The sequence below is a fragment of the Microbacterium ginsengisoli genome, from assembly GCF_000956535.1.
Classification (GTDB): domain Bacteria; phylum Actinomycetota; class Actinomycetes; order Actinomycetales; family Microbacteriaceae; genus Microbacterium; species Microbacterium ginsengisoli.
In genome coordinates, this window is sequence record NZ_JYIY01000077.1 from 56,719 (window position 1) to 114,389 (window position 57,671).

Consider the following 57,671-nt stretch of genomic DNA (forward strand, 5'->3'; position numbering starts at 1 on the left):
AGCACCACGTCAACATCCTGTCGGCGACGGTGTCAACCACCGACGACCGCCTCGCGCTCAGCCGGTTCGTGTTCGAGATGGGCGACACCGTGCACCTCGACCGCGTGCTCAACGCCGTGCGTCGCATCGACGCGGTCTACGACGTCTACCGCGTCACGTCGTCCTGAGCTCGTCGATCAGAGCCTCCAGCATCGCGAGGCCACGGCGCTTGTGGTGCAGCGGGCCCGCCGCCTGCAGAAGAGCGTAGGCATCACGCACCCGCACAGCCGGCGCGGGATGAGCGTCGCACAGCGCGCGCACCGCGACCTCGTCGCCCGCACGGGCGAGGTCGGTCGTGGTGTACACGGCGGATGTCACAGCCACGCCGCCGCAGAGCTCGACGGCGTCGGCGGGAAGACCCTGATCGCTGTACACGAGGCGCCGGTCGACGGGCTGGCCGATGCGGTGCGCGACCGCGCGCTGCACGCTCTGACGCTCGGGCAGCGGGAGCAACGCTCCGTGGACCCAGGCGGCGCTGCGACCGACGAGCGCGGTGTTGGCCGGCACGAGCTGGGCGAGGGAGGCCGCCCGGATCGCGGGGGTCTCGATGGCGTCGGCGGGCATGAACGCATCGCCGACCTCGACGAGGTCGCCGTCGATGCGCGCCGCACTCAACTCCGCGACCGACAAGCGGTCACCTGCGACGTACACGAACGGCGATCCCATGCGAGCCATGGTGCCGCACGCGGCATCCGCTCGCCGGACCGGAGGGTCGAAGCTGTGGAGAAGGCGTCAGCCGCCGATGGCGCGCAGCCAGCCGCGACGCGCCTCGAGCGCCTCGGTCGCCGCCTTGACCTTGCGGCTGTCGCCGGTCGCCTTCGCCGCGGCGAGGTCGTCCTCGAGCTTCGCGATGGCATCCTCGAGCTGACGCGTCATGTCGTTCGCACGCGCCTTCGTCTCGGGGTTGTTCTCACGCCAGTACGTCTGCTCGCGGTCGCGCACGCCCTGCTCGATGCGACGAAGTTCGTCGTCGAGCTGGCGCTCCTTGTCACGGGGGAAGATGCGGCCGATCTCGTCCCAGCGACGCTGGAGACCGGTGAGCAACTGCCGCGCGGCGGCAAGGTCCTTCTCGCCCGGAACCGCGGCGGCCTCGGTGAGCAGCGCCCGCTTGAGCTCGATGCGCTCCTTCGACTCCTCGGCCTCGACGCTCTCGCGGTCGGAACGGGCGCCGTAGAGCACGTCACCGGCGGCCTTGAACCGGGCCCACAGGGCGTCGTCGATCTTCTTGCCCGCGCGGCCCGCGCTCTTCCACTCGTCGAGGAGGGTGCGGTAGGCGGCGATGCCGTCCTCGCCGCGCGGGGCGAGGGCCTCGGCCCGCTCGACCAGACGCGACTTGCTGTCGCGCGCCGACTTGTGGGTCTCGTCGAGGTCGGCGAAGTAGGCGCGACGGTGACGGTCGATCGTCGCGCGCGCGTCACGGAAGCGGCCCCAGAGCTTCTGAGAGATGGCGCGGGGGAGACGAGGACCGTTCTGCTGGTGGTTCTGCCACTGGTCGAAGAGCGTGGCGATGTCGGCCGTGGTCTGCTTCCACTGCACGCTCTGCGGGTCGCGGGCGGCGAGAGCCTCCGCCTTCTCCACGATCGCGGTGCGCTCGGCGATCGCCTCGTCGACGGCTTCCTTGGCCTGCTGCGCCTCGACCTCGGTGGCGGCGCTCAGCGCGGCCACGAGAGCGTCGAGTCGCGCGGCGAGTCCTTCGAGGTCGCCGACCGCGGCCGCGCCCACGACGCGCTCACGCACGGCGGCGGCGGTGGAGCTCAGGTCGGCGGCGCCCGCGCCTCCGCGGCGGTGACGCGCCTCGAGGAGCACCACCTCGCCCGCGAGATCGGCGTACTTGCGCTCGAAGTAGGCGAGAGCCTCGTCACTGGACCCGTCGGGGTACTGGCCGACGACGCGCCAGCCGGCGGACTCGCGCACCGACACGGTGCCGTCCTCTTCCACACGCCCCCAGGGCTCCGTGGTCGCGGCGGGCGCAGCGACCGGTGCGGCGGAGCGCGGGCGGGTGGGCACGGGGATCGCGCGCGACGGTGACGGGACGGGCGCCGGTGCGGGGGCGGCATCCGTCACCGTGTCGTCCTCGACCGGAGCGTCGGGCGCCGGGCTCTCGACCGCGGGCGCCTCGTCCCCGGATGCCTCGACCGCGGCGATCGCGGCCGGGGCAGACGCCTCGTCGGCGACGTCGGGGGTGGCCTCGACGTCTGCAGTGACGTCGGTGGCAGGGGTCTCTTCGGCCGGGGTCTCGGGCGTCGGGTCCGCCTCGGCGGCGGGGACGTCAGGAGTCTGGTCGTTCGTGGCAGTCACGGGTGCACCTCAAGCGGTTCGCCGGGCGGTCGGATGGACGTGCTCAGCCTAGTACGCGCCCTCCGACGGCCCGGTCGGGGCGTCGTCACGCGTCACGGGGTCGGACTGGGCGAATCCGTCGCGCGGGGGGTCGGGAAGAACAGCGGCTGATCGCTCGGGTTCACCGTCGGGGTGGGGCTGGGCGACGGCGCGGGCGCGCCGGGTCCGACGGAGTAGTAGGCGAACTGACCCGCCGCGAGAAGGAGGATTAGGATGCCGCCGGCGACGGCGGCGATCGTGTTGTCGCGGACGCGACGGCGCCGGCTCGCCTCGTGCAGCGCACGGCGGGCCTCGTACGCCCTGGCGCGCTCGCGCGCCACCCTCTCGTCGCGCGACTTTCCGCCTGCGGCCACGGGTCCTCCTGCACTGGTCGTTGAGCGCACCGATCCTACGCAGTGATCCGGTGGGCGGCCAAAGCGTCGGTGTCTCATGGCGCCGCTAGCCTGGCGTGGTGAGTTCCGCGCCCCTGCTGTCGTCCCCGACGCCGCTGGCGGTGCGCATGCGCCCGACGTCGCTCGACGAGGTAGCGGGTCAAGGGCATCTGCTGCGTCCGGGGTCGCCGCTCGTGGCGCTCGCCTCGCCCGACTCCCGCAGCGCCGCCGCGGTGTCGGTCATCCTGTGGGGGCCGCCCGGCACCGGCAAGACCACGCTCGCGCAGGCGATCGCCCGCTCGTCGGGGCGCCGGTTCGTCGAGCTGTCGGCCATCACCGCGGGGGTGAAGGACGTGCGCGAGGTCATGCAGGACGCACTGAACCAGCGCGACCTGTACGGGCAGTCCACGATCCTGTTCCTCGACGAGATCCATCGCTTCACGAAGGCGCAGCAGGACGCCCTGCTGCCGGGCGTCGAGAACGGCTGGGTCGTGCTGATCGCCGCGACGACCGAGAACCCGTCCTTCTCGGTCATCGCGCCTCTCCTGTCGCGCTCGCTGCTGTTGACGCTGCGCGCGCTCACCGACGACGACCTCGGGTCGCTCGTCGACCGCGCGGTCGCCGATCCGCGCGGGCTCTCCGGCGCGGTGGCGCTCGACGACGACGCGCGCGGCGCGCTGGTGCGGCTCGCCTCCGGTGACGCGCGTCGGGCGCTGACCGCGCTGGAGGCGGCGGCGACGCTCGCGGCGGGGGACGCGGCATCCGATGACGACGAGGCGACACCCCAGGTCACGGCCGAGCACGTCGCGGCGGCGGTCGACCGCGCGCTCCTGCGCTATGACCGGCAGGGCGACGAGCACTACGACGTGATCAGCGCCTTCATCAAGTCGATCCGCGGTTCCGATGTGGATGCCGCGATCCACTACCTCGCGCGCATGATCGAGGCGGGGGAGGACCCGCGGTTCATCGCCCGACGCCTCGTCATCTCCGCCGCCGAGGACATCGGCCTCGCCGATCCGCACGCGCTGCAGATCGCCGTCGCCGCCGCCGACGCGGTCGCGTTCATCGGCATGCCCGAGGGGCGCATCCCGCTCGCCGAGGCGACCGCGTACCTCGCGACGACCGCGAAGTCGAACGCGGCGTACCTGGCGATCGACGCGGCCATCGCCGACGTGCGGGCGGGGTCGTTCGGCGCCGTTCCGCCGCATCTGCGCGACGCGCATTACGCGGGCGCGAAGCGGCTCGGACACGGCAAGGGCTACGTCTATCCGCACGACACCGACCTCGGCGTCGCCGCACAGCAGTACCTTCCCGACCCGCTGGTCGGGCGCCGCTATTACACGCCGACGGCGCACGGCCAGGAGCGAGACGTGCAGGCTCGGCTCGAGCGCATCCGGCGCATTCTGGGCGACGGATGACGCGGCCCGGCCGGCGCGGGCCGGTCTGGTAGCATGGACCGGCTCGAAACCGGTTTTCGGGCATCCCCTCCTTCCTGGAACACCTCACGGTGCGCCCCGGCGTGCACACCGAGAGGGCGGGAGAGGGAGATACGTCCGCGGGCCGTGAGAGACACGGCCGCGTCATCGGAAGGAACACTTCGTGGTCACGAAGTCCCAGGACCGCCGCAAGGTCCGCCTGTCCCGCGCCCTCGGCGTGGCACTCACCCCTAAGGCCGCCCGCTACCTCGAGAAGCGTCCCTACGCTCCGGGCGAGCACGGCCGCACCAAGCGCAAGGCCGACAGCGACTACGCCGTCCGTCTGCGTGAGAAGCAGCGTCTGCGCGAGCAGTACGGCATCCGCGAGAAGCAGCTGCGCATCGCGTTCAATGAGGCCCGCCGCACCGACGGCCTGACCGGTGAGAACCTGGTCGAGCTGCTCGAGATGCGTCTCGACGCGCTCGTGCTGCGCGCCGGCTTCGCCCGCACCACCGCCCAGGCCCGCCAGTTCGTGACCCACCGTCACATCCTGGTCGACGGCCAGATCGTGGACCGCCCGTCGTTCCGCGTGAAGCCCGGCCAGCTCGTCCACGTCAAGGCCCGCAGCGAGGGCACCGAGCCCTTCCAGGTCGCGGCCGCCGGCGGTCACGCCGACGTGCTACCGGCCGTTCCGGGTTACCTCGAGGTCGAGCTCGACAAGCTCCAGGCGCGCCTCGTGCGTCGCCCGAAGCGCGTCGAGGTGCCCGTCACCTGTGACGTGCAGCTCGTCGTCGAGTACTACGCCGCACGCTGAGTCGCACCGAGAAGGGCGTCGGGGAAACCCGGCGCCCTTCTCGTATCTGCGCCGCCGGCGCCCGCCGACGGACACCACCCGTCGCCTACGATGGACCACGGACGTGAGAGTCGCGCCCGACGAGGAAGTGATCTGACTGTGAAGAACGTGCTCTGGTTCGTGCTCGGCGCCGCTGCCGGCTTCGTGGTCGCGCACGTCGTGAACAAGGATCCTCGCGGTCACGAGGTGCTCGCCGACATCGACGCGCGCATCACCGAGTTCACCGAACGCGTCACCGACGCGTACCGCGAGCAGCAGGCGCGCTTCGGCGAGACCGTCGGCGACGCCGTCCACGAGGCCGCCGAGGCCGTCGCGGATGCCGCCTCCCGGCCGGCGAACGACTGATCACCCCGAGACATCCGCGGGCCGGGCTCCGGCACCGCCCGTTCACCATGAGGACTCCCGCATGAAGACCGCCGAGATCGCGCAGCGCTACCTGGACTACTTCGAGCGCAACGGCCACACCATCGTGCCGTCGGCGTCCCTCGTCAGCGACGACCCGTCGATCCTGTTCACGATCGCGGGCATGGTGCCCTTCATCCCCTACCTCAACGGCACCGTTCCGCCGCCGTACCCGCGCGCCGCCGACGTGCAGAAGTGCATCCGCACGAACGACATCGAAGAGGTCGGCAAGACCGCCCGTCACGGCACGTTCTTCCAGATGCTCGGCAACTGGTCGTTCGGCGACTACTTCAAGGAAGGCGCGATCGGCTACGCGTGGGAGCTGCTCACCTCGAGTGAGGCCGACGGCGGCCTCGGGTTCGATGAGCGCGACCTGTGGGTCACCGTCTACGAGGACGACGACGAAGCCGCCTCGCTGTGGAAGAAGATCGCCGGACTCCCGGAGGCGCGCATCCAGCGCTTCGGCGCCGAGGACAACTATTGGTCCACCGGCCAGCCGGGCCCCGCCGGCCCCTGCTCGGAGATCTACTTCGACCGCGGCCCCAAGTACGGCCGCGACGGCGGGCCTGCGGTCGACGACAGCCGCTTCACCGAGATCTGGAATCTCGTGTTCATGCAGTACGCCATCACGAACGTGCGCTCGAAGACCGAGTTCGACGTCGTGGGGGAGCTCCCCAAGAAGAACATCGACACCGGCATGGGCCTCGAGCGTGTCGCGTTCATCAAGCAGGGTGTCGACAACATGTACGAGACCGACCAGGTGCGTCCCGTGCTCGACCGTGCCGTCGCGCTCTCGGGACGGCCGTACGGCGCCGTGCACGAGGACGACGTGCGCTACCGCGTCATCGCCGACCACATCCGCTCGTCGCTCATGCTGCTCTCCGACGGCGTCACGCCCTCGAACGAGGGACGCGGCTACATCCTGCGCCGCCTCATGCGCCGCTCGATCCGTGCGATGCGCCTGCTCGGCGTCGACGCCCCGACCTTCCCCGAGCTGTTCTCCGCGTCGCGCGATGCGATGAAGAGCGCCTATCCGGTCGTCGACGAGGACTGGGCGCGCATCTCGCAGTACGCGTTCGCCGAGGAGGAGACGTTCCTGCGCACGCTCGCGTCGGGGTCGACGATCCTCGATCTCGCGGTGACGCAGACGAAGGATGCCGGTGGCACCGAGCTCGCCGGCAGTGAGGCCTTCCTGCTGCACGACACCTACGGCTTCCCGATCGACCTGACGCTCGAGATCGCCGAGGAGGCGGGCATCACCGTCGATCGCGACGGCTTCGACACCCTGATGCGGGAGCAGAAGGCGCGCGCGAAGGCCGACGCGAAGTCCCGCAAGCGCGCCCTCGCCGACGTGAGCGTCTACGGCGACTTCCGCGCGAAGGGCGAAACCGTCTTCACCGGCTACACCGACCTCGAGACCGAGTCGTCGGTGCTCGGCATCCTCGTCGACGGCGTGCCGACCGACCGCGCCACCGAGGGCCAGATCGCCGAGGTGATCCTGCGGGAGACCGCGCTGTACGCCGAGTCGGGCGGCCAGGTCGCCGACAAGGGCGTGATCGTCGGCCCCGGGTACGAGCTCGAGGTGCTCGACGTGCAGAAGCCCGTGCCCGGCCTTGTGAGCCACACGGTCGAGGTGACCCGCGGCGACGTCGGTCTCGGCGCCCCCGCGACATCCGTCGTCGACCGCGCGAACCGTCGCGCAGCACGTCAGGCCCACTCCGCGACGCACCTCGTGCACGCGGCCCTGCGCGACACGCTGGGGAAGACCGCGACGCAGGCGGGTTCGCTGAACCGCGCCGGCTACATGCGCTTCGACTTCTCGTGGAGCCAGGCGCTGTCGGCCGAGACGCGCACGGAGATCGAGGAGATCGCCAACAACGCGATCTACGACAACCTCGAGGTCACGACCCGCGTGCTGCCGCTCGCGGACGCCAAGGAACTCGGCGCGATGGCGCTGTTCGGCGAGAAGTACGGCGAGACCGTGCGGATGGTCGACATCGGCGGCCCGTGGTCGCGCGAGCTCTGTGCGGGAACCCACGTGGCCACGAGCGCTGAGATCGGGCTGATCTCGCTCGTCAGCGAGTCCTCGGTGGGCGCGTCCAACCGCCGCGTGGAGGCCCTCGTCGGGCACGACGCGTTCCGCGAGCTCGCGGCCGAACGGGCGCTGGTCGCCGAGCTGTCTGCAAACCTCAAGGCTCCGCGCGACCAGCTCGTCGCGCGCATCGCCGAGCTCGGCGCCAACCTGAAGGCCGCCGAGAAGAAGATCGCGGCGTTCGAGGCCGGCAAGCTCGCCGAGCGCGCCCCCGAGCTCGCCGCGTCGGCGACGACCACCGGACCGTTCCGCGTCGTGAGCGCCGCGATCGGCGCCGTCGGCTCGGCCGACGACCTGCGCACGGTGGCGCTCGCCGTTCGCGATCGACTCGGCGACGAGCCCGCCGTGATCGTGCTCGGCGCCGTGGCCGGCGACCGACCCGTCGTGATCGCCGCGACCACCGCCCGCGCACGCGAGGCCGGAGCCAAGGCGGGTGTGCTCGCGAAGACCGCGGCCGGCGTGCTCGGCGGCGGCGGCGGCGGGCGCGACGATGTCGCCCAGGGCGGCGGTACGGATGCCGCGCTCCTGCCCGATGCGCTCTCGGCGGCGGTTCGGGCTCTCGAGGTCGCGTGACGTGACGGGGTTCCGACGCGGCATCCGGATCGGCGTCGACGTCGGCACCGCCCGGGTCGGCGTCGCCCGCTGCGACCCGGACGGCTTGCTCGCGACCCCCGTGGAGACCGTGCCGCGCACAGACGCGGCCGTCGCCCGCGTGCGGGAGATCGGCGCCGAGTGGGACGCAATCGAGTTCGTCGTCGGGTTGCCCGTCGCGCTGTCGGGTCGGGAGACCGCGTCGACGGCGGATGCGCGCGAGTTCGCGGCGCAACTGGCCGCCTCCGGTGTGCCCGTGCGCCTCGTCGACGAGCGCCTGAGCACGGTCTCCGCGCACGCGGCCCTGCGTGGCTCCGGGCGTTCGCAGCGACAGTCTCGTAACATCGTCGATCAGGTCGCCGCAGTGATTCTCCTGCAGAACGCGATCGACACCGAGAAGCAGACCGGGCGCACCCCCGGGGCCGTCGTGCCCGCGCCCGAGGAGGCCACGCCGAATGACTGACGAGAAGAGCGCGGACGATCCGTTCTCGACCCTGTACTCGCAGCTGCCCGCCAACCGGCCGCGGACGAGTGCGGCCGACGAGACGCCCGCATCCGCCGAGCCGGGCACCGAGACGGCGCCGCTCACCCGCCGCGAGCTTCGCGAGCGACTGACCCGCGAAACCACCGGGCAGCAGCAGCCGGCGCCCGACGCCGCCCCCGTCAGCCCGACACCGGCCTCGTGGCCCCCGCGCGTGCCGAGTCAACCCGACGCGCTCCACCCCGCGAGCCTCACCGGCCTGACCCCGGCGCCCACCGCCGCCATGCCTCCGTCGGGAAGCACCCCACCGCCGGTCACTCGGCAGCCGGAGCGCACAGCTCCCGTCGGCGCCGCAAGAGCGTCCGCCCCCGGAGACCTCGCGGACCTCTTCACCGGGCGGGCATCGTCCGATACGGTCGGAGCCGTGCCGAAGAAGCCCTCGAAGCGACGTCGGCGCGCACGGGGGTGGATCGCCCTCGCCATCGTCGTGGTATTGCTGGGGGGTATCGGCGCCGGTGGCGTGTGGGTGTGGAACACGTACGGCGACAAGGTGCGCTCGTTCATGGGATGGGAGGAGCCCGCGGACTATGCCACCGGACTCGCCAACGGCGAAGCACTCCTCACGATCGCCTCGGGCGACACCGGCATGACGATCTCGACGAAGCTCTACCAGGCCGGCGTGACGAAGACGTCCTCGGTCTTCTACAACATGCTCGTGAAGTCGCAGCAGAACCCGAACTTCCAGCCCGGCGTCTACAAGCTGCAGAAGCAGATGACCGCCGCCGCGGCGCTCGCCGCGATCCAGGACCCCGCGAATCGCCAGCAGAACACGGCGCTCATCCGGGAGGGTCTCACGGTCAGCCAGATCGCCCAGGCGCTCTCCGACGATCTGACCATCCCCCTGGCCGATGTGCAGGCAGCGGTGAAGACCCCGTCCGACTACGGCGTCAGTGCGGACTCCCTCGAGGGCTGGCTCTTTCCCGCCACGTACACCTTCGATCCCGGCACCACCGCGACGCAGGCCGTGAAGGCGATGGTCGACCGCACGAAGCAGTCGCTCCAGCAGGCGGGGGTTGCGGCATCCGATCAGCAGCGGATCCTCACGATCGCCTCGATCATCCAGCGCGAAGCCCGCCAGTCCGCCGACTTCTACAAGGTGTCCCGCGTCATCCAGAACCGCCTCGCCGATGGCATGAAGCTCCAGATGGACTCCACCGCCCAGTACGGCTACGGCGAGATGCACGACGGCAGTGTGAGCTCGTCGGCCGCGGCGTTGGCGGACAACAACCCCTGGAACACGTACGTGATCACGGGGCTGCCGAAGGGACCCATCTCCAACCCCGGGGACACGGCGATCGATGCGGCCGTGCACCCGGCAGACGGACCGTGGCTGTACTTCGTGACCGTCAACCTCGACACCGGTGAGACCGTGTTCTCCACCACCGATGCGGAACATGAGGCCGCGGTGGCACAGTGGCGGTCCTGGTGCGCGCAGAACCCGAACTCGGGATGCTGACGCCGCCCCGCTGCGAGGTGTGGGGCGACCCGATCGCGCACAGCAAGTCGCCCGCGCTGCACCGCGCGGCCTACGCCGCCCTCGGCCTGGAGTGGAGCTACGACCGGCTCCGCGTCGATGAGTCGGCCTTTCCCGGCGCCCTCGGCGAGGCCGCGACGCGCGTGCGCGGACTCTCGCTCACCATGCCGCTCAAGGGCGTCGCCTTCGCCGCGGCCGGGCGACGCGACGACGACGCGACCACCACCGGGGCAGTGAACACCCTCGTGCGCACAGAATCAGGCTGGGACGGCTTCAACACCGACGTCGCCGGGCTCATCGCGGTGCTGCGAGAGCTGGGCGTGTCCGAGCTGACGCACGCGCGCATCCTCGGCGGGGGAGCGACCGCGACCTCCGCCCTCGTTGCGCTGCACCGTCTCGGCGCCGACCGGGTGAGCGTCGTGACCCGCCGCCCCGGGGCTGCGGCGGCGCTCATCGACCTCGCCGCCACCCTCGGCGTCGAGGTGACCCCGGCGACGTTCGACGACGCCGACGCGACCCCCGTTCCCGTGACCGTCGCGACGATCCCCACCGACGCCGAGCTCCCCCCCGGGGTGGCCGCGCACCTCGCGGGGGCCGGCGGCATCCTCTACGACGTCGCCTACGGCACCTGGCCCACCCCGCTCTCCCGCGCGTGGGAGGCGGAGGGCCTGATCTCCGCCAACGGCCTCGGGATGCTGCTGCACCAGGCGGTGCGGCAGGTGAGCGCGTTCCTGCACGGCGATCCGGCGGTGCCGCTGCCCGATGAGGCCGGCGTCGTCGCTGCGATGCGCGCCGCCGTCACAGAGGCGGATGCGGTCGTCCCCGGCGTGGGAGACTAAGGGAATGCTCCGCGTGCTGACGGCCGGCGAATCGCACGGCCCCGAACTCGTCGCGCTCGTCGAGGGACTCCCGGCCGGTGTCCCCGTCTCGCGCGCCGCCATCCAGGCCGACCTCGCCCGACGCAAGCTCGGCTACGGTCGCGGATCGCGCATGAAGTTCGAAGAGGACGAGCTCACGATCTCCTCGGGCGTGCGTCACGGCTACACCCTCGGCAGCCCCATCGCCGTGCGCATCGGCAACACCGAGTGGCCCAAGTGGGTCGAGGTGATGAGCGCCGAGCCGGTCGAGCTCACCGAGCGCTCCCGCGGCCGCGGCGCCGCCCTCACCCGCCCTCGTCCGGGACACGCAGACCTCGTCGGCATGCAGAAGTACTCGTTCGACGAGGCGCGCCCCATCCTCGAGCGCGCGAGCGCCCGTGAGACGGCCGCCCGCGTGGCTCTCGGAGCCCTCTCGCGCGCCTTCCTCGCCGAGCTCGGCATCCGGCTCGTCAGCCACACCCTGTCGATCGGACCCGTGCAGGTGCCCTCGGATGCCCCGTGGCCGACGCCCGACGACGTCGACAGCCTCGACGCCGACCCGCTGCGCTGCTTCGACCCGGAGACATCCGCACGCATGGTCGAGGAGGTCGACGACGCGAAGAAGGCGGGCGACACGCTGGGCGGCATCGTCGAGGTGCTCGCCTACGGACTGCCGCCGGGGCTCGGCTCCCATGTGCAGTGGGATCGGCGCCTGGACGCGAAGCTCGCGCAGGCGCTCATGAGCATCCAGGCCATCAAGGGCGTCGAGGTCGGCGACGGCTTCGAGACCACCCGACGCCGCGGGTCGGCCGCCCACGACGAGCTCTTCGTCGCCGAGGACGGCATCACCCGGTCGAGCGACCGCGCCGGCGGCACGGAGGGCGGGATGTCCACGGGCACGCTCCTGCGCGTGCGGGCCGGTATGAAGCCGATCGCGACGGTGCCGCACGCCCTGCGCACGATCGACGTCGCGACCGGCGACGCGGCCGCCGCACACCACCAGCGCTCCGACGTCTGCGCCGTGCCGGCGGCGGGCGTCGTCGCCGAGGCGATGGTGGCCATCGTGCTCGCCGACGTCGTGCTCGAGAAGTTCGGCGGCGACCACGTCGACGAGACCCGCCGCAACCTCGAGGCCTACCTCGCGCACATCCCCGACGCGCTCGCGACGGCGGGGGAGAGCGATGCCGCCCTCGCGGCGGTCGACGCGGTCGTCGACATCCCCCTCGGATGAGCGGGGTCGCTCCCTCGATCGTGCTGGTCGGCCCGATGGGCGCCGGGAAGACGAGCGTCGGCAGACGCGTCGCCCGCGCGCTAGAACGGCCGTTCCTCGACACGGACAAGATCATCACGCGCGACCACGGGCCGATCCCGGCGTACTTCGAGGCGCACGGGGAGACGGCGTTCCGAGCGATCGAGCGCACCGCGGTGGCCGAGGCCCTGACGACCGGCGGCGTCATCGCGCTCGGAGGCGGGGCGGTGCTGCACGAGGAGACCCGTGCCGACCTCGCCGCGCATCACGTCGTGCTGCTGACGGTAGCCCCGCACATCGTCGCGTCCCGCATCGTCGGCGACGATCGCCCCCTGCTCGCCGGCGACGACCCGATCGCCCGCTGGAACCGCATCTACGACGAGCGACGAGCCCTCTACGAACGGGTCGCCGACCTCACCCTCGACACCTCACACGGCCCCCTGTCGGACGTGGTCGAGCGCATCGTCGCCTGGGACCGCGCCCGCCGGACGGAAGGATCCCCTTCATGAGCACCACCACGATCACCGTCGGCGGAGACACCCCCTACGACGTGACGGTGGGCCGCGGCATCCTGCCCCTCGTCGCCGAGGCCCTGCCCGCCACCGCCCGCAAGGTGCTCATCGTGCACCCGCCGACCCTCGCCGATCAGGCGGCCGCGCTGCGCGAGGTGCTGCGCGGCGACGGTGCGCGCGAGGTGCTGCTGGCCGAGGTGCCGGACGCTGAGCAGGGCAAGCGCGTCGAGGTCGCGGCGTTCTGCTGGCAGATCCTCGGGCAGGCCGATTTCACCCGCACCGACGCGGTCGTCGGCTTTGGCGGAGGAGCGGTCACGGACCTCGCGGGCTTCGTCGCTGCCACCTGGCTGCGCGGCGTCGCGATCGTGCAGGTGCCGACGACGGTGCTGGCGATGGTGGATGCCGCGGTGGGCGGGAAGACCGGCATCAACACCGCGGAGGGCAAGAACCTGGTGGGCGCCTTCTGGCCGCCGCGTGCGGTGATCTGCGACCTCGACCTCCTCGACGGTCTCAGCGCGCACGAGCGCACCGCCGGGTTCGCGGAGGTCGTGAAGGCCGGGTTCATCTGGTACCCGGAGATCCTCGATCTCATCGAGAAGGATCCCGCGGCCGTCGTCGATCCGGGCTCGGAGGCGTTCCGTCGATCGATCGAGCTCGCCATCGAGATGAAGGCACGCGTCGTCGGCGAGGACCTGCGCGAGGCGGGGCTGCGCGAGGTGCTCAACTACGGACACACTCTCGGTCACGCCATCGAGCACGCCGAGCGCTACCGCTGGCGCCACGGCGCGGCGATCTCGGTCGGCATGGTCTTCGCCGCCGAGCTGTCGCGTCTGGCCGGACGCCTCAGCGACGACGTGGCGAACCGGCACCGCTCGGTTCTGGAGTTGCTGGGTCTTCCCACCTCGTATCGCGCGGGCGCCTGGCCGCAGCTGCTGGCGACCATGCAGCGCGACAAGAAGACGCGCGGCGCCATGCTGCGCTTCATCGTGCTCGACGACCTCGCCCGTCCCACCGTGCTGCAGGCACCCGACGAATCACTGCTGTTCGCGGCCTATCAGGAGATCGGCTCCTGAAATGCGCAGAGCCCCGGCCGTCCGAAGGCGGTCGGGGCTCTGCGACAGCGGAGGTCAGGCCGCGATGTGCTCCCTCACGGTCACCGGGGCCGGACGGGCCTCCCCGAGGTCGGCGGTCGCGACATCCTTGGTCTCCCGTGCAGTGAACGCGGCGCCCGCCGCGATGAGGGCGACCACGGCGGTGAACACGCTCGTCACGACCCAGCCACCCACCTGCACGCCACCGAGGGCGGTCACGATGGTCGGTGCGAAGCCGGCGGCCAGGAACCCGAGCTGGGTGCCGATCGCCATGCCGGAGAAGCGCACGCGGGTCGAGAACATCTCGCCGTAGAACGCAGGCCAGACCGCGTTCGCGGCCGCGTAGCCGAACGAGAACGTGAGCACGGCGAGCACGAACGTCAGCAGCGCGTTGCCGCTCGACATCGACAGCATGTAGAAGGGCATCAGCACCGCCGAGGCCAGCGCCCCGTAGATGAAGACGGGCTTGCGGCCGATGCGGTCGGCGAGGCGGCCGAACAGCGGCTGCGTGCCGAGGGCGAACAGGTTGGCGACGACGACCAGCCAGAGTGTGAGCGACGCGGCGAGGCCGACCTTCACGCCGTAGGCGATGGCGAGGTTGCCGAAGACGGTCGAGACCGCCGAGATGGTCGCGCACAGCACGACGCGGATCACGTCGCGCCAGTGGTGGCGCAGCAGCGGGATGAGCGGGAGCCGAGCGATCTCGCCGCGGGCCTTCGCCTGCTCGAACTCGGGGGTCTCGTGCAGCCGGCGACGGATCACCCACGCGACGAGCACGACCACCGCGCTGAGCCAGAACGGGATGCGCCAGCCCCACGAGAACTTGATGTCGACGGGAAGGGCCACGACGGGAACGAAGATGAGGGCAGCGAGGATCTGTCCGCCCTGGGTGCCGGTGAGGGTCCAGGAGGTGAAGAACGCGCGACGGTCATCGGGGGCGTGCTCCAGCGTGAGCGACGAGGCGCCGGCCTGCTCGCCGGCGGCCGAGAGTCCCTGCAGCAGTCGGGCGAGCACCAGCAGGATGGGCGCCGCCCAGCCGATCTGCGCATAGCCGGGGAGGCATCCGATCGCGAAGGTCGACAGACCCATGAGCAGCAGCGTGAACATGAGCACGCGCTGACGTCCGACGCGGTCGCCGAAGTGCCCGAGGATGACGGCGCCGACGGGACGCGCGATGTAGGCGAACCCGAAGGTCGCGAACGACATGACGAGAGCCGCCTGGTCGTTGGAGGGGAAGAACACGCTCGGGAAGATGAGCGCGGCCGCGGAGCCGAACAGGAAGAAGTCGTAGTACTCGACGGCGCTCCCCATGAAGCTCGCGATGGCCGCGCGCACTGGGGTCTTCCGCGTCGTTGCGGGAGTGGACATGAGTCTCCTCTATCAGATGGGTGTTGTCGGGGGTAGGGGTGGGATGGAAGGAACGGATGCCGCGTCTGCCGGTCGGCTCAGCGGGCGAGGATCTCCTCGGAGGTGACGAGGTCGCGGAAGTGCCGGGTCATGCGTCGGGGGTCGGGACGCACGCCCGTGATCAGCTCGAAGGCGTCGACCGCCTGGTGCACCGCCATCTGGCCGCCGTCGAGCGTGCGGCAGCCGCGCTCGCGAGCGGCGTCCAGCAGGGCGGTGCGCAGCGGGCGGTAGACGATGTCGGCGAGCCAGGTCTGCGGGCGCAGCAGCGCGGGGTCGAACGCGGTGCCGGGGTGGGCGGCCATGCCGAGCGGGGTGCAGTTGACCACTCCATCGGCGCGGGCGAGCAGGTCGGCCGCCTCGGCGGGCGTCCCGGGGCGCACCTCGGCGTGGGGGTGCCGTTCACCGGCGCGCACCGCCAGGGCGGCCACCCGCTCGATGTCGAGGTCGACGATGGTCAGCTCGCGCACGCCGTCGCGCAGCAGTGCGTCGGCGACGGCGGAGCCTGCACCGCCGGCACCGAACTGCACGACCCGCTCCCGGGGGACGCCCGGCAGCCCTTCACGCAGGGCCGCGGCGAAGCCGGTGGTGTCGGTGTTGTAGCCGAGCCGGCCCTCGGCGGTCAGCAGGACGGTGTTCACGGCGCCGAGCGAGGCGGCGACCGGGTCGACGTGGTCGAGGTGGGGGAGGACCGCCTGCTTGAAGGGGTGGGTGATGTTGAGCGCGTCGAAGCCGAGGCGCTCGGCCCAGGCGAGGATCTCGCCGAGCTCGGTCACGCCGAGGCCGAGGAGCGCCGTGTCGATCGGGCGGTAGACGTAGGGAATCCCGAGGGCGGTGGCCTCCGCCATGTGCATGGGCGGGGTCAGCGAGGGGGTGACACCGTCGCCGACGAGGCCGACCAGGAAGCGTCGATCGCTGTGCACGGTACTCCTTCGTCCGAAGCGTTTGTACTAACTAGTACGTTCGCAGTGAACACGACAACATCCGACGTGTCAAGCACCGGTGTCAGGGAGTCGTGCGCAGCCAGCCGACGACTACGTCGCCGATCGTGCTGCGCAGGTGCGCACGGGTCGCGGCATCCGTGAAGTCGATGTCGAAGAGCTGCCCGAACGTGTGGCGGTTCGCGACCTGGAAGACGCAGTAGGCGCTGATGACGAGGTGCACGTCAAGCGCGTCGACGTCGCTGCGGAACAGCCCGGCATCGCGGCCGCGCGCGAGGATTCCGTCGAGCAGCGACTTGGCAGGCTGCGACAGCGTGCGCAGCGACGGGATCCGGGAGATGGATGTCCCGCGGTGGATGTTCTCGATCGCCACCAGCCGGATGAACGCCTCGTGCGAGACGTGATGGTCGAAGGTCAGCTCCGCGAGCTGGCGCACCGCGGCCAGCGGATCCGTGTGATCGACGTCGATCCCGCGCTCCGCCTCGCGAATGCCGCGATAGGCATCTTCGAGCACGGCGAGGTAGAGGCCTTCCTTGCTGTCGAAGTAGTAGTAGATCATCCGCTTGGTCGTGCGGGTGCGGCGGGCGATCTCGTCCACGCGGGCGCCGGAGAAGCCCTCTTCGGCGAAGACCTCGGTCGCGACCGCGAGCAGTTCGGCCTTGGTGCGTTCGGGGTCGCGGCGCACGTCACTCACGCCGTCAGAGTATCCGAGCGGGATCGGGGGAGTCGGGAACGGCATACCGCCGGGAATGTACCGAGTGGTACATTCCCTGACCATGGAGACCTCGATCGCAACGGTGTGCATCAGCGGGCCCCTCTCCGCCAAGCTCCACGCCATCGCCGCCGCCGGTTTCGACGGCATCGAACTGTTCGAACCCGACCTCATCGCCGCGCCCGAGAGCCCAGAGGAGATCCGGGCGCTGGCCGCACGACTCGGCCTGCGCATCGACCTCTACCAGCCGCTGCGCGACGTCGAAGGGGTCTCCGAGGAGGAGTTCGCCCGGGTCCTCCACCGCGCCGACGCGAAGTTCGCGCTCATGCAGCGGCTCGGCGTCGGCACGGTGCTCGCTTGCAGCAACGTCGCGACCGCCGTCACCGACGACCTGGACGTCAGCGCCGCGCAGCTGCGGCGCCTCGGCGAGCTCGCCGCGGGCCGCGGCATCCGGATCGCCTTCGAGGCCCTCGCCTGGGGACGCCACATCGACGACTACCGCACCGCCTGGGAGGTCGTCCGGCGCGCCGATCATCCCGCCGTCGGCGTGTGCCTCGACTCGTTCCACATCCTGTCCCGCCGCACCCCGCTGGAGGGCATCACGGAGATCCCGGGCGACCGCATCTTCTTCGTACAGCTCGCCGACGCACCCGCCCTGTCGCTCGACGTGCTCTCGTGGAGCCGGCACCACCGCCTGTTCCCGGGCGAGGGGGCGTTCGAGCTGGCGGACCTGACGCGCCGCGTCCTCGACGCCGGATACCGCGGTCCGCTGTCGCTCGAGGTGTTCAACGACACCTTCCGGCAGACCGACCCCGTGCGCACCGCCGCGCAGGCCCGCCGCTCGCTGCGCTGGCTCGAAGACGCCGTCGCGCGCATCGACCCGGACGTTCCCGACCTGCAGCTCCTGCCGGACTCCGCGGCGCCCGCCGGGGTCGCGTTCGTCGAGATCAAGGGCGAGGACACGAGCGGCTTCGACCGTGTGCTCGCCGCGGCGGGCTTCACCGCCCACGGCCGCCACCGCTCCAAGGCGGTCACTCTGTGGACCAGCGGGCGCGCCCGCATCGTGCTCAACGAGGAGCGCGCCGCGGGTCTCGCGCCCCGCATCGCCGCCGTCGGCTTCGACGTCGACGATGCCGACGCCGTCACCCGCCGGCTCACCGCCCTGGGGGTGCCGCGCGTCGACCGGCGCCGGCTCGCCGATGAGGCCGACCTGCCCGGCACCATCGCACCCGACGGCACCGAGGTGTACTGGAGCCAGGCGGCCGACGCCGGCGACCCGGAGTGGGCCGCCGAGTTCGGCCCGGTGCAGCGCTCCGCTGCACACGGCGTCACCCGCGTCGACCACGTGAGCCTCACCCAGCCCTGGCAGGTCATCGACGAGACCCGGCTGTTCCTGTCCGCCGCCTTCGCACTGGAGCCGCAGGGTTCCACGGATGTCCCGGGTCCTGCCGGACTCGTGCAGAGCCACGTCTTCGGCTCGCCCGACGGCGCCGTGCGTCTCCCCCTGAACGTCGCGCCGCCGTTGTCGGCCGAGGCGGGCCGCGACGGCGGGCCCGTGCAGCACATCGCCTTCGCCTGCGACGACGTCATCGCACTCGCGCGCGCCCTCGCGGACGCCGGCGTCGCGCCGCTTCCCGTCCCCGCGAACTACTACGACGACCTCGCCGCCCGGTTCGCACTTCCGGAATCGACGCTCGACGGGCTGCGCGCGGCATCCGTGCTCTACGACGCCGACGCCGACGGTTCCTACCTGCACGTCTACACACGCACGATCGGCGGCGTGTTCTTCGAGTTCGTCGAGCGCCGCGGCCACTACGACGGATACGGCCCCCAGAACGCCGCCGTCCGCCTCACGGCGCAGCAGCGCGCCGCTGATAGGTTCGGCGCATGACCGCCCCGCGCCGCATCCTGCTCGTCAACGGCCCGAACCTGAACCTGCTGGGCGTGCGGGAACCGGCGATCTACGGCCACGAGACCCTCGCCGACGTCGAGCGTCTCGTGACGGATGCCGCGGCCTCCCGCGGCTTCGAGGTCACCGCCGTGCAGTCCAACCACGAGGGCGTGCTGATCGACGCGATCCACGAGGCGCGCCTCACGGCGGCGGCGATCGTCATCAACCCCGGCGGTCTCACCCATACCTCGGTGGTGCTGCGCGACGCGCTCAGCGGGGTCGCCCTGCCGGTCGCCGAGGTGCACGTCTCCGACGTCTACGCCCGCGAGGCGTTCCGGCACCACTCGTACGTGCACGACGTCGCCGTCGTGCACGTGATCGGAGAGGGCGTCGCCGGCTACGTGCGCGCGACGAACCTGCTGCTCGACGTCGTGACCGGTCGCGCCGAGGGCTGATCCTCGGAATCGCCGGGTCACGGGGCATCCGTTAGACTCTCGTGTCGGCCGTCTCGGCCTCGCACCCACACGAAACGGAAAAGCGCACCCTCATGGCATCCACCGCAGACATCAAGAACGGCGTCGTCCTGAACATCGACGGTCAGCTCTGGAGCGTCGTGGAGTTCCAGCACGTCAAGCCCGGCAAGGGCGGCGCGTTCGTGCGCACCAAGCTGAAGAACGTGCTCACCGGCAAGGTCGTCGACCGCACGTTCAACGCGGGCGCCAAGGTCGAGATCGAGAACGTCGACCGCCGCGACTTCCAGTACCTCTACAACGACGGCGACAGCTTCGTGTTCATGGACGTCGCCGACTACGACCAGATCAACGTGGCCGCCGCGACGGTCGGCGACGCGGCGAACTTCCTGCTCGAGAACCAGCAGGTGCAGATCGCGCTCAACAACGGCAACCCGCTCTACATCGAGCTGCCCGCGTCCGTCGTGCTCGAGATCACCTACACCGAGCCGGGCCTGCAGGGCGACCGCTCGTCGGCCGGCACCAAGCCCGCCACCGTCGAGACCGGCTACGAGATCCAGGTGCCGCTGTTCCTCGAGACCGGCACGAAGGTCAAGGTCGACACCCGCACGGGTGACTACCTCGGCCGCGTCAGCTGACGCGTGAGCGCCCGTTCGAAGGCGCGCAAGCGCGCGCTCGACATCCTGTTCCAGGCGGATGTGCGCGGTGAGGACCTTCCCGCCGTGCTCGCCGCGGAGGCCAAGCGCGCGGCGAGCGAGCCCGCCCGCGTGGGTTCCTGGCTGTACGCCCGCGACATCGTCGACGGGGTGATCGACAACGCCGACCAGATCGACGAGCTCATCATCACCCACGCCCGCGATTGGAAGCTCGACCGCATGCCCGCCGTCGACCGCGCGCTGCTGCGCATCGCCACGTGGGAGATCGTGTTCAACAGCGAGGTGCCCAGCGCCGTCGCGATCGACGAGGCGGTCGAGCTCGCGAAGGAGTACTCGACCGACGGCTCGGGCTCGTTCGTGCACGGCGTGCTCGCCCGCATCTCGCGCGCCGTCTGAGCGCCCACGCCGCGCGTTTTCCCGGCCGCGGCACCCCGGCGCGCCGCACCCGCGTGCCTAGACTCGACTGCGGAAGGGAGAGCGCATGCGCATCACGGGCCTCGGCCACGCCGGCATGTTCATCGAGACCACGGGCGGCAGCATCCTCTGCGACCCGGTCATCGGCCCCTCGTTCTTCGGATCGTGGTTCCCGTTCCCCGACAACCGCGGGCTCGACTGGGAGCGGTTCGGCAACGCCGACTTCCTCTACGTCTCGCACCGGCACCGTGACCACTTCGACCCACAGCTGCTGCAGCGCTACGTGCCCCGAGACATCCGGGTGCTCCTGCCCGAGTACCCGACCGACGACCTCGAGGTCGACCTTCGCGCCCTCGGATACGAGAACATCGTCTACACGCAGGCGGGCGTTCCCCTCGTGTACGACAACGGCCTGACCATCATGGTGACCCCGCTGCGCGCCCCGAGCGACGGCCCGATCGGCGATTCGTCACTGAGCGTCGACGACGGCACCGCGAGCATGCTCAACCAGAACGACGCCCACCCGCTCGATCTCGAGAAGCTGCTCGCGTTCTCCCGCCCCGACGCCTACTTCACCCAGGTGAGCGGCGCGATCTGGTGGCCGATGGTCTACGACCTGCCCCAGGACGCCAAGCAGAACTTCGCGAGGCTCAAGCGCGACGCCCAGAACAAGCGGGCGATGTACTACATCGACAAGGTCGCCGCCGAGCACGTCTTCCCGATGGCCGGCCCGCCGATGTTCCTGCGCGAGGAGCTGTTCCGCTACAACGGCTACGGCCTCGAGGACGACTCGATCTTCACCGATCAGCAGCAGTTCCTCGACCACATGGCCGAGGTCTCTCCCGCCCAGAAGGGCTACCGGTTCGTGCCCGGCACCCAGGTCGACCTCGCGGGCAGCGAGATCCAGGTGACGCAGACCCTGTACACCGAGGCGGAGATCGAGCGCATCTTCTCCGACAAGTGGACCTATCTCGCCGAGCAGCTCGACGCCCGTCAGGACGAGGTGCGCGCCGAGGAGGCGCAGCGCGCCGCCGTGCTGCCGCCCGCGGAGATGCTCGCTGCGCTCCAGGAGTGGTGGGAGCCGCTGCTGCGCCGCGCACGCACCATCCGCAACGGCGTCGGCGGCAACGTGCGGTTCCGCATCGGCGACCTCGACATGGTCGTCGACTTCCCCAAGGCGAAGGTGCGCGAGTACGCGGGGGAGGAGTGCGTGTACTGGTACACGATCCCCGCCGACCTCGTCTCGACGAACATCGCCGACCACGAGATCGACTGGTCGAACTCGATCTTCCTGTCGATGCAGTTCGAAGTCGGACGCGCCGGCAAGTTCAACGAGTTCCTCACCACCTTCCTCAAGTGCCTCTCGCGCGACCGCATCGAGTACGTCGAGAACTGGTACGCCGAGCAGTCCGACCAGACCGAGGACACCGAGCTCGACGACTGGGTCGTGCAGCGCCGCTGCCCGCACCTGCGCGCAGACCTCACCAAGACCGGCAAGATCGAGGACGGCGTGCTGACCTGCTCCCTGCACGATTGGAAGTGGGATCTCGCCTCCGGCCGCTGCCTCACCTCGCAGGGCCACCCGATCCGCGCCCGCCGCGCCGACGAGACGGCGAGCCCCGAAGCCGCCGCAGCGTCGGTCTGAGCGTCCGAGTGAGCACGGCCCGCGGCATCCGTCGCCTCGACCCCCTGCACGTCGTCGACGTCTTCGTCTACGTCACCGTGCTGAACCTCACGGCCCAGTGGGTGCCGCAGGTGATCACCGAGTCGTTCACGACGTCGCTGTTCACCGCCATCGTGCTCAAGCTCGTGCTCGAGGCCGTGCTGTGGCTGAAGAAGGCCGTGCTCACGCGACTGAAGTCGGCCTCGACCTGGCCTCGCCGCGTCGTCAGCATCGTCGTGCTGGTGCTGCTGCTGCCCGGCAGCAAGCTTGTCGTCCTCGAGCTCATCCACCTGATCTTCGGCGATGCCGTGGCCCTCGGGGGGTTCTTCCTCGTGACCGCGCTCATCATCGTGCTTATGCTCGCGCGCCGCGGCGTGCGGTGGCTGCTCGCGCCGCGGGGCGCGTCGGCGCCGATCACCGACTGAGCGCCGATCACCGGCTAGGCTGGACACACCGAAGCAACCTTTAACACCGTCCCGTGAGGCGGAGAAGGGAGCGGCTGATGAGCGAGCGCACCGTTCTGCAGGGCGCGGACATCACCAGGGCTCTGACGCGCATCTCCCACGAGATCCTCGAGACCCAGCGCGGTGCCGACGACCTGGTCGTCCTCGGCATCCCGACGCGCGGCGTCGCCCTCGCCCAGCGCATCGCGACGAACCTGGCGGCCATCTCGGGCACCCCGGTCCCGGTGGGCGCCCTCGACGTCACGATGTACCGCGACGACCTCGCGCAGCATCCCACCCGCGCGCCGCAGCGCACCGACATCCCCGCCACCGGCATCGACGGCAAGACGGTCGTGCTGGTGGACGACGTGCTGTTCTCGGGCCGCAGCATCCGCGCCGCCCTCGACGCCCTGCAGGACATCGGCCGCCCCGCCGCCGTGCGCCTCGCGATCCTCGTCGACCGCGGCCACCGCGAGCTGCCGATCCGACCCGACTTCGTCGGCAAGAACCTGCCGACCTCCCGCGACGAGCGCGTCAACGTGCGACTCGTCGAGCACGACGGCGAGGACGCCGTCACGATCGAGGGGGAGTGACCGGGATGCGCCACCTGCTCGACACGCAGCACCTCTCCCGTGAGGACGCGCTGACGATCCTCGACATCGCCGAGGACATGGCCGACACGCAGCATCGCGAGGTCAAGAAGCTGCCGACCCTGCGCGGCAAGACCGTCGTGAACCTCTTCTTCGAGGACTCGACGCGCACGCGCATCTCGTTCGAGGCCGCCGCGAAGCGCCTGTCGGCCGACGTCATCAACTTCTCCACGAAGGGGTCGAGCGTCTCGAAGGGCGAGTCGCTCCAGGACACCGCGCAGACCCTCCAGGCGATGGGTGCCGACGCGGTGGTCATCCGCCACGGCGCGTCCGGCGCCCCGCGCACCCTCGCGACGAGCGGGTGGATCACCGCGGGGGTCGTCAACGCGGGCGACGGCACGCACGAGCATCCGACCCAGGCGCTGCTCGACGCGTTCACGATCCGCAAGCGCCGGTTCGGCGACGACAGCCGCGGGCGCGACCTCGCCGGGGTGAAGGTCACGATCGTCGGCGATGTGCTGCACTCCCGCGTCGCGCGGTCGAACGTCTGGCTGCTCACGGCCCTCGGCGCCGAGGTCACCCTCGTCTCGCCGCCGACGCTCGTACCGCAGGATGTCTCGGCCTGGCCCGCGACCATCTCCTACGACCTCGATTCGGCGATCGCCGCCGGGCCCGACGCGCTCATGATGCTGCGCATCCAGCTCGAGCGCATGAGCGCCGCGTATTTCCCGACTGAACGGGAGTATTCCCGCCGCTGGGGACTCGACGCGACGCGGCTCGCGGCGCTTCCTGCCGATAGCATTGTGATGCACCCCGGCCCCATGAATCGCGGCCTCGAGATCTCGGCGGATGCCGCCGACTCGCCCCGGTCGACTGTGCTCGACCAGGTTCGCGCGGGCGTGTCGGTGCGCATGGCGGTGCTCTACCTGCTCCTGAGCGGGCAGGCCGACCACGACGACGAGCAGAAGAAGGAGGACGAGCGATGACCGGCCTTCATCTGATCCGCGGCGCACGACTCGCCGACGGCACGACCACCGACATCCTCATCGAAGACGGCCGGATCGCGGAGCTCGGCATATCGCTGTCGCGCGCGGGTGCCGCGGTGATCGACGCCGACGGACTGCTCGCTCTGCCGGGACTCGTCGACCTGCACACCCACCTGCGCGAGCCCGGCTACGAGGCGTCGGAGACGGTGCTCACCGGTTCCCGCGCGGCCGCCGCCGGCGGGTACAGCGCCGTCTTCGCGATGCCGAACACCTCGCCCGTCGCCGACACGGCGGGCGTCGTCGAGCAGGAGCTCGCTCTCGGCGAGCAGGCGGGCTACGTCACGGTGCAGCCGATCGGCGCCGTCACCGTCGGCCAGAAGGGCGAACGGCTCGCCGAGCTCGGCGCCATGGCCGACTCGCGCGCCCGGGTGCGCGTGTTCAGCGACGACGGCTCCTGCGTCTGGGACCCGCTCATCATGCGACGCGCGCTCGAGTACGTGAAGGCGTTCGACGGCGTCATCGCCCAGCACGCCCAGGACCCCCGGCTGACCGCGGGCGCCCAGATGAACGAGGGTGCCGTCTCGGCGGAGCTGGGACTGGCCGGATGGCCGGCGGTCGCCGAGGAGTCGATCATCGCCCGCGACGTGCTGCTGGCCGAGCACGTCGGCTCCCGCCTGCACGTCTGCCACCTCTCGACGGCCGGCTCGGTCGACATCATCCGCTGGGCGAAGCGGCGCGGTGTGAACGTCACCGCCGAGGTGACTCCGCACCACCTGCTGCTGACCGACGAGCTGGTACGCGGCTACGACGCGCGCTACAAGGTGAACCCGCCGCTGCGCACCGCAGACGACGTGCGGGCGGTGCGCGAGGGGCTCGCCGACGGCACGATCGACATCGTCGCGACCGACCACGCGCCCCACCCCGCCGAGGCGAAGGCCTGCGAGTGGCAGGCGGCCGCGAACGGCATGGTCGGCCTCGAGTCCGCCCTGCGCGTCGTGCAGCAGTCGATGGTCGACACCGGGCTCCTCGACTGGGCCGATGTCGCGCGGGTCATGAGCGAGACACCGGCCCGCATCGGCCGCCTCGCCGGGCACGGCCGCCCGATCGCCGTGGGGGAGCCCGCCCACCTCGCGCTCTACGACGCGGCCGTCACCGCGACCTTCGGCCGGGACGACCTGCGCGGGCGCAGCCGCAACTCGCCCTACCTCGACCGGGAGCTCCCGGGCCGCGTGGTCTGGACCTTCCACGCCGGCATCCCAACCGTCGCCCACGGCGACCTCGTCGACCTGACGAAGGAGTCCGCATGACCCAGCAAGGCGCCCTCCTTCTCATGATCGGCCTCGCCCTCGTGCTCATCGGCCTGATGGCGTGGGGCTGGTGGCGACGAACCCGTCGGGACTCCGGCATTGCGGTACCGCTGGCCGACCCCGCCGCCGAGATCGACGAGCGCGCGCGCTTCGACGTCTTCTACGTCGCCACGACCGTGCACGAGCGTCCCCTCGAGCGCCTCGCCGCCCGTGGCCTCGCCTACCGGGCGCCGGCGACGCTCGTCGTCACCGACCGCGCGCTGCTGCTCGCGATCGCGGGGGAGCCGACCGTCGAGCTCACCGCGTCGCGCGTCGTCGACGTCGCCCAGGCGACGGTGGCGATCGACCGCGTCGTCGAGCGTGAGGGCCTCGCCCGCATCACCTGGACGCTCGACGACGGCACCCCGGTCGACACCTACCTGCGTGCCCGCGACGCCTCCGCCAAGGTGCTCGCCGACGCGGTGCGCCCCCTACTGACCTCATCCCCCTCGACCCCCGCAGGAAGCGACGCATGACCAGGTTCCACACCGAACGCGCCGTTCTCGTCCTCGAAGACGGCACCCGCCACACCGGACGCGCCTACGGCGCGCGCGGCACCACCATCGGAGAGGTGGTCTTCACGACCGGCATGACCGGCTACCAGGAGACCCTCACCGACCCGTCCTACGCCGGCCAGATCGTGCTGCAGACGGCCCCACACATCGGCAACACCGGCATGAACGGCGAGGACCCCGAGTCGCGCCGCATCTGGGTCGAGGGCTACATCGTGCGGGACCCGTCGCGCGTCGTCTCGAACTGGCGTGCCGACGAGTCCCTCGACGCGGCGCTCGAGCGCGACGGCATCGTGGGCATCAGCGGCATCGACACCCGCGCGGTGACCCGCCACATCCGCTCGGCCGGGTCGATGCGCGGTGCGATCTTCTCGGGCGAGGCGGCCGGGCTCGACGACGACGAGCAGCTGCGCATCGTGCGCGAGGCGCCGCAGATGGCGGGGCGCAACCTGTCGGCCGAGGTGTCGGTCGCGAGCGTCGAGGTGACGCCGGCGACGACCGAGCGCATCGGCAGCCTCGCCGTGCTCGACCTCGGCGTCAAGCAGGCGACGATCGACAACCTCGCCGCGCGCGGCTTCGACGTGCACGTCTTCCCGCAGTCGGCCACGCTCGAGGAGATCCGCGCGATCGGGCCGGTCGCGGCGTTCTACTCGAACGGCCCCGGCGACCCCGCGGCATCCGATGCCCACGTGGCGCTGCTGCGCGGGCTGCTCGATGACGGACTGCCGTTCTTCGGCATCTGCTTCGGCAACCAGCTGCTCGGCCGCGCTCTCGGGCTCGGCACCTACAAGCTGCCCTTCGGCCACCGCGGCATCAACCAGCCGGTGCTCGACAAGACCACCGGCAAGGTGGAGATCACCGCGCAGAACCACGGCTTCGCCGTCGACGCGCCGATCGACGCGGTCATCGACAGCCCGAACGGCTACGGCCGCGTCGAGGTGAGCCACGTCGGTCTCAACGACAACGTGGTGGAGGGCCTGCGCGCGCTCGACATCCCCGCCTTCAGCGTGCAGTACCACCCGGAGGCGGCGGCCGGCCCCCACGACGCCAACTACCTCTTCGACCGATTCCGCGACCTCGTGATCGCGCAGCAGACCCAGAAGGGCGCCGCCTGATGCCCAAGCGCGACGACATCCGCTCCGTCCTCGTCATCGGCTCCGGCCCGATCGTCATCGGCCAGGCGTGCGAGTTCGACTACTCGGGCACGCAGGCCTGCCGCGTGCTCCGCGAGGAGGGCGTGCGCGTCATCCTCGTGAACTCGAACCCGGCCACGATCATGACCGACCCCGACTTCGCCGACGCGACCTACATCGAGCCGATCACCCCTGCGGTCATCGAGTCGATCATCCGCAAGGAGAACCCCGACGCGATCCTGCCGACCCTCGGCGGGCAGACCGCGCTCAACGCGGCCATGGCGCTGCACGAGCGCGGCATCCTCGAGAAGTACGACGTCGAGCTCATCGGCGCCAAGGTCGACGCGATCAAGCGCGGCGAGGACCGCCAGATCTTCAAGGAGCTCGTACTCGAGGCGGGGGCGGATGTCGCGGCATCCGTCATCTGCCACTCGATGGACGACCTGCTCGCGGGCGCCGAGAAGCTCGGCTACCCGCTGGTCGTGCGCCCCTCGTTCACGATGGGCGGCCTCGGCTCGGGCTTCGCGTTCGACGAGGCCGATCTGCGGCGCATCGGCGGCGCGGGCCTGCACGACTCGCCCACGCACGAGGTGCTGCTCGAGGAGTCCATCCTCGGGTGGAAGGAGTACGAGCTCGAGCTCATGCGCGACGGCAACGACAACACCGTCGTCGTCTGCTCGATCGAGAACGTCGACCCCGTCGGCGTGCACACCGGCGACTCGATCACCGTCGCACCGGCGCTCACCCTCACCGACCGCGAGTACCAGAAGCTGCGCGACATCGGCATCGACATCATCCGCGCCGTCGGCGTCGACACCGGCGGCTGCAACATCCAGTTCGCGGTCAACCCCGACGACGGCCGCATCATCGTCATCGAGATGAACCCGCGCGTGTCGCGCTCGTCGGCGCTCGCGTCGAAGGCCACCGGCTTCCCGATCGCGAAGATCGCCGCGAAGCTCGCCATCGGCTACCGCCTCGACGAGATCCCGAACGACATCACGAAGGTGACGCCGGCGAGCTTCGAGCCGACGCTCGACTACGTCGTCGTGAAGGTGCCGCGTTTCAACTTCGAGAAGTTCCCCGCCGCCGACACGACGCTCACGACCACCATGAAGTCGGTCGGCGAGGCGATGGCGATCGGCCGCAACTACGCGACCGCGCTGCAGAAGGCGCTGCGCTCGCTCGAGAAGCGCGGTTCCAGCTTCCACTGGGGCACCGAGACCCGCTCGGTCGACGAGCTGCTCGAGATCGCCCAGACCCCGACCGACGGACGCATCGTCGTCGTGCAGCAGGCTCTGCGGAAGGGCGCGACCCTCGAGCAGGCCTTCGAGGCGACGAAGATCGACCCCTGGTTCCTCGACCAGATCGTGCTCATCAACGAGGTCGCCCAGTTCGTGGCCGACGCCGCCGAGCTGGATGCCTCGACCCTCCGCATCGCGAAGGAGCACGGCTTCAGCGACGCCCAGCTGGCCGAGCTCCGCGGCATCGCCGAGGCGGAGGTGCGCGGCGTCCGTCACGCCCTGAACGTGCGTCCCGTCTACAAGACCGTCGACACGTGCGCGGGGGAGTTCCCGGCGCTCACGCCCTACCACTACTCGAGCTACGACGCCGAGACCGAGGTGACGCCGTCGGATCGCACCAAGGTCGTCATCATCGGCTCCGGCCCGAACCGCATCGGACAGGGCGTGGAGTTCGACTACTCGTGCGTGCACGCGTCGTTCGCCCTCGCCGACGCCGGCTACGAGACCGTCATGGTCAACTGCAACCCCGAGACCGTCTCCACCGACTACGACACGAGCGACCGGCTCTATTTCGAGCCGCTGACCCTCGAGGACGTGCTCGAGGTGTTGCACGCCGAGAGCCGGTCGGGGGAGATCCTCGGTGTGATCTGCCAGCTGGGCGGTCAGACGCCGCTCGGGCTCGCGAAGGGCATCGAGGAGGCGGGCTACCGCATCCTCGGCACGAGCCCCGAGGCCATCGATCTCGCCGAGGAGCGCGAGTTGTTCTCGCGCCTGCTCGACGAGGCCGAGCTCGTCGCCCCGCGTCACGGCACGGCGATCGACGTCGACGGCGCGATCGCGGTCGCAGAGGACATCGGCTACCCGGTGCTGGTGCGCCCGAGCTTCGTGCTCGGCGGCCGCGGCATGGAGATCGTCTACGACACGGCGAGCCTGCGCGACTACTTCGACCGCATCGCCGACCAGGCGATCATCGGCGCCGGCCGTCCGCTGCTCGTCGACCGCTTCCTCGACGACGCGATCGAGCTCGACGTCGATGCGCTCTTCGACGGCGAACAGCTGTACATCGGCGGCGTGATGGAGCACCTCGAGGAGGCCGGCATCCACTCCGGCGACTCGTCGTGCACGCTGCCGCCCGTCTCGCTTGGCCGCACCGAGATCGACCGCGTGCGCGAGGCGACCCTCGCGATCGCGCGCGGCGTCGGCGTGCGGGGCCTGCTGAACGTGCAGTTCGCGATCAGCGCGGGCGTGCTCTACGTGATCGAGGCCAACCCGCGCGCGAGCCGTACGGTGCCGTTCGTGTCGAAGGCCCTGGGCATCCCGCTCGCGAAGGCGGCGGCGCGCATCATGGCGGGTGCGTCCATCGCCGATCTGAAGTCCGAGGGCCTGCTGCCCGCCCAGGACGGCTCCCGGGTGCCGCTCGACGCCCCCGTCGCCGTCAAGGAGGCGGTGCTGCCGTTCAAGCGCTTCCGCACCCGCGACGGCCAGACCGTCGACTCGGTGCTCGGTCCCGAGATGCGCTCCACCGGCGAGGTCATGGGCATCGACCGCGACTTCCCGACGGCGTTCGCGAAGAGCCAGGATGCCGCGTACGGCGGCATGCCGCTCGAGGGCACCGTCTTCATCTCGGTCGCCGACGCCGACAAGCGCGCCGTGATCCTCCCGGCGCACCGCCTGCAGGAGCTCGGCTTCGCGCTCGTCGCGACGGAGGGCACCGCCGAGATCCTGGCGCGCAACGGCATCCGGGTGGAGGTCGTCGAGAAGTACTCCGCCACCCAGGAATCCGGTGAGCAGAACATCGTCGACCTCATCAACGACGGACGCATCGACATGATCGTCAACACCCCCTCGGGCGGGCTCGCCCGTGCCGACGGCTACGAGATCCGTGCGGCGGCCGTCGCGGCCGACAAGGCGCTGTTCACCACGATGGCGGTGCTGGGCGCGGCGGTCAGCGCCATGCCGGCACTGCGCGAGGGCTTCGCGGTGAAGAGCCTGCAGGAGTACGCGGCCGATCGGGCGGGACGCCTGTGACGACATTCGGTCAGCGCCTCTGGCAGGCCCTCGACACGCACGGGCCGCTCTGTGTGGGCATCGACCCGCACGAGAGCCTGCTGCAGTCGTGGGGTCTGCCGGTCTCGGCGGACGGCGTGCGCGAGTTCGGCCTGAGGGTGGTGGATGCCGCGGCCGGCCGTGTCGGCGTCGTGAAGCCGCAGGTCGCATTCTTCGAACGTTTCGGCTCGCGCGGCTTCGCGGCACTCGAGGACGTGCTCGCGGCGGCGCGGGCGGCGGAGCTGATCGTGATCGCCGATGCGAAGCGCGGCGACATCGGCTCGACGATGGACGGCTACGCGGCCGCCTGGCTCCAGCCGGGGTCGCCGCTCGAGGCGGACGCGGTGACGCTGAGCCCCTATCTCGGGCCGGACTCGCTGCAGCAGACACTCACCTTCGCGCTGCGGCACGGCAAGGGCGCGTTCGTACTCGCGGCGACGAGCAACCCCGAGGCGGAGCCGGTGCAGACGGCGGTCACCGCCGATGCGGCCGCCGAGGAGGGGGAGCGGGTCGCCGCCCGCGTCGCCCGCGACGCCGGCTGGCACAACGTGGGGCTTCCGGGCGCGCTCGGCTCCGTCGGCGTCGTGATCGGCGCGACCGTGACCCGTTCACGCTTCGGACTGAGCGACATCCTGCTCGCCGGCACGCCGATCCTCGCTCCGGGCTTCGGGGCGCAGGGCGCCGACCCGGCCGAGCTCGGCCGCCTGTTCGGCTACGTGTCGTCGCAGGTGATCGCGAACGAGAGCCGCAGCGTGCTCGCCGTCGGCCCCGACCGGCTGGCCGAGCGCATCGCCGAGCGCGCGGCGCTCTACGGGGCGCGCTTGTGACCGAGCATCGCAGCCCGCCGGAGGTCGACCGGGTCGCGGCATCCCAGCGCGCCGTCGAGGTGCGCCGCGCCCGGGCGAGTCTGAAGCGCGACCTGTCGTTCCGGGTCGTGACCGGCCAGGAGGTGCTGCGCCGCGCGATCTCCGACCCGCAGTCGCCGTCGGGCACCCTGCGCATCACCGACTTCCTCACCGCGCTGCCGGCGATCGGCGAGGGCAAGCGCGACCGGGTGCTGGAGGAGCTCGCCATCTCACCCGTGAAGCGGCTCGGCGGGCTCGGTGCGCGTCAGCGCGAGGTGCTCGCGGGCTGGCTCGACGAGCGGTTCCCCGAGCCCCGGCCCCGCCGCGGGCGCAGCCGCCTCATCGTGCTCGCGGGGCCCACCGCGGTCGGCAAGGGCACGGTCGCGACGTACATCAAGGAGCACTTCCCCGAGATCCTGCTGTCGGTGTCGGCGACGACCCGGCCGCCGCGCCCGGGTGAGGTCGAGGGGGAGCACTACTTCTTCACCGGCGAGCTCAGCTTCGACCGGCTGATCGAGTCGGGGCAGCTGCTGGAGTGGGCGACGGTGCACAACAAGTACCGCTACGGCACCCCGCGCGGCCCCATCGAGGAGGCCCTCGCCGCCGGCCGCACCGTGCTGCTCGAGATCGACCTGCAGGGTGCGCGCCAGGTGCGTCAGGCGGCGCCCGACGCGACCCTCGTGTTCCTGCTGCCGCCGAGCTGGGACGAATTGGTGCAGCGTCTCGTTGGCCGCGGCACCGAGGACGCGGAGGAGCGGGAGCGCCGCCTGCGCACGGCGAAGGTGGAGCTCGCCTCCCAGAACGAGTTCGACTACCGCGTCGTGAACCAGGATGTCGCCGCCGCCGCGCGCGAGGTCGTAGAATTGGCGAAGGCTTCCGCGCCCGCTTCGTAGCGCGCCGTCTTCCGCCGTCATCCCCGAACCAGGAGGTTTCGCCATGGCAGGGACCAATCAGGGCATCATCGACCCGCCCATCGACAGCCTTCTCGAGAAGGTCGACTCCAAGTACCAGCTCGTGATCTACGCGTCGAAGCGCGCCCGTCAGATCAACGACTACTACTCGGACCTGCAGGAGGGCAACCTCTTCGACAACGTGGGCCCGCTCGTCGACTCGACGATCGAGGACAAGCCGCTCACGATCGCGATGCACGAGATCCACGAGGACAAGCTGCGGCTGCGTCCCGCCGAGTAACACCCGCCTTCTGCACCGCGGCCCCGTGACATGATGTCCGGGGCCGCGCGCATGATGGCGTTCCCATCTTCTCCAGGAGCTTCGATGAGCCAGCTGCGACTGTTCACCTCCGAGTCCGTCACCGAGGGGCATCCCGACAAGATCTGCGACCAGATCTCGGACAGCATCCTCGACGCCCTCCTCACCGTCGACCGCGACGCGCGTGTCGCCGTCGAGACGCTCGTGACCACGGGGCTCGTGCACGTGGCGGGCGAGGTGCGCACGTCGGGCTGGGTCGACATCCCCGGCATCGTGCGCGGAGTCGTGAACCGCATCGGCTACACCTCGAGCGACACCGGCTTCGACGGCGACTCCTGCGGGGTGAGCGTGTCGATCGGCGAGCAGTCGAGCGACATCGCGCGCGGTGTGGATGCCGCGCTCGAGCACCGCGAGTCCGGCTCGAACGACCCGATCGAGCTGCTCGGCGCAGGCGACCAGGGCATCATGTTCGGCTACGCCACGAACGAGACGCCGCAGTACATGCCGACCGCCATCTGGACGGCGCATCGCATCGCCGAGCGTCTCGCCGAGGCGCGTCGCTCGGGTGCGCTGCCGTTCCTGCGGCCCGACGGCAAGACGCAGGTGACACTCGGCTACGAGGGCGCCGTGCCGCGCACGGTCGAGACCGTCGTGCTCTCGACCCAGCACCAGCCCGACATCTCGCAGAAGGCGCTGCGCGCCGCGGTGCAGGCGGAAGTCATCGACCCGGTGCTCGAGCTGACGGGTCTGGCGACGACCGACGTGCAGTACTTCATCAACCCGGCCGGGCCTTTCGTCACCGGTGGCCCGAAGGGCGACGCGGGTCTGACGGGCCGCAAGATCATCATCGACACCTACGGGGGAGCGGCGCGGCACGGCGGCGGCGCCTTCAGCGGCAAGGACCCGTCGAAGGTCGACCGCTCGGCCGCCTACGCGCTGCGCTGGGTCGCCAAGAACGCGGTCGCCGCGGGTCTCGCCGACCGTCTCGAGGTGCAGGTCGCCTACGCGATCGGCAAGGCCAACCCGGTGGGCCTCTACGTCGAGTCGTTCGGCACGGGGCACGTTGCCGACGAGCACATCGTCGCGGCGATCCGCGAGGTGTTCGATCTGCGTCCGGCGGCGATCATCGAGCAGCTCGATCTGCTGCGCCCGATCTACGCGCAGACGGCGGCATACGGCCACTTCGGCCGCGAGCTGCCCGACTTCACCTGGGAGCGCACCGACCGCGTCGACGAGCTCCGCGCCGCTGCCGGACTCTGACCGCGACGCCGTGACGAGCGATGAGCCGCGGCGGCTGACGGTCGCGCGCGTCCTCGTCGACTCTCCGCTGCCGCAGCTCGACCGCCTGTTCGACTACGCGGTGCCCGCGGAGCATATGGATGCCGCGACCCCCGGCGTGCGCGTGAAGGTGCCGCTGCGTACCGCGGGTCGCGTGGTCGACGGGTTCATCGTCGAGATCGCCGAGGCGGTCGCGCCCGAGCGTCCGCTGTCGGAGCTCGAATCGGTCGTGTCGTCGGTCGCCGTGCTGCCGGCACCGCTCTACGCGCTCGCCCGTCGCGCGGCCGACCGGGCCGCCGGGTCGGCGTCCGACATCCTGCGTCTCGTGGTGCCCAAGCGCATGGTGCGGGCGGAGAAGGCGTGGCTCGCCCGTCCCGCGCCCGAGGTCCCGCACGTCGACGCCGAGCGACTGCGGACGGCCCGCGGCATCCTGGCCGACTATCCGACGCTCGAGGGCGCCCTCGCGCAGGGCGCGCGGCTCGCCGTCGACGCCCCGCCCCGACCCTCGCGCCTCGGCGACGGCACCGACGTGGGCGCCTGGGCCGTGCTGCTCGCCGCCGCGGCGACCGTCACCCTCGCCGAGGGTCGCAGCGCGGTGCTGGTCGTGCCCGACTATCGCGACCAGGAGCAGCTGCTGGCAGCCCTCGCCGACCTCGCCCCGGCCGACGCCGTGGTGCGCGACGATGCGCGCGAGAGCGGGCCGGAGCGGTACGCCGCCTACCTCCGCATCCTCGCCGAGGCCCCGTGCATCGTGGTGGGCAAGCGCTCGGCCGCCTACGCTCCCGCGGCGCGCACGGGGCTCGTGGCGCTCTGGGACGACGGCGATCCACTGCTCGCCGAACCCCTGAGCCCCGGGGTGCACGCGCGCGACGCCGCCCTAGTGCGCCAGGAGCTCGAGGGCCACACGCTGCTGTTCGCAGGTCACACCCGCACGACCGACGTCGAGCGGCTGGTGCAGCTCGGCTGGGTCACCGACGTGCCCGCGCGGCGCCGCGTGTCGCCGAAGGTCGTGCTGAGCGCACCCGACGACGCCGCATCGCGCGCCCGCATCCCGTCGTCCGCGTTCGCGGCGATGCGCGAGGGGCTGCGTCAAGGACCGGTGCTCGTGCAGGTCGCGCGCCCCGGCTATGCGCCGGTCGTCCTGTGCGCCGAGTGCCGGCGCCCCGCGCGCTGCCTGCACTGCGGCGGCCCCCTGCGGGCCGACGCCCCGCGCGGCGTGCCCGAGTGCGGCTGGTGCGGCCGTCGCGCGCACGGCTGGGCGTGCCCGCACTGCGCGGGCAGCACCTTCCGCTTCGCATCGGCGGGGACGGAGCGCACCGCCGACGAGCTCGGCCGCGCGTTCGCGGGCATGCGGGTGATCGTGGCCGACGGCGCCCACCCCCGTGAACGCGTCGACGACGCACCCGCCCTCGTGATCGCGACGCGCGGCGCCGAGCCGATCGCCGCGGGCGGATACCGTGCGGTCGTGCTCCTCGACGGCGAGCGGATGCTGCTCGCCGAAGATCTGCGCATCGGCGAGGCGTGCCTGCGCTGGTGGGCGAACGCGGCGGCCCTCGCGCGCCCGGGCGCGCCGGTGCATCTCGTCGGAGTGACCGGGCCCGCCGCACGGGCGCTCGCGACCTGGACGCCGGCGGCCTACGCCCGCGCCGAGCTCGCCGAACGCGCACCGCTGCGCATGCCGCCGACCGTGCGCATCGTGCGCATCGAGGGCACGCCCGAACGGGTGCAGCAGGCGGTGCAGGATGCCGCGGCCCACGCACCCCTTCCCGCCGACGCCCTGCTCGGACCCGTCGCGCTCGACGACGGGCGCGTGCGGGCGCTGCTGCGCGTCGACTACGCCGCCGGCGCCGACACGATGCGGTCGCTGCGCGCGAGCGTCGTGGCCGCGGCGATCTCCGGGCGACGCCCGCCGAAGGGGCGGCCACCGGTGCCGCGCAATACACTGAACGTCCGGGCCGACCTTCTCGACGTCGACCTGTGACCCGCTCGACGACCCGGTGTCGCGATGCCCGCGGTCGTCCACGAACAGGGAGCCCATGCGTCTGATCTTCGCCGGTACGCCGGCGGCCGCGGTGCCGTCGCTGCGTGCCCTCGCGACCTCCTCTCACACGATCGCGACGGTCGTCACGCGCCCGGATGCCCCGATCGGCCGCAAGCGCGTGCTCACCCCGTCGCCGGTCGCGGCGACCGCCGACGAGCTGCAGCTGCCGACGCTCAAGACCCGTCGCCTCGACCCCGAGGCATCCGCTCATCTCGAGGCCCTCGACGCCGATCTCGGCGTGATCGTCGCGTACGGCGGGCTCGTGCGCGAGCCGCTGCTGAGCGCCCCGCGCCTCGGCTGGATCAACCTGCACTTCTCGCTGCTCCCGCGCTGGCGGGGCGCCGCCCCGGTGCAGCACGCGCTGATCGCGGGCGACGCCGAGACCGGATCGAGCGTGTTCCGTCTCGTCGCGGAGCTCGACGCCGGTGACGTCTACAGCGAGGTGCGCTACCGCGTCCCGCCGCTCGCGACGGCCGCCGACGTGCTGCGCGAGCTGTCGATCATCGGCGCGGAGCAGATCGTCGGCGTGGTCGACGCCCTCGCGGCCGGAACGGCCGTCGCGACGCCCCAGGCGGGCACGCCGACCCTCGCGCCGAAGCTCGACGCCGCCGACGGACGGCTCGACGTGACACAGCCCGCCGACGTCGTGCTCGCCCGGTTCCGCGGGGTCACCCCGGAGCCGGGCGCCCACCTCGTCGTCGACGGTCAGCGCCTGAAGGTGCTCGCCGCCCACCGCGCCGAGTCCACCGCCCGCCGTGCCCCGGGTCAGCTCGCCCTGCAGGGCCGCGAGGTGGTGGTCGGCACCGCCGACGACGCGATCGCGCTCGAGCGGGTGCAGCCGGCGGGCAAGGCGGCGATGGTCGCCGGCGACTGGTGGCGCGGCCTGCGGGTCGACGAGCTGCGGGTCGAGAAATGACCGCCCCCGCTCGCCGTGTCGCGTTCGAGGTCATCCGGGCCGTGCACGCCGACGACGCGTACGCGAACCTGCTGCTGCCCGCCGCCATCACCCGCGCCGGGCTGAGCAGCGCCGATGCGGCGCTCGCGACCGAGCTCACCTACGGCACCCTGCGCCGCGAAGGCACCTATGACGCGGTCATCTCGCTCGCCGCGGGCCGCGACATCGCCCTGATCGACCCGCCCGTGCTCGACGCGCTGCGGCTCGGCGCCCACCAGATCCTCGCGACGCGCATCGCGTCGCATGCCGCCGTGCACGACACCGTCGATCTGGTGCGGCGCGAGATCGGCCCCGCCGTGACCGGCTTCGCGAATGCGGTGCTGCGCCGGATCTCCCGCGACAACCCTGGCGACTGGTTCTCCCGCATCGCCGACGAGGCGCGCTCCGACGACGAGCGCCTCGCGCTGCGGTTCTCGCACCCGGTCTGGGTGATCCGCGCCTTCCGTCGCGCCCTCGCCGCCGAGGGCCGCGCCGACGAGCTCGAGGCGCTGCTGACCGCCGACAACGCGGCACCGGGCGTCACGATGGCGGCGCTCCCGGGGCTCGTCGATCCTGACGCGGACAGCGCCTGCACCCCGTACTCGCCCGTCGGCTTCCGACTCGCCGGCGGTGACCCGGAGCCCGTCATCACCGCGGCGGGCGGCCGGGTGCGCGTACAGGACGAGGGATCCCAGCTCGTCGCCCTGGCGCTCAGCCGCCACGCCCCCGTGCGCGCGGGGGAGCGGTGGCTCGACCTGTGCGCGGGGCCGGGCGGCAAGACCGCACTGCTCGCGGCCGAGGCCCTCGCGCACGGAGCCGTCCTCGATGCGAACGAGCCGGTTCCGGCCCGCGCGGGACTGGTGCGCCGTTCGGTGGCCGCCGTGCCGCTCCCGGTCGACGTCTCCGAGCTCGACGGGCGCGAGCGGGCGGCGAGCGCCGCGGGTGCGTACGACCGCATCCTCGTCGACGCGCCGTGCACGGGTCTCGGCGCGCTGCGCCGGCGTCCCGAGGCGCGGTGGCGCAAGCAGTCATCGGATGTCGCGGACCTCACCCCGCTGCAGCGGGAGCTCCTGTCCTCGGCCGTGGGCGCGCTGACCCCGGGCGGCGTGGTCGCGTACGTCACCTGCTCCCCGCATCTCGCCGAGACGCAGGGCGTCGTGGCCGACGTGCGCCGCGAGTGGGGCGACGCCCTCGAGCCGGTCGACGCCCGCGAGGTGCTGCAGCGGGTCGCCCGGCGCCCGCTCGATCTCCCCGAGCCGGCGTCCGACGACGGACACGCCCAGCTCTGGCCCCACCGCCACGGCACCGACGGGATGTTCCTCGCGCTGCTCCGACGTCGCTGACGTCCCGGGTGGCGAGGTCCGGCCCGGGATAATGGGGGAGTGAGCGACATCCGCATCAATCCCTCCATCCTCTCCGCCGACTTCGTGAACATGCAGGCGGACCTCGACCGCATCGCGACCGCAGACTTCGTGCACGTCGACGTCATGGACAACCACTTCGTGCCGAACCTCACCTTCGGACCGCAGATGGTGCAGCGCATCCAGGAGACGAGCCCGGTGCCGCTCGATGTGCACCTGATGATCGACGACGCCGAGCGCTGGGCGCCCGGTTACGCCGAGCTCGGCGCGGCATCCGTCACCTTCCATCTCGAGGCCGCGACCGATCCGATCGCCCTGGCCCGCACCCTGCGCGGCATCGGCGCGCGCGCCGGCGTCGCCATCAAGCCCGGAACCCCCGCCGAGGGCCTGTACGACGTGCTCGACGAGTTCGACCAGATCCTGGTGATGACCGTCGAGCCGGGCTTCGGCGGACAGTCGTTCATGACCTCCGCGATGCCGAAGCTGTCGGCGCTGGCCGCCGAGGCGCGTCGCCGAGGATCGTCGGTGTGGCTGCAGGTCGACGGCGGCATCGGCGAGTCGACGATCGCCCAGGCCGCCGAGGCGGGCGCCGACACCTTCGTCGCCGGCTCCGCGGTGTTCGGCGCCGACGACCCGGCGCGCGCGATCGAGGCGCTGCGCAACGGCGCCGCCCGTCACACCCACGCGCACTGAGGTGAGCCTGGGCCCGAGGGGGCCGCGCGGTTCGCTACCCTTGCAGGGTGAAGTCGTTCGACGAGCTGTTCGCTGAGCTCACCGTCAAAGCCCAGGAGCGTCCCGCCGGTTCCGGCACGGTCGCCGAGCTCGATGCGGGTGTGCACGCGATCGGCAAGAAGATCGTCGAAGAGGCCGCCGAGGTGTGGATGGCCGCGGAGTTCCAGTCCGACGCCGAGGCGGCGGAGGAGATCTCCCAGCTGCTCTATCACCTCCAGGTGCTGATGCTCGCGAAGGGTCTGACCCTGCAGGACGTCTACCGACATCTGTGACCCACGCCGGCCCCGCCGGCACGAGGCATCCGCTCATCACACGACCGCAGAGAAGACCATGCTCAGAATCGCCGTGCCCAACAAGGGCTCGCTCGCCGAGACCGCAGCCGAGATGCTGCAGGAGGCCGGGTACACCGGCCGACGCGATCCCAAAGACCTCTACGTGCTCGACGCCGCCAACGACGTCGAGTTCTTCTACCTCCGCCCCCGCGACATCGCGACCTACGTCGGCTCGGGCGCGCTCGATGTCGGCATCACCGGCCGCGACCTGCTGCTGGACGCCCGCATGCCCGGTGCACGCGAGATCGAGACGCTCGGCTTCGCCGATTCGACGTTCCGGTTCGCGGGCCCTCCCGGCCGCTTCCGCGAGCTGAGCGACCTGCACGGGCTGCGCGTCGCCACGGCCTACCCCGGCCTCGTCGACGGCTACCTCGACGAGCAGGGCGTCGCCGTCGACCTCGTCCCCCTCGATGGCGCGGTCGAGTCGGCCGTGCAGCTCGGTGTGGCCGATGCGGTCGCCGACGTCGTGTCGACGGGCACCACGCTGCGCCAGGCGGGCCTCGAGATCTTCGGTCCCGTGCTGCTGCAGTCCGAGGCCGTGCTCATCAGCGGCAGCACCGAGCCCGACGGTCTCGACACCCTGCTGCGACGCCTGCGCGGCGTGCTCGTGGCGCGCCAGTACGTGATGGTCGACTACGACCTGCCGCTGGTGCTGCTCGACCAGGCCGTCGCCGTCGCCCCCGGCATCGAGTCGCCGACCGTGTCGCCGCTGCGCGACCCCGAGTGGGTCGCCGTGCGGGTGATGAGCCCCCGCAAGGGCGTCAACCGCGTCATGGACGACCTCTACGCGCTCGGCGCCCGCGCCATCCTCGTCACCGAGATCGCCGCCGCGAGGCTCTGATGAGCGTCGTCACGCGGGTGATCCCGTGCCTGGATGTCGCGGCCGGCCGCGTCGTGAAGGGCGTGAACTTCGAGAACCTCCGCGACATGGGCGACCCGGTCGAGCTCGCCCGGCTCTACTTCGCGCAGGGGGCCGACGAGATCACCTTCCTCGACGTCACCGCGACCGTCGACGAGCGGGCGACCACCTACGAGGTCGTGCAGCGCACGGCCGAGGAGGTCTTCATCCCGTTGACCGTGGGCGGCGGCGTGCGGGCGACCGACGACGTGGCGCGCCTGCTCGCCTGCGGCGCCGACAAAGTGGGCGTCAACTCAGCCGCCATCGCACGCCCCGAGCTGCTCGGCGAGATCGCCGATCGCTTCGGCGCTCAGGTGCTCGTGCTCTCCCTCGACGTGAAGCGCTCGGCGGCGACGCCCAGCGGATTCGTCGTCACCACCCACGGCGGACGCACCGAGACATCCCTCGACGCCCTCGCCTGGGCGCAGGAGGCCATCGAGCGCGGCGCCGGCGAGCTGCTGGTGAACTCCATCGACGCCGACGGCACGAAGGACGGCTTCGACCTCGAGCTCGTCGCCCTCATGCGCGAGATCTCGAGTGTGCCCGTCATCGCCTCGGGCGGCGCCGGCCGTGCGGCCGACTTCGCCCCCGCTGTGCGCGCGGGCGCCGATGCGGTGCTGGCGGCGAGCGTGTTCCACTCGGGCCAGCTGACGGTGGGCGATGTGAAATCCGCCCTCGTCGCCGACGGAGTGGAGGTACGCCGATGACGGGCTCGCTCGACGAGCGCATCGCCGCCGTCGCGTTCAACGCCGACGGTCTCGCCCCTGCGATCGTGCAGCAGTGGGACACCCACGAGGTGCTCATGCTGGGGTGGATGGATGCCGAGGCGCTCCGTCGCACGTTGACCACCGGTCGCGTCACCTACTGGTCGCGGTCCCGCCAGGAGTACTGGCGTAAGGGTGACACGTCGGGCCACATCCAGCTCGTGAAGTCGGCACACCTCGACTGCGACGGGGACGCACTGCTGATCGAGGTCGACCAGGTGGGGCCCGCGTGCCACACGGGCCTGCGCAGCTGCTTCGACACCGCCGACCTCGACGCGGTCGACGGCGTGGTGGGGGAGGAGCGCCCGTGATCGCCCGTGCGCGTCTGATCGCCGTGCTCGCCGCGCTCGTCGCCGGGGCGATCGGCATCATCTCCTCCACGCAGACGTGGGTCGACGTCATCCTCACGGCCGGCTCCGCTCCCGACATCGCGGTCGCCGGAAACGATGCCGTGCCGGTGCTCGCGCCGCTCAGCCTCGCCGCGCTCGCACTCGGCCTCGCGCTGTCGATCGTCGGGCGCATCCTGCGGTATGTCTTCGGCGCCCTCGCCCTCGCGGGCGCCGTGTGGCTGTTCATCCTGACGCTGCAGGTCGTGACGGGTCCGCCGGTGGCCGCGGTCGCCGCGCCCATCACCAAGGCCACCGGCATCGCGGGCTCGTCGGCGATCGCCGCGCTCATCGACCATGCCGTGGTCTCGGGCTGGGCGTGGGGCGCGCTGTTCGGCTGGGTGCTGCTCGCCGTCAGCGGCGCGTTCACCCTCGCCACCGCCCACCGGTGGCGCACGGGTGGTCGGCGGTACGAGACATCCATCGCGGCCGTCGCGGCCACCGGGCCGCTCGACGCGGTCGACTCGTGGGACTCCCTCTCCCGCGGCGACGACCCGACCGACGCGGGCCGCGCCGCACCGGAGGACGAAGACGAGACCACTAGACTGGACGGGCGTTCGCACGCTCCCGAAGGAGGATCATGACCGACTCGATTGGCGACCCTGGCCACGGACACTCGCCCGCCGCATGGACGGCCGTCGTGATCATGCTGGTCGCGCTGTCGATCGGCACGGTCGCGTTCTACCTCGAGGTGGTCTGGCTCGTCTGGGCCTCCGTGGTGCTCGTCGTCGTGGGCGCTCTCGTCGGTCTCGTGCTGTCGCGCCTCGGTTGGGGCGCCAACGGGCCGAAGTACGTCCCCAAGCAGCATTGAACCTGCTCGAGGAGCTGACCGCCGGCTCCGTCGCCGACAGTGAGGCGCGCGCCGCCCGCAGCCCGCTGCACGAGGTCGAGCGCTCGGCTCTCGCCGCGCCCGCAGCTCGTGACGCCCTCGCCTTCCTCGCGCCGTCCGACCGGGTGAAGATCATCGCCGAGGTCAAGCGCGCGAGCCCGTCGCGCGGCGACCTGGCGGCCATCCCCGATCCGGCGCACCAGGCGGTTCTCTACGAGACCGGCGGCGCGAGCGCGATCTCTGTGCTCACCGAGCAGCGTCGCTTCAAGGGGTCGCTCGACGACCTGCGCGCCGTGAAGCAGGCGGTGACCCTGCCGGTTCTCCGCAAGGACTTCATCGCCACCGAGTACCAGGTGCTCGAGGCCCGCGCCGCCGGCGCCGACCTCGTGCTGCTGATCGTCGCCGCCCTCGACCTGCCGACCCTCACGCGGCTGCACGCGCTCGTCACCGAGCTCGGCATGACTCCGCTCGTCGAGGCCCATTCGGCGAGCGAGCTCGACGCGGCCGGCGAGATCGGTGCGCGGCTCGTGGGCGTGAACGCCCGCGACCTCACCACCTTCGACCTCGACCGCGACCTGTTCGGAAGCCTCGTCGACCGCTTCCCGGTCGGGGCGATCAAGGTGGCGGAGTCTGCCGTGCTGACGCCGGCGGATGTCGCCCACTACCGCGGGGCCGGAGCCGATGCCGTGCTGGTCGGCGAGGCGCTCGTCACCGGCGACCCCGTCGCCACCCTCCGCGCGTTCCGAGGAGAGACCGTATGAGCGCGCTGCGCGACGCCCAGGGGCCGTTCTTCGGCGAGTTCGGCGGCCGGTTCATGCCGGAGTCGCTCATCGCCGCGATCGACGAGCTCACCGCCTGCTACGAGTCGGCGAAGGTCGACCCCGCGTTCCATGCCGAGTTCGCCGAACTCCTGCGCTCGTACGCCGGCCGGCCGTCGCCGATCACCGAGGTGCCGCGCTTCGCCGCACACGCGGGCGGCGCGCGCATCTTCCTCAAGCGCGAGGACCTCAACCACACCGGCTCCCACAAGATCAACAACGTCATCGGGCAGGCGCTGCTCACGAAGCGGCTCGGCAAGACGCGGGTGATCGCCGAGACGGGCGCCGGCCAGCACGGCGTGGCGACAGCCACCGCGGCCGCCCTCTTCGGCTTCGACTGCACGATCTACATGGGCGAGGTCGACACCGAGCGCCAGGCGCTGAACGTCGCCCGCATGCGTCTTCTCGGTGCCGAGGTCGTGCCGGTCACGACCGGCAGCCGCACCCTGAAGGACGCCATCAACGAGGCGTACCGCGACTGGGTCGCGAGCGTGGAGACGACGAACTACGTCTTCGGCACGGCGGCGGGTCCCCACCCGTTCCCGGCCATGGTGCGCGACTTCCAGAAGGTCATCTCCGAAGAGGCGCGCGCGCAGCTCCTCGACGAGATCGGGCGCCTTCCCGATGCCGTGCTGGCGTGCGTCGGCGGCGGGTCGAACGCGATCGGCATGTTCGATGCGTTCCTCGACGACGAGGGCGTCGCCCTCTACGGCGTCGAGGCGGCCGGTGACGGCGTCGACACGGAGCGGCACGCGGCATCCATCGAACGGGGACGTCCGGGCGTCCTGCACGGCGCGAAGACCTACGTCCTGCAGGACGAGGACGGCCAGACCATCGAATCCCACTCGATCTCCGCCGGCCTCGACTACCCGGGCGTCGGTCCCGAGCACGCGTGGCTCGCCGCGATCGGTCGTGCGCAGTACATCCCCGCGACCGACGACGAGGCGATGCAGGCGCTGAGGCTCCTCAGCCGCACCGAGGGCATCATCCCGGCCATCGAGTCGGCGCACGCCCTGGCCGGTGCGATCCGCGTCGGCCGCGAGCTCGGCCCCGACGCCGTGCTCGCCGTGAGCCTGTCGGGCCGCGGCGACAAGGACATGGACACCGCCGCCCGCTACTTCGGCCTCTACGACGAGGAGGCCGGCGCATGAGCCGCGTCGCCGCCGCGATCGAGAAGGCCCACGCCGAGGCGCGCGGTGCGTTCGTCGGCTACCTGCCCGTCGGGTTCCCCGACACGGCCACGAGCATCGAGGCGGCCGTCGCCCTCGCCGAGGCGGGGGCCGACATCCTCGAGCTCGGTCCGCCGTACTCCGACCCGGTCATGGACGGCGAGGTCATCCAGCAGGCGACCCAGCAGGCGCTCGCGAACGGCTTCCGGCTGCGCGACCTGTTCCCGGCGATCGCGGAGATCACCCGCCGCGTGGATGTCCCGGTGCTGGTGATGACCTACTGGAACCCGGTGCTGCAGTACGGCGTCGACCGGTACGCGGACGACCTCCTCGCCGCCGGCGGCACAGGTCTCATCACCCCCGACGTCACGCCCGAGTCGGCCGCGGAGTGGATCGCCGCCAGCGAGCGCACCGGCCTCGACCGCGTGTTCCTCGCGGCGCCCACCTCCACCGACGAGCGCCTCGACCTGGTCGTGAAGGCCTCGACCGGCTTCGTGTACACGGTCTCGACGATGGGCATCACGGGGGAGCGGGCAGAGCTGGATGCCGCGGCCCGCCGCCTCACCGAGCGTCTCCGCGCGCACGGCGCGGCGCACGCGTGCGTGGGCATCGGCATCTCCACGCCCGAGCAGGTCGCGGGTGTCGTCGGCTACGCCGACGGCGCGATCGTGGGTACCGCGCTCGTGCGCGCGCTGCGCGACGGCGGGGTCGACGGACTGCGCCGGGTGGCGGGGGTGCTCGCGTCCGGCACGGCTCGTCCGCGCCCGTAGACTCGCACCATGACGTTTGCCCCCACGAGCGCGCTGACCAGCGTGTTCGCCAGCATCCCGAGCCCGTCGATCAGCTACTTCCAGCTCGGTCCCGTGCGCATCTACTTCTACGCGCTGTGCATCATCGCGGGGATCGTGGTCGCGGTGCTGATGACGAACCACTTCCTCACCAAGCGCGGAGCGGAGCGCTGGGTCGTCATCGACATCGCCCTGTTCGCGGTGCCGCTGGCGATCATCGGGGCCCGCGCCTACCACGTGCTCACCCACCCGGCCGACTACTTCGGCGCCGGCAAGGACGTGCTCTCGGTGTTCTACATCTGGGAGGGCGGAATCGCCATCTACGGCGCGCTCATCGGCGGGGCGATCGGAGCGATCATCGGATGCCGCTGGACGGGCATCCGCTTCTGGACCTTCGCCGACGCCCTCGCACCGGGCCTGATCCTCGCCCAGGCCATCGGCCGTTTCGGCAACTACTTCAACCAGGAGCTCTTCGGCCTCCCCACCGACGCCCCGTGGGGCCTCGAGATCGACTCGTCGAACCCGGCGATCCCGCAGGGCCTGCCCGCGGGAACGCTGTTCCAGCCGACCTTCCTCTACGAGGTCATCTGGAACACGCTCGGCGCGATCGTGCTGCTCGTCATCGCCCGCCGGTTCCGCCTCCAGTGGGGTCGCCTGTTCGCGATCTACCTGATCTGGTACTCCGCCGGCCGCATCGTCTGGGAGAGCATCCGCATCGACCCGAGCGAGATCTACCTCGGGCTCCGCGTCAACGTCTGGGCGGCGATCCTCGGGGTCATCGCCGGCCTCGTGATCTACATCGTGCAGACGACGCGCCACCTCGGCCTCGAGCCGTCGCCCTATCGGCCCGGACGCGGAGCACCCGGTTCATCGCCTGTACAATCGCTGGATACCGACCAGTACGTCGACGTGAGCGAGCCGCCCGCGGACGCACTCGGTCGGGGCACCGCCACAAGCTCCGCTGCCGCACAGTAACTCCTTCGGGCCGACGTCGTCCCAGCACAGCACTAAGTGAGGACGGTACGCATGGCCCCCAGCCTCCGTCACAGCATCCCCGGCGGGACGTTCCCGGCCGCCCAGGGGATGTACAACCCCGCGTTCGAGAAGGACGCCTGCGGCCTGGCGATGGTCGCGACCCTTCGCGGCACGCCCGGCCACGACATCGTCAGCCTGGCGCTCACCGCCCTGCGCAACCTCGAGCACCGCGGCGCGATCGGCTCCGACGCGGGAACGGGTGACGGCGCCGGCATCCTCACCCAGATGCCCGATGCCTTCCTGCGCGCGGTCGTCGGCTTCGAGTTGCCCCCGGTCGGCGAGTACGCCGCCGGGCTCGCCTTCCTGCCGCTCGATGCGGCGGAGCGCCAGCGGGTCAAGGACGGCATCGAGCAGGTCGCGGCGTCCGAGAACCTCATCGTGCTCGGCTGGCGCGAGGTGCCCACCGACGACGCCCACCTCGGCAAGCTCGCGTTCGAGGCTCGTCCCGCGTTCGAGCAGATCTTCGTCTCACGTCCCGCGGTCGGCGACGCGCCGGCGCTGTCGGGCATCGCGCTCGACCGCCGCGTCTACCGGCTGCGCAAGCGGGCGCGCCGCGAGCACGGCGCCTACTTCGTGTCGCTCTCCAGCCGCACCCTCGGCTACAAGGGCATGGTCACGACCCTGCAGCTGGAGCCGTTCTACCCCGACCTGCAGGACGAGCGGTTCACCTCGGAGCTCGCCGTCGTGCACTCCCGGTACTCGACAAACACGTTCCCGTCGTGGCCGCTCGCGCAGCCGCTGCGCATGCTCGCGCACAACGGCGAGATCAACACGGTCAGCGGCAACCGCAACTGGATGCGGGCGCGTCAGTCGCAGCTCGAGTCGGCGCTGGTCGGAGACATCCGCCCGCTGCTGCCCATCTGCACCGACGGCGCCAGCGACTCGGCCTCGTTCGACGAGGTGCTCGAGCTGCTCACGCTCACGGGACGCAGCCTCCCGCACGCGATCATGATGATGGTGCCGGAGGCGTACGAGAAGCAGGCCGACATCGACCCGCAACTGCGGGCGTTCTACGACTACCACTCCATGCAGATGGAGCCGTGGGACGGCCCCGCCGCGCTCATCTTCACCGACGGCACACTCGTCGGCGCGACCCTCGACCGTAACGGCCTGCGCCCGGGCCGCTGGACGGAGACGACCGACGGCCTCGTCGTCATCGGCTCCGAGACCGGCGTGCTCGACTTCGAGCCCGAGCGCATCAAGCGCCGCGGCCGTCTGCGCCCGGGGCGCATGTTCCTCGTCGACACGGCCGAGCGCCGCATCATCGAGGACGACGAGATCAAGCAGCAGCTCTCCACCCTGCACCCGTGGCAGGAGTGGCTGGACGCGGGCCGGGTGCGACTCGCCGATCTTCCCGAGCGCGAGCACATCGTGCATCCGATCGCCTCGATCACGCGCCGCCAGCGCACGTTCGGGTACACCGAGGAGGAGGTGCGCATCCTCCTGACCCCGATGGGACAGAACGGCGCCGAGCCCCTCGGCGCGATGGGAAGCGACACCCCGGTCGCGGTGCTCAGCGAGCGTCCGCGTCTGCTGTTCGACTACTTCACCCAGCAGTTCGCTCAGGTCACGAACCCGCCGCTCGACTCGCTGCGGGAGGAGATCGTCACCTCCCTCGCACTCGGTCTCGGCCCGGAGCCGAACCTGCTGGCCTGGGGTCCGGAGCACACGCGCACGGTCACGCTCGACTTCCCCGTCATCGACAACGACGAGCTCGCGAAGATCCAGCACATCGACACCGCCCTCCCGGGCCGCACCTCGGTGACCATCCGCGGCCTGTACCGGGTCGAGGCGGGCGCGAAGGGCATGAAGAAGCGCCTCGAGCAGATGTGCAGCGAGGTCGACCAGGCCATCGAGGACGGCGCCGAGTTCATCGTGCTCAGCGACCGCGACTCGAACAAGGACCTCGCGCCGATCCCGTCGCTGCTCTCGCTGGCCGCCGTGCACCATCACCTCATCCGCAACGAGACCCGCATGAAGGTCGGGCTCGTCGTCGAGGCCGGTGATGTGCGCGAGGTGCACCACGTCGCCACCCTCATTGGCTACGGGGCATCCGCCGTGAACCCGTACCTCGCGATGGAGACCGTCGAGTACCTCGTGCGCGCCGGCTTCATCACCAACATCACGCCCGAGAAGGCCGTCCGCAACCTGATCTACGCGCTCGGCAAGGGCGTGCTGAAGATCATGTCGAAGATGGGCATCTCGACCGTGTCGTCCTACGCGGGCGCGCAGGCGTTCGAGGCCGTGGGGCTGTCGGGCGAGCTCATCGACGCCTACTTCACCGGTACGGAGTCCAAGCTCGGAGGCATCGGCCTCGACGTGATCGCGGCCGAGAACGCCGCACGCCACGCGTTCGCCTACCCCGAGGACGAGGCCGCCCGCACCCACGAGCGGCTGTGGACCGGCGGCGAGTACCAGTGGCGCCGCGACGGCTCGCCGCACCTGTTCAACCCGCAGACGATCTTCCGTCTGCAGCACGCGACGCGCGAGCGCCGGTACGACATCTTCCGCGAGTACACCAAGCTCGTCGACGACCAGGCGGCCGAGCTGAAGACCCTCCGCGGCCTGTTCGGGTTCAAGAAGAACCAGCGTCCGCGCGTGCCGATCGATGAGGTGGAGCCCGTCTCCGCCATCGTGAAGCGCTTCTCCACCGGCGCGATGAGCTACGGCTCCATCTCGAAGGAGGCGCACGAGACGCTCGCGATCGCGATGAACCGCCTCGGCGCGAAGTCCAACACGGGCGAGGGGGGCGAAGACGTCGACCGCCTGCTCGACCCGGAGCGTCGCAGCTCGATCAAGCAGGTCGCATCGGGCCGCTTCGGCGTGACGAGCCTGTACCTGACCGAGGCCGACGACATCCAGATCAAGCTCGCCCAGGGCGCGAAGCCCGGCGAGGGAGGTCAGCTGCCTCCCGGCAAGGTGTACCCGTGGATCGCCCGCACCCGCGGCGGCACCCCCGGCGTCGGCCTCATCTCGCCGCCGCCGCACCACGACATCTACTCGATCGAGGACCTCAAGCAGCTGATCTTCGACCTCAAGCGCGCGAACCCGCGCGCCCGGGTGCACGTGAAGCTCGTGAGCCAGTCCGGCATCGGGGCGGTCGCCGCCGGCACCGCGAAGGCCCTCGCCGACGTCATCCTCGTCTCGGGTCACGACGGCGGCACCGGCGCGAGCCCCCTCAACTCGCTCAAGCACGCCGGCACCCCGTGGGAGCTGGGCCTCGCCGAGACCCAGCAGACGCTCATGCTGAACGGCATGCGCGACCGCGTGGTGGTGCAGGTCGACGGCCAGCTCAAGACTGGGCGCGACGTCGTCATCGGCGCGCTGCTCGGTGCCGAGGAGTTCGGTTTCGCGACCGCGCCCCTCGTCGTCAGCGGCTGCATCATGATGCGCGTGTGTCATCTCGACACCTGCCCGGTGGGCGTGGCGACGCAGAACCCGGTGCTGCGCGAGCGCTTCTCGGGCAAGCCCGAGTTCGTCGTCAACTTCATGGAGTTCATCGCCCAGGAGGTGCGCGAGATCCTCGCCGAGCTCGGGTTCCGCACGCTCGACGAGGCCGTGGGCCGTGTCGACGCGCTCGACCTGAACGGCGCGATCGAGCACTGGAAGGCGGATGGTCTGGACCTCGCCCCCGTGCTCCAGGGTCCCGACTTCGCCGACGACGAGCCGCGGCGCAATCAGCGCGCCCAGAAGCACGAGCTCGACGACCACTTCGACGTGCAGCTCATCGAGCGCGCGCAGGACGTCATCGCACACGGCGGCCACCTCGAGATCGACCTGCCCGTGCGCAACACCGCGCGCGCTGTCGGCACGATGCTCGGCCACCACGTCACGCTCGCGCACGGCGAGAACGGTCTGCCGACCGACTCGATCGTCGTGAATCTGCACGGCTCGGCCGGGCAGTCGTTCGGCGCGTTCATGCCGGCCGGCATCACCCTCACCCTCGAGGGCGACTCGAACGACTACGTCGGCAAGGGTCTGTCGGGCGGACAGATCGTCGTGCGACCGCCGCGCGGCGCGACATTCCCCGCCTCGAAGAACGTGATCGCCGGAAACGTCATCGGCTACGGCGCAACGCAGGGCACGCTGTTCCTGCGCGGCACCGTGGGGGAGCGGTTCCTGGTGCGCAACTCCGGCGCGACCGCCGTCGTGGAGGGCGTGGGCGACCACGCGCTCGAGTACATGACGGGTGGGCTCGCGGTCATCCTCGGTGAGACCGGACGCAACCTCGGTGCGGGCATGTCGGGCGGCACGGCCTACGTGTACAGGCTCGACTCCGCCCTCGTGAACCGCGAGGCGCTGGCCGCCGGCGAGCTCATGCTCGATGAGCTCGGCTCGGGCGACGCGGAGATCCTCAAGGACCTGCTCGAGCGCCACGTCGCCGAGACCGAGTCCGTGCTCGCCGCGAGCCTCCTCGAGCGCTTCGACGAGGAGATCGGCAACTTCGTGCGGGTCGTTCCGCGTGACTACGCAGCGGTGCTGCAGACGCGCCAGGAGGCGCTCGCGCAGGGCCTCGACCCCGACGGCGACGTCGTGTGGAACCGCATCCTGGAGGTGACGGGTGGCTGACCCGAAGGGCTTTCTGAAGACGACCCAGCGCGAGACCCCGTCGCGTCGACCGGTACCCGTGCGCATCCTCGACTGGCGCGAGGTGTACGAACCGGGCGACTCCGCGGTGCTGCGTCGTCAGGCGGGCCGCTGCATGGACTGCGGCGTGCCGTTCTGTCACACCGGATGCCCCTTGGGCAACCTCATCCCGGAGTGGAACGACCTCACCTGGCGCGGCGAGGGCCGCGCGGCCATCGAGCGTCTGCACGCGACCAACAACTTCCCGGAGTTCACCGGTCGCCTGTGCCCGGCCCCCTGCGAGAGCGCGTGCGTGCTCGGCATCAACCAGCCGGCCGTCACGATCAAGCAGGTCGAGGTGTCGATCATCGACCAGGCCTTCGCGAACGGATGGGTCGACTCCAAGCCGCCGGCACGCCTCACGGGCAAGACGGTCGCCGTGGTGGGGTCCGGCCCCGCCGGTCTCGCCGCCGCCCAGCAGCTCACCCGTGCGGGTCACACGGTCGCGGTCTTCGAGCGCGACGACCGCATCGGCGGCCTGCTGCGCTACGGCATCCCCGACTTCAAGATGGAGAAGCGCCACCTCGAGGCCCGGCTGCGTCAGATGCAGGACGAGGGCACCCGCTTCCGCGCGGGCGTGACCATCGGCACCGACATCTCCTGGTCCGACCTGCGTTCGCGCTACGACGCGGTCGTGATCGCGACCGGATCGACGATCCCGCGCGACCTCGCCATCCCGGGCCGCGACCTCGACGGGGTGCACTTCGCCATGGAGTACCTCGTCGAGTCGAACAAGGCCGTCGCGGGCGACCAGGTTCCCCACCAGATCTCCGCCGAGGGCAAGCACGTCATCGTGATCGGCGGCGGTGACACCGGCGCCGACTGCATCGGCACCGCCCACCGCCAGGGCGCGCTCAGCGTGACCAACCTCGCCATCGGCACCCAGCCACCGACCGAGCGCCCCGCGCACCAGCCGTGGCCGATGACCCCGACCGTGTTCGAGGTCTCCTCGGCGCACGAGGAGGGCGGCGAGCGGATGTTCCTGGCATCGACCGTCGAGTTCCTCGCGAACGAGGCGGGCGAGGTGCGGGCCCTCCGCGTCGCCGAGACCGAGTACGTCGACGGCCGTCGCGTGCCCAAGAGCGGTACTGAGCGGGAGATCCCGGCCGACCTCGTGCTCATCGCGATGGGCTTCACCGGCCCGGAGCGCGCTCTGCTCGAGGACCAGCTCGACACGCGGTTCACCGACCGCGGCAACGTCGAGCGCGCCGACGACTACGAGACCACCGTGGCGGGCGTCTTCGTCGCCGGCGACGCCGGTCGCGGCCAGTCGCTGATCGTCTGGGCGATCGCCGAAGGACGGGCCGCCGCGGCATCCGTCGACCGTTACCTCATGGGCGAGACCTCGCTGCCGTCACCGGTTCGTGCCGGCGATGTCGCGATCGGCCTCCAGCCCGCGTAGGCTCGAATCCAACCCCACAGCCACACACTGGAGCCGAACACAGGATGAGACGCGCGAAAATCGTCGCAACCCTCGGCCCGGCAACCTCCACCTACGAGATGGTCCGCGCGATCATCGACGCAGGTGTGGATGTCGCGCGCCTGAACCTTTCCCACGGCGACTACTCCGTGCACGACGCGAACTTCGCGAACGTGCGCCGGGCAGCCGACGACGCTGAGCGCCCGGTCGCGGTGCTCGTGGACCTCCAAGGTCCCAAGATCCGCCTCGGCAAGTTCGCCGACGGACCTCACGATCTCGCCCCCGGCGACATCTTCAAGATCACGGTCGAGGACATCCCCGGCACCAAGGAGATCGTGTCGACGACCTTCAAGGGCCTGCCGCAGGACGTCAAGGCCGGCGACTTCCTCCTCATCGACGACGGCAAGGTGCGCGTGAAGGTCCTCGAGACCGACGGCGTCACCGTCACGACCGAGGTGATCGTGGGCGGTCCGGTCTCGAACAACAAGGGCATCAACCTGCCCGGCGTCGCCGTGAACGTGCCGGCGCTGAGCGAGAAGGACGAGGCGGACCTCCGCTGGGCGCTGCGCATCGGCGCGGACATCATCGCCCTGTCGTTCGTGCGCTCCGCGAAGGACGTGCAGCGCGTGCACGTGATCATGGCGGAGGAGGGGCGCCACATCCCGGTCATCGCGAAGATCGAGAAGCCCCAGGCCGTCGACAACCTCGAGGAGATCATCGACGCGTTCGACGGCATCATGGTCGCCCGTGGCGACCTCGGCGTCGAACTGCCGCTCGAGGCGGTGCCGATCGTGCAGAAGCGCGCGGTCGAGCTCTGCCGCCGCATGGCGAAGCCCGTCATCGTCGCGACGCAGATGCTCGAGTCGATGATCCAGAACCCGGTGCCGACCCGCGCCGAGACCAGCGACGTCGCCAACGCGGTGCTCGACGGTGCCGACGCGGTCATGCTCTCGGGCGAGACGAGCGTCGGCGCGTACCCGGTCGTGGTCGTGGAGACCATGGCCCGCATCGTCGAGTCGACCGAGGAGCACGGGCTCGAGCGCATCGCGCCGCTGACCACGAAGCCGCGCACGCAGCCCGGAGCGATCACGCTCGCGGCCCTCGAGGTCGCCGAGTTCGTCGACGCGAAGTGGCTGTGCATCTTCACGGAGTCCGGTGACACTGCCCGTCGCATGGCTCGCCTGCGCCCGCGCATCCCCATGATGGCGTTCGCCGCCGACCCGGCGATCCGTCGTCGGATGGCGGTCAGCTGGGGTGTGCAGTCGACCATCGTCGAGCACGTGCCGCACACCGACCGCATGTTCATCCAGGTGGACGACTTCTTCCTCTCGCACGGCCTCGCGAAGGTCGGCGACAAGGTCGTCGTGATCTCGGGATCCCCTCCCGGCATCATCGGCTCCACCAACGACATCCGCATCCACAAGATCGGCGACGCCGTGCACGGCAAGGCCCCGATCTACCAGGCGGAAGCCGAGTAGCACCGGTACGACGAAGAGGGATGTCCCGCGGGACATCCCTCTTCGTCGTCGGTACCGGTGGTGGGACTCGAACCCACATGCCCTCACGGACAACCGATTTTGAGTCGGTCGCGTCTGCCATTCCGCCACACCGGCGTGCGGCCTGCGCCGCGCATCGGGTTTGACCATACCTTAGGATTCAAAGGTGACTGATCTAGACGTACCCGCCCAGCCCGCGGCCCCGCGCCGCGTCGTCGTCGCCGAGGACGAGTCGCTCATCCGACTCGACATCGTCGAGATCCTGCGCGACAACGGGTACGACGTGGTCGGCGAGGCCGGCGATGGCGAGACGGCTGTGGCCCTCGCGACCGAGCTGCGCCCCGACCTGGTGATCATGGACGTGAAGATGCCGCAGCTCGATGGCATCTCCGCCGCCGAGAAGCTCAACAAGAACCACATCGCCCCGGTCGTGCTCCTCACCGCCTTCAGCCAGAAGGAGCTCGTGGAGCGGGCGAGCGAGGCGGGCGCGCTCGCCTACGTCGTGAAGCCGTTCACCCCGAACGACCTGCTGCCGGCGATCGAGATCGCCCTCGCCCGCCACGAGCAGATCATCACGCTCGAGGCCGAGGTCGCCGACATGGTCGAGCGCTTCGAGACCCGCAAGCTCGTCGACCGCGCGAAGGGTCTGCTGAACGAGAAGATGGGCCTGAGCGAGCCCGAGGCGTTCCGGTGGATCCAGAAGGCGTCGATGGACCGCCGCCTGACGATGCAGGATGTCGCGAAGGCGATCATCGAGCAGCTGGCTCCGAAGAAGGCCTGAGCGCCGCCTCAGACGCCGGGAGCGTCGCGCACCATGTTGGTGATGCGCACCGTCGAGCACCGGCGACCCGCGTCATCCGAGATGGCGATCTCGTGCACGGTCAGCGACCGTCCGAGGTGGATCGGCGTGCACACGCCCGTGACGTAGCCGCTCGTGGCCGACCGGGTGTGGGTGGCGTTGATGTCGATGCCGACGGCGAGCCGGCCCGCCCCGGCGTGGAAGTTCGCGTGCATCGAGCCCATGGACTCGCCGAGCACGACGTAGGCGCCGCCGTGCATGAGGCCGACCGGCTGCGTGTTCCCCTCGACGGGCATGCGGGCGATCGCGCGGTCGGGGCCGAACTCGATCCACTCGAGCCCCATCTTCTCGGCGAGGGCTCCCATGCCGCGCGACTGCGCCCAGGCGAGTCCGTCGGCTCCGGCGGGCAGGTCGGGGCTCATCGCACTCCTTCGGGATGTCACGGCGCGGCGCCCGATCGGACCCGGCGGGTGTCGGCGCGCGTCGTTAGGCTGACACGGTGACCGATTCCGCTCAGCCTACCCTTCTGGTCGTCGACGGCCACTCGCTCGCGTTCCGCGCCTTCTACGCGCTGCCGGTCGACAATTTCACGACGAAGGACGGCCAGCACACCAACGGCATCTACGGGTTCCTGTCGATGTTCATCAACCTGCTGAAGTCCGAGAAGCCGACGCATCTCGCGGTCGCGTTCGACACCTCGCGCGTGTCGTTCCGCACCCGCGAGTACGCCGAGTACAAGGCGAACCGATCGGAGACGCCGCCCGAGTTCGCCGGCCAGATCCCGCTGCTGCAGGACTGCCTGCGGGCCATCGGTGTGACCGTTCTCACCAAGGAGGACATCGAGGCAGACGACATCCTCGCGACGCTGGCTACCCGCGGCGCGGAAGCCGGCTACAAGGTGCTCGTCTGCTCGGGCGACCGCGACACGATCCAGCTGGTGACCGACGATGTCACCCTCCTCTATCCGAGCGTGCAGGGCGTCTCGCAGCTGAAGCGCTACGACCCGGCCGCGGTCGAGGAACGCTACGGCGTGCGCCCCGAGCAGTATCCCGACATCGCGGCGCTGGTGGGGGAGACGAGCGACAACCTGCCGGGCGTGCCGAAGGTGGGCGAGAAGACCGCGGTGAAGTGGCTCACGCAGTGGGGCACGCTCGAGGCGCTGCTCGAGAACGCCGACAAGATCGGCGGCGTGGTCGGCGGCAACCTGCGCGAGCATCTCGATGATGTGAAGCGCAACCGCGCCCTCAACCGCCTGCTGCGCGACGTCGAGCTCCCGGTATCCCCGGCCGATCTCGAGATCGGTGCCACCGACCTGCAGGAGGTGCGCGACATCTTCGCGCGGCTCGAGTTCCGCACGCTGATGCCGCGCCTGCTCGAGGTGATCGATGCGGGCGACGACCAGGGCGAGAGCGCCCCGGTCACGGTCGCCCCGGTCGCCGTCGAGTCGACGCCCGCCGACGCCGCCACCTGGCTCACGGGTCGCACCGGGGACGTCGGCGTGGTCGTCACCGTCGAACAGGGCACCCCGGCGCGCCTCGGGTTCGCGGATGCGACCGCAGCCATCGAGCTGAGCTGGTCGGATGCCGCGGCAACGGCGATCGGCCCGTGGCTCGCCTCCGACGCACCGAAGGTGCTGCACGATGCGAAGCCGCAGCTCAAGGCGCTGCGCCGCGCCGGCGCAGATCTTCGCGGCATCGTCTTCGACGCCGCCCTCGCCGGCTGGCTCATCCGCCCCAGCTTCCCCGACAAGACGCTCGGCGACCTGGTCGAGCGCTACCTCGGCGAGAAGCTCCCTGAGGCCGATCCGACGCAGCTCGTGCCCGAGACAGAGGGAGCGACCCCCGGTCAGCTGGCCTGGTTCGTCGCTCGTGTCGGAACCGCGATCCGTGACGACATCCCGTCTCCTCTCGCGCGCGTGCTCGATGAGATCGAGCTGCCCACTCTCGACACCCTCGCCGACATGGAGCTCGCGGGCGTCGCGGTGTCGCACGACCACCTGTCGGCCTTCTCGACGGAGCTCGCCACGCGTGCCGACGCGATCGCCGCCGACGCCTTCGCGGCGATCGGACGCGAAGTGAACCTCGGGTCGCCGAAGCAGCTGCAGGAAGTGCTGTTCGACGACCTGCAGCTGCCGAAGACCCGCAAGACCAAGACGGGCTATTCGACGGATGCCGCGGTGCTCGCCGATCTGCAGGAGTCGAACCCGCACCCCTTCCTCGACCTGCTGCTGCAGCACCGCGAAGCGACGAAGCTGCGGCAGATCATCGAGTCCCTCGATGCGGGCATCCAGGACGACGGACGCATCCACACGACCTACGTGCAGACGGGCAGCCAGACCGGCCGCCTGTCGAGCACCGACCCGAACCTGCAGAACATTCCGGTGCGCACCGAGGAGAGCCGCCGCATCCGGGCCGCCTTCGAAGTCGGCACCGGATTCGAGACACTGCTGACAGCCGACTACTCGCAGATCGAGATGCGCATCATGGCGCATCTCTCGGGTGATCCGGGGCTGATCGAGGCGTTCCGGTCCGGCGAGGACCTGCACCGGTTCGTGGGTGCGCGCGTGTTCGGCGTCGACCCGGCCGAGGTCTCCCCGGCGATGCGCACGAAGGTGAAGGCCATGTCGTACGGTCTCGTCTACGGGCTGAGCGCCTTCGGACTCTCCAAGCAGCTGCGCATCGAGCAGTCCGAGGCGAAGCAGCTGATGAGCGAATACTTCGCGCGGTTCGGTGCGGTTCGCGACTACCTGCGCTCGTCGGTCGAGCAGGCCCGTATCGACGGGTTCACCGAGACGATCTTCGGGCGGCGCCGGCCGTTCCCCGACCTCACGAGCCCGAACCGCGTGTTGCGCGAGAACGCCGAGCGCGCCGCGCTCAACGCCCCGATCCAGGGGAGTGCGGCCGACATCATGAAGCTCGCGCTGTTCCGCATCCACGACGAGCTGCGCAGCGAGGGGCTGGCCTCCCGCGTGCTGCTGCAGATCCACGACGAACTCGTCGTGGAGGTCGCGCCGGGGGAGTGGGATGCCGCGGAGCGGATCGTGCGCGAGCGGATGGGCGACGCCGCCGACCTGTCGGTGCCGCTCGACGTGCAGATCGGTCACGGCCGTGACTGGAACGGCGCCGCGCACTGATCGCTCCCGCACCCGCGTGCCGCGCGGATCGACGCCGCGGCCGCCGCGTGCGGGTCGGCGACGGGTGAGCCACAGCAGGAGCGGTGTCGCTGCGGGGGTCACCCGCAGGAGAGCGGCGAACTGCACGACAGGTTTGGCCTGCGTGAGGCGGCATGCCTAGGCTCGATGCCATGACCGACGCAGAACGCACCCCCACCCGGATCGATGCGATCGCGGAGGCATGGGTCGACATGCTTGCCGAGCTGTCGCCGATGACCGCGACCTACATCGGACGCTTCGAGCACAACGGCCGCTTCGACGACCTGTCGCCCGAGGGGGAGCAGGAGAAGCACGCCGCGATCACCACCGTGCTGCGCGATCTGGCCGACGCCCAGCCGGTCGACGACATCGACGCGGTCACCCTCGCCGACCTCCGCTCCGAACTGCAGCTGCAGGTCGATCTGCACGACGCAGGCGCGCATCTGCGCGATCTCAACGTCATCGCCTCCCCCGCGCAGGAGTTGCGC

General features: G+C 71.1%; 54 protein-coding genes and 1 tRNA gene (2 of these 55 only partly in view). 47 read left to right on the forward strand and 8 right to left on the reverse strand.

The genetic code is table 11. The features are described from left to right. On the forward strand, positions 1-167 hold the 3' portion of the coding sequence (locus tag RR49_RS10690; protein ID WP_045248074.1) for a RelA/SpoT family protein. The gene continues 2,086 nt to the left of window position 1, outside the view; only the last 167 of its 2,253 coding nucleotides appear in the window; its start codon lies off the left edge, out of view; it ends in the stop codon at positions 165-167. Here RR49_RS10690 and RR49_RS10695 read toward each other — a convergent pair. From RR49_RS10695 to RR49_RS10705, 3 genes are all read right to left on the reverse strand, one after another. Then, entirely contained in the window at positions 154-705 is a 552-nt protein-coding gene (locus tag RR49_RS10695; RefSeq protein ID WP_052672043.1) for a hypothetical protein, read from the reverse strand. The genes RR49_RS10690 and RR49_RS10695 overlap by 14 nt on opposite strands. A gap of 66 nt (positions 706-771) precedes the next feature. Then, on the reverse strand, positions 772-2,337 hold the full coding sequence (locus tag RR49_RS10700; protein ID WP_048808932.1) for a DUF349 domain-containing protein: 1,566 nt from the start codon (positions 2,335-2,337) through the stop codon (positions 772-774). Positions 2,338-2,429: 92 nt separating this feature from the next. Next, complete coding sequence (locus RR49_RS10705) at positions 2,430-2,729, reverse strand: hypothetical protein (RefSeq protein ID WP_045248076.1); 300 nt, start codon at positions 2,727-2,729, stop codon at positions 2,430-2,432. 146 nt (positions 2,730-2,875) lie between these two features. On the opposite strand from RR49_RS10705, the gene RR49_RS10710 reads away from it, so the two are divergent. From RR49_RS10710 to aroB, 10 genes are all read left to right on the forward strand, one after another. Further along, complete coding sequence (locus RR49_RS10710; protein ID WP_045248178.1) at positions 2,876-4,165, forward strand: replication-associated recombination protein A; 1,290 nt, start codon at positions 2,876-2,878, stop codon at positions 4,163-4,165. 181 nt (positions 4,166-4,346) lie between these two features. Further along, positions 4,347-4,976, forward strand: a complete 630-nt coding sequence (rpsD, locus tag RR49_RS10715) for a 30S ribosomal protein S4 (protein ID WP_048808934.1) — start codon at positions 4,347-4,349, stop codon at positions 4,974-4,976. Positions 4,977-5,114: 138 nt separating this feature from the next. Then, entirely contained in the window at positions 5,115-5,360 is a 246-nt protein-coding gene (locus RR49_RS10720; RefSeq protein ID WP_045248077.1) for an ATPase, read from the forward strand. Between the two features lie 61 nt (positions 5,361-5,421). Beyond that, positions 5,422-8,082: an alanine--tRNA ligase gene (gene alaS, locus RR49_RS10725; protein WP_045248078.1), complete on the forward strand. Its 2,661-nt coding sequence runs from the start codon at positions 5,422-5,424 to the stop codon at positions 8,080-8,082. Between the two features lies 1 nt (position 8,083). Next, positions 8,084-8,563 (forward strand): Holliday junction resolvase RuvX, encoded by a 480-nt coding sequence (ruvX, locus tag RR49_RS10730; RefSeq protein ID WP_045248180.1) that lies wholly within the window; start codon positions 8,084-8,086, stop codon positions 8,561-8,563. Further along, positions 8,556-10,097 carry an endolytic transglycosylase MltG gene (gene mltG, locus RR49_RS10735; RefSeq protein ID WP_045248079.1) on the forward strand — a complete coding sequence of 514 codons (1,542 nt, stop codon included), beginning with the start codon at positions 8,556-8,558 and terminating at the stop codon, positions 10,095-10,097. Before ruvX ends, mltG begins: the two co-directional genes overlap by 8 nt. After that, positions 10,067-10,954 carry a shikimate dehydrogenase family protein gene (locus tag RR49_RS10740; protein ID WP_342666960.1) on the forward strand — a complete coding sequence of 296 codons (888 nt, stop codon included), beginning with the start codon at positions 10,067-10,069 and terminating at the stop codon, positions 10,952-10,954. Before mltG ends, RR49_RS10740 begins: the two co-directional genes overlap by 31 nt. Positions 10,955-10,958: 4 nt before the next feature. Then, complete coding sequence (aroC, locus tag RR49_RS10745; RefSeq protein ID WP_045248080.1) at positions 10,959-12,203, forward strand: chorismate synthase; 1,245 nt, start codon at positions 10,959-10,961, stop codon at positions 12,201-12,203. After that, on the forward strand, positions 12,200-12,730 hold the full coding sequence (locus RR49_RS10750; protein ID WP_045248081.1) for a shikimate kinase: 531 nt from the start codon (positions 12,200-12,202) through the stop codon (positions 12,728-12,730). Before aroC ends, RR49_RS10750 begins: the two co-directional genes overlap by 4 nt. Further along, positions 12,727-13,806: a 3-dehydroquinate synthase gene (aroB, locus tag RR49_RS10755; RefSeq protein ID WP_045248082.1), complete on the forward strand. Its 1,080-nt coding sequence runs from the start codon at positions 12,727-12,729 to the stop codon at positions 13,804-13,806. Before RR49_RS10750 ends, aroB begins: the two co-directional genes overlap by 4 nt. 54 nt (positions 13,807-13,860) lie before the next feature. Here the strand turns inward: aroB and RR49_RS10760 are convergent, their stop codons facing one another. From RR49_RS10760 to RR49_RS10770, 3 genes are all read right to left on the reverse strand, one after another. Further along, on the reverse strand, positions 13,861-15,192 hold the full coding sequence (locus RR49_RS10760) for an MFS transporter (protein ID WP_045248083.1): 1,332 nt from the start codon (positions 15,190-15,192) through the stop codon (positions 13,861-13,863). Positions 15,193-15,269: 77 nt separating this feature from the next. Then, positions 15,270-16,151: a shikimate dehydrogenase gene (locus RR49_RS10765; RefSeq protein WP_045248084.1), complete on the reverse strand. Its 882-nt coding sequence runs from the start codon at positions 16,149-16,151 to the stop codon at positions 15,270-15,272. Between the two features lie 82 nt (positions 16,152-16,233). Continuing rightward, positions 16,234-16,863, reverse strand: coding sequence for a TetR/AcrR family transcriptional regulator (locus tag RR49_RS10770; protein WP_212742797.1), 630 nt, complete (start codon positions 16,861-16,863; stop codon positions 16,234-16,236). Between the two features lie 82 nt (positions 16,864-16,945). On the opposite strand from RR49_RS10770, the gene RR49_RS10775 reads away from it, so the two are divergent. The 33 genes from RR49_RS10775 to pyk all read left to right on the forward strand — a co-directional run bounded on the left by RR49_RS10775 (position 16,946) and on the right by pyk (position 53,215). Next, positions 16,946-18,772, forward strand: coding sequence for a bifunctional sugar phosphate isomerase/epimerase/4-hydroxyphenylpyruvate dioxygenase family protein (locus tag RR49_RS10775; protein WP_045248086.1), 1,827 nt, complete (start codon positions 16,946-16,948; stop codon positions 18,770-18,772). Continuing rightward, complete coding sequence (locus tag RR49_RS10780) at positions 18,769-19,227, forward strand: type II 3-dehydroquinate dehydratase (RefSeq protein ID WP_045248087.1); 459 nt, start codon at positions 18,769-18,771, stop codon at positions 19,225-19,227. Before RR49_RS10775 ends, RR49_RS10780 begins: the two co-directional genes overlap by 4 nt. Before the next feature lie 92 nt (positions 19,228-19,319). Next, positions 19,320-19,880 carry an elongation factor P gene (efp, locus tag RR49_RS10785; protein ID WP_045248088.1) on the forward strand — a complete coding sequence of 187 codons (561 nt, stop codon included), beginning with the start codon at positions 19,320-19,322 and terminating at the stop codon, positions 19,878-19,880. Between the two features lie 3 nt (positions 19,881-19,883). Continuing rightward, positions 19,884-20,294: a transcription antitermination factor NusB gene (gene nusB, locus RR49_RS10790; protein WP_045248089.1), complete on the forward strand. Its 411-nt coding sequence runs from the start codon at positions 19,884-19,886 to the stop codon at positions 20,292-20,294. Between the two features lie 85 nt (positions 20,295-20,379). Next, a complete protein-coding gene (locus RR49_RS10795; RefSeq protein WP_045248090.1) occupies positions 20,380-21,957 on the forward strand; it encodes a Rieske 2Fe-2S domain-containing protein in 1,578 nt (525 codons plus the stop codon). Between the two features lie 8 nt (positions 21,958-21,965). Beyond that, positions 21,966-22,400, forward strand: coding sequence for a hypothetical protein (locus RR49_RS10800; protein ID WP_048808936.1), 435 nt, complete (start codon positions 21,966-21,968; stop codon positions 22,398-22,400). Positions 22,401-22,477: 77 nt separating this feature from the next. Beyond that, positions 22,478-23,011 (forward strand): bifunctional pyr operon transcriptional regulator/uracil phosphoribosyltransferase PyrR, encoded by a 534-nt coding sequence (gene pyrR / locus RR49_RS10805; RefSeq protein ID WP_045248091.1) that lies wholly within the window; start codon positions 22,478-22,480, stop codon positions 23,009-23,011. A gap of 5 nt (positions 23,012-23,016) precedes the next feature. Then, complete coding sequence (locus tag RR49_RS10810) at positions 23,017-23,994, forward strand: aspartate carbamoyltransferase catalytic subunit (RefSeq protein ID WP_045248183.1); 978 nt, start codon at positions 23,017-23,019, stop codon at positions 23,992-23,994. Next, positions 23,991-25,301, forward strand: a complete 1,311-nt coding sequence (locus tag RR49_RS10815; protein ID WP_045248092.1) for a dihydroorotase — start codon at positions 23,991-23,993, stop codon at positions 25,299-25,301. Before RR49_RS10810 ends, RR49_RS10815 begins: the two co-directional genes overlap by 4 nt. Continuing rightward, positions 25,298-25,816 carry a PH-like domain-containing protein gene (locus RR49_RS10820; protein ID WP_045248093.1) on the forward strand — a complete coding sequence of 173 codons (519 nt, stop codon included), beginning with the start codon at positions 25,298-25,300 and terminating at the stop codon, positions 25,814-25,816. The genes RR49_RS10815 and RR49_RS10820 overlap by 4 nt, the downstream gene beginning before the upstream one ends. Then, entirely contained in the window at positions 25,813-26,967 is a 1,155-nt protein-coding gene (carA, locus tag RR49_RS10825; RefSeq protein WP_045248094.1) for a glutamine-hydrolyzing carbamoyl-phosphate synthase small subunit, read from the forward strand. Before RR49_RS10820 ends, carA begins: the two co-directional genes overlap by 4 nt. Next, on the forward strand, positions 26,967-30,254 hold the full coding sequence (gene carB / locus RR49_RS10830) for a carbamoyl-phosphate synthase large subunit (protein WP_045248095.1): 3,288 nt from the start codon (positions 26,967-26,969) through the stop codon (positions 30,252-30,254). The genes carA and carB overlap by 1 nt, the downstream gene beginning before the upstream one ends. Beyond that, positions 30,251-31,099, forward strand: a complete 849-nt coding sequence (gene pyrF, locus RR49_RS10835) for an orotidine-5'-phosphate decarboxylase (RefSeq protein WP_045248096.1) — start codon at positions 30,251-30,253, stop codon at positions 31,097-31,099. Before carB ends, pyrF begins: the two co-directional genes overlap by 4 nt. Beyond that, entirely contained in the window at positions 31,096-32,010 is a 915-nt protein-coding gene (gmk, locus tag RR49_RS10840; RefSeq protein WP_045248097.1) for a guanylate kinase, read from the forward strand. The genes pyrF and gmk overlap by 4 nt, the downstream gene beginning before the upstream one ends. 43 nt (positions 32,011-32,053) lie before the next feature. Beyond that, positions 32,054-32,308: a DNA-directed RNA polymerase subunit omega gene (gene rpoZ, locus RR49_RS10845; protein ID WP_045248098.1), complete on the forward strand. Its 255-nt coding sequence runs from the start codon at positions 32,054-32,056 to the stop codon at positions 32,306-32,308. An 84-nt stretch (positions 32,309-32,392) separates the two neighbouring features. Continuing rightward, positions 32,393-33,586: a methionine adenosyltransferase gene (gene metK, locus RR49_RS10850; protein WP_045248099.1), complete on the forward strand. Its 1,194-nt coding sequence runs from the start codon at positions 32,393-32,395 to the stop codon at positions 33,584-33,586. A gap of 10 nt (positions 33,587-33,596) precedes the next feature. Then, positions 33,597-35,585, forward strand: a complete 1,989-nt coding sequence (locus RR49_RS10855) for a primosomal protein N' family DNA-binding protein (protein ID WP_048808937.1) — start codon at positions 33,597-33,599, stop codon at positions 35,583-35,585. Positions 35,586-35,640: 55 nt separating this feature from the next. After that, positions 35,641-36,561 carry a methionyl-tRNA formyltransferase gene (gene fmt, locus RR49_RS10860; RefSeq protein WP_045248100.1) on the forward strand — a complete coding sequence of 307 codons (921 nt, stop codon included), beginning with the start codon at positions 35,641-35,643 and terminating at the stop codon, positions 36,559-36,561. Then, positions 36,558-37,922 (forward strand): RsmB/NOP family class I SAM-dependent RNA methyltransferase, encoded by a 1,365-nt coding sequence (locus tag RR49_RS10865; protein ID WP_045248101.1) that lies wholly within the window; start codon positions 36,558-36,560, stop codon positions 37,920-37,922. Before fmt ends, RR49_RS10865 begins: the two co-directional genes overlap by 4 nt. 39 nt (positions 37,923-37,961) lie before the next feature. Continuing rightward, positions 37,962-38,633: a ribulose-phosphate 3-epimerase gene (gene rpe / locus RR49_RS10870; protein ID WP_045248102.1), complete on the forward strand. Its 672-nt coding sequence runs from the start codon at positions 37,962-37,964 to the stop codon at positions 38,631-38,633. 47 nt (positions 38,634-38,680) lie between these two features. Further along, positions 38,681-38,944: a phosphoribosyl-ATP diphosphatase gene (locus RR49_RS10875; RefSeq protein ID WP_045248103.1), complete on the forward strand. Its 264-nt coding sequence runs from the start codon at positions 38,681-38,683 to the stop codon at positions 38,942-38,944. Positions 38,945-39,002: 58 nt separating this feature from the next. Continuing rightward, positions 39,003-39,845, forward strand: a complete 843-nt coding sequence (gene hisG / locus RR49_RS10880) for an ATP phosphoribosyltransferase (protein ID WP_045248104.1) — start codon at positions 39,003-39,005, stop codon at positions 39,843-39,845. Continuing rightward, complete coding sequence (gene hisF / locus RR49_RS10885) at positions 39,845-40,609, forward strand: imidazole glycerol phosphate synthase subunit HisF (protein WP_045248105.1); 765 nt, start codon at positions 39,845-39,847, stop codon at positions 40,607-40,609. Before hisG ends, hisF begins: the two co-directional genes overlap by 1 nt. Beyond that, complete coding sequence (hisI, locus tag RR49_RS10890; RefSeq protein WP_045248106.1) at positions 40,606-40,977, forward strand: phosphoribosyl-AMP cyclohydrolase; 372 nt, start codon at positions 40,606-40,608, stop codon at positions 40,975-40,977. The genes hisF and hisI overlap by 4 nt, the downstream gene beginning before the upstream one ends. Continuing rightward, positions 40,974-41,636: a Trp biosynthesis-associated membrane protein gene (locus RR49_RS10895; protein ID WP_048808938.1), complete on the forward strand. Its 663-nt coding sequence runs from the start codon at positions 40,974-40,976 to the stop codon at positions 41,634-41,636. Before hisI ends, RR49_RS10895 begins: the two co-directional genes overlap by 4 nt. After that, positions 41,633-41,863, forward strand: a complete 231-nt coding sequence (locus RR49_RS10900) for a DUF6704 family protein (protein WP_045248107.1) — start codon at positions 41,633-41,635, stop codon at positions 41,861-41,863. Before RR49_RS10895 ends, RR49_RS10900 begins: the two co-directional genes overlap by 4 nt. Positions 41,864-41,865: 2 nt before the next feature. After that, on the forward strand, positions 41,866-42,642 hold the full coding sequence (trpC, locus tag RR49_RS10905) for an indole-3-glycerol phosphate synthase TrpC (protein WP_045248186.1): 777 nt from the start codon (positions 41,866-41,868) through the stop codon (positions 42,640-42,642). Further along, the gene (gene trpB, locus RR49_RS10910) at positions 42,639-43,850 is read left to right on the forward strand and encodes a tryptophan synthase subunit beta (RefSeq protein WP_045248108.1); all 1,212 of its coding nucleotides are present in this window, start codon (positions 42,639-42,641) and stop codon (positions 43,848-43,850) included. Before trpC ends, trpB begins: the two co-directional genes overlap by 4 nt. Beyond that, a complete protein-coding gene (gene trpA / locus RR49_RS10915) occupies positions 43,847-44,638 on the forward strand; it encodes a tryptophan synthase subunit alpha (protein ID WP_045248109.1) in 792 nt (263 codons plus the stop codon). Before trpB ends, trpA begins: the two co-directional genes overlap by 4 nt. 9 nt (positions 44,639-44,647) lie before the next feature. After that, the gene (gene lgt / locus RR49_RS10920; protein WP_048808940.1) at positions 44,648-45,631 is read left to right on the forward strand and encodes a prolipoprotein diacylglyceryl transferase; all 984 of its coding nucleotides are present in this window, start codon (positions 44,648-44,650) and stop codon (positions 45,629-45,631) included. A 51-nt stretch (positions 45,632-45,682) separates the two neighbouring features. Next, positions 45,683-50,260 carry a glutamate synthase large subunit gene (gene gltB, locus RR49_RS10925; RefSeq protein WP_045248110.1) on the forward strand — a complete coding sequence of 1,526 codons (4,578 nt, stop codon included), beginning with the start codon at positions 45,683-45,685 and terminating at the stop codon, positions 50,258-50,260. Beyond that, positions 50,253-51,719, forward strand: a complete 1,467-nt coding sequence (locus RR49_RS10930; RefSeq protein WP_045248111.1) for a glutamate synthase subunit beta — start codon at positions 50,253-50,255, stop codon at positions 51,717-51,719. Before gltB ends, RR49_RS10930 begins: the two co-directional genes overlap by 8 nt. Positions 51,720-51,763: 44 nt before the next feature. Beyond that, positions 51,764-53,215, forward strand: a complete 1,452-nt coding sequence (pyk, locus tag RR49_RS10935) for a pyruvate kinase (RefSeq protein ID WP_045248112.1) — start codon at positions 51,764-51,766, stop codon at positions 53,213-53,215. Positions 53,216-53,267: 52 nt separating this feature from the next. Here pyk and RR49_RS10940 read toward each other — a convergent pair. Next, positions 53,268-53,350 (reverse strand) — tRNA-Leu (locus tag RR49_RS10940). Between the two features lie 49 nt (positions 53,351-53,399). On the opposite strand from RR49_RS10940, the gene RR49_RS10945 reads away from it, so the two are divergent. After that, positions 53,400-54,014, forward strand: a complete 615-nt coding sequence (locus RR49_RS10945; RefSeq protein WP_045248113.1) for an ANTAR domain-containing response regulator — start codon at positions 53,400-53,402, stop codon at positions 54,012-54,014. An 8-nt stretch (positions 54,015-54,022) separates the two neighbouring features. Here RR49_RS10945 and RR49_RS10950 read toward each other — a convergent pair whose 3' ends face one another. Continuing rightward, positions 54,023-54,454, reverse strand: a complete 432-nt coding sequence (locus RR49_RS10950) for a PaaI family thioesterase (protein ID WP_045248114.1) — start codon at positions 54,452-54,454, stop codon at positions 54,023-54,025. Positions 54,455-54,531: 77 nt separating this feature from the next. Here RR49_RS10950 and polA point away from each other — a divergent pair, with 77 nt between their 5' ends. Both polA and RR49_RS10960 read left to right on the forward strand, forming a co-directional pair. Continuing rightward, entirely contained in the window at positions 54,532-57,165 is a 2,634-nt protein-coding gene (gene polA / locus RR49_RS10955; RefSeq protein ID WP_045248115.1) for a DNA polymerase I, read from the forward strand. A 170-nt stretch (positions 57,166-57,335) separates the two neighbouring features. After that, positions 57,336-57,671, forward strand: partial view of a DUF885 domain-containing protein gene (locus RR49_RS10960; RefSeq protein ID WP_045248116.1) — the beginning only. The gene runs 1,338 nt beyond the window's last position; the window shows 336 of its 1,674 coding nt (coding positions 1-336); it begins with the start codon at positions 57,336-57,338; its stop codon lies beyond the right edge, outside the window.

Coding starts and splice junctions, on each gene's coding strand:
- RR49_RS10695 (WP_052672043.1), bottom strand. CDS start 705: ATGGGATCGCCGTTCGTGTACGTCGCAGGTGACCGCTTGTCGGTCGCG.
- RR49_RS10710 (WP_045248178.1), top strand. CDS start 2,876: ATGCGCCCGACGTCGCTCGACGAGGTAGCGGGTCAAGGGCATCTGCTG.
- alaS (WP_045248078.1), top strand. CDS start 5,422: ATGAAGACCGCCGAGATCGCGCAGCGCTACCTGGACTACTTCGAGCGC.
- mltG (WP_045248079.1), top strand. CDS start 8,556: ATGACTGACGAGAAGAGCGCGGACGATCCGTTCTCGACCCTGTACTCG.
- aroC (WP_045248080.1), top strand. CDS start 10,959: ATGCTCCGCGTGCTGACGGCCGGCGAATCGCACGGCCCCGAACTCGTC.
- RR49_RS10750 (WP_045248081.1), top strand. CDS start 12,200: ATGAGCGGGGTCGCTCCCTCGATCGTGCTGGTCGGCCCGATGGGCGCC.
- aroB (WP_045248082.1), top strand. CDS start 12,727: ATGAGCACCACCACGATCACCGTCGGCGGAGACACCCCCTACGACGTG.
- RR49_RS10760 (WP_045248083.1), bottom strand. CDS start 15,192: ATGTCCACTCCCGCAACGACGCGGAAGACCCCAGTGCGCGCGGCCATC.
- RR49_RS10775 (WP_045248086.1), top strand. CDS start 16,946: ATGGAGACCTCGATCGCAACGGTGTGCATCAGCGGGCCCCTCTCCGCC.
- RR49_RS10780 (WP_045248087.1), top strand. CDS start 18,769: ATGACCGCCCCGCGCCGCATCCTGCTCGTCAACGGCCCGAACCTGAAC.
- efp (WP_045248088.1), top strand. CDS start 19,320: ATGGCATCCACCGCAGACATCAAGAACGGCGTCGTCCTGAACATCGAC.
- RR49_RS10795 (WP_045248090.1), top strand. CDS start 20,380: ATGCGCATCACGGGCCTCGGCCACGCCGGCATGTTCATCGAGACCACG.
- pyrR (WP_045248091.1), top strand. CDS start 22,478: ATGAGCGAGCGCACCGTTCTGCAGGGCGCGGACATCACCAGGGCTCTG.
- RR49_RS10810 (WP_045248183.1), top strand. CDS start 23,017: ATGCGCCACCTGCTCGACACGCAGCACCTCTCCCGTGAGGACGCGCTG.
- RR49_RS10815 (WP_045248092.1), top strand. CDS start 23,991: ATGACCGGCCTTCATCTGATCCGCGGCGCACGACTCGCCGACGGCACG.
- RR49_RS10820 (WP_045248093.1), top strand. CDS start 25,298: ATGACCCAGCAAGGCGCCCTCCTTCTCATGATCGGCCTCGCCCTCGTG.
- carA (WP_045248094.1), top strand. CDS start 25,813: ATGACCAGGTTCCACACCGAACGCGCCGTTCTCGTCCTCGAAGACGGC.
- carB (WP_045248095.1), top strand. CDS start 26,967: ATGCCCAAGCGCGACGACATCCGCTCCGTCCTCGTCATCGGCTCCGGC.
- rpoZ (WP_045248098.1), top strand. CDS start 32,054: ATGGCAGGGACCAATCAGGGCATCATCGACCCGCCCATCGACAGCCTT.
- metK (WP_045248099.1), top strand. CDS start 32,393: ATGAGCCAGCTGCGACTGTTCACCTCCGAGTCCGTCACCGAGGGGCAT.
- fmt (WP_045248100.1), top strand. CDS start 35,641: ATGCGTCTGATCTTCGCCGGTACGCCGGCGGCCGCGGTGCCGTCGCTG.
- RR49_RS10865 (WP_045248101.1), top strand. CDS start 36,558: ATGACCGCCCCCGCTCGCCGTGTCGCGTTCGAGGTCATCCGGGCCGTG.
- hisG (WP_045248104.1), top strand. CDS start 39,003: ATGCTCAGAATCGCCGTGCCCAACAAGGGCTCGCTCGCCGAGACCGCA.
- hisF (WP_045248105.1), top strand. CDS start 39,845: ATGAGCGTCGTCACGCGGGTGATCCCGTGCCTGGATGTCGCGGCCGGC.
- hisI (WP_045248106.1), top strand. CDS start 40,606: ATGACGGGCTCGCTCGACGAGCGCATCGCCGCCGTCGCGTTCAACGCC.
- RR49_RS10900 (WP_045248107.1), top strand. CDS start 41,633: ATGACCGACTCGATTGGCGACCCTGGCCACGGACACTCGCCCGCCGCA.
- trpB (WP_045248108.1), top strand. CDS start 42,639: ATGAGCGCGCTGCGCGACGCCCAGGGGCCGTTCTTCGGCGAGTTCGGC.
- trpA (WP_045248109.1), top strand. CDS start 43,847: ATGAGCCGCGTCGCCGCCGCGATCGAGAAGGCCCACGCCGAGGCGCGC.
- lgt (WP_048808940.1), top strand. CDS start 44,648: ATGACGTTTGCCCCCACGAGCGCGCTGACCAGCGTGTTCGCCAGCATC.
- gltB (WP_045248110.1), top strand. CDS start 45,683: ATGGCCCCCAGCCTCCGTCACAGCATCCCCGGCGGGACGTTCCCGGCC.
- pyk (WP_045248112.1), top strand. CDS start 51,764: ATGAGACGCGCGAAAATCGTCGCAACCCTCGGCCCGGCAACCTCCACC.
- RR49_RS10950 (WP_045248114.1), bottom strand. CDS start 54,454: ATGAGCCCCGACCTGCCCGCCGGAGCCGACGGACTCGCCTGGGCGCAG.